This is a genomic window from Candidatus Thiodiazotropha sp. CDECU1 (assembly GCF_963455295.1).
In the GTDB taxonomy this organism is placed as follows: domain Bacteria; phylum Pseudomonadota; class Gammaproteobacteria; order Chromatiales; family Chromatiaceae; genus Thiodiazotropha.
This window is the reverse complement of the sequence record NZ_OY734020.1, coordinates 4,379,310-4,436,980: the sequence shown is the minus strand read 5'-3', so window position 1 is coordinate 4,436,980 and position 57,671 is coordinate 4,379,310. Positions and strand designations below refer to the sequence as shown.

The following is a 57,671-nucleotide window of genomic DNA, read 5'->3' as shown; positions in this document are numbered from 1 at the left end:
TGCCCCGGCATCTGCAGACTGTATCTTTGTTGTTGCTCTTCGGCCTGGAGAATGAATCGACAAAGCAGGCTGAGGCGTTGTTCGGTAGGGTACTCTTTCAGCAGCTCCCAATCGAGACGCACCTGTTCGCTCCGGTCACCGCCAAACTGTTTACTCAACAGCCCCCGCTCTCTGGCCTGGGCCTTCCAATCGATCTGCCGAGGAGAATCCCCCAGCCGATAACTTCGCAAGCCGATGAAGTCGTCAGCGCCTACGCCTCTGTCGCCTGAGTCGCTGTGACTGTAGACAGCCTGGGTCGGTGGTTCGCCCTGAGTGGCAGGTTTGGGGTAGACCAGACAAGATTGGTCGAGTTGGGCATAACTCCAGGCCCTGAAAAGACCGAGTGGATAGCTGGTCTGAATGATGATTTCCGGTATCTGCAGGTATCCGCGCCGTTCGGTCTTTATGGGTATGTGCAGCTCAGTGATTGAGTTGGCTGGGATATCGACCGTGTCAGCAAACTGCTTTTTGCACCTTAAGGCAATCCCATAATGATAGGCAGTGCTGTCGTTCTTCACACGCAGAGAAAAGTCGGCGGTCTGACCGGCGAAAACGGAAGCCGCCTCTCCTGGCTGGATCGACAGACCGAGTAGATTGCGCCAGGTGTGAAGGATGGTTACCAGCCAGATACCACCGAGCAGGAAGGTCATCAAGTGTCCCAGGTTACTGCCATAGTTGATGGAGCCAGCCAACATCAATAGCAACAGCAGGGCCAACAGCATTCCCTGTCGGGTTGGCAGAATATAGATGCTGCGCGCTGCAATTCGCACCCTGCCACGGGATTCCGGTCGTGCGCGGCGACGCAAGTTCTTCAGCCAGTGAACCTGGGTTATCGCTGCCATCTCAAGGGATAGGTACTGAACTGATTAGATTCATCACCAGACTCTCCCCGTGCGGCTCGGCGCTATCCCCTGCCGGCTGCAGGCGGTGTCCTATGGTGGCGGGCAGGATCGCTTGCAGATCTTCAGGTAACACCAGCTTTCTGCCTTCGATCAATGCCCAGGCCCGGGCGCCCTGGAGGATCGCCAAACCAGCCCTGGGAGAGAGACCGTGCCGGTAGTCTGGAGAGTTACGGCTGTATGAAAGTATATCCTGACAGTAGTCGATCAGGGCATCCGCCACATGCACGGCTGAAACACGCTGCTGATATTCGGTCAGTTTCTGACTGTCTATCACGGCCGATATTTTTTTCAGCATTTGACGCCGGTCCTCGCCGCCGAGCAGTTCTCTCTCAGCTTCTCTCGCGGGATAGCCGATGCGTATGCGCATCAGAAACCGGTCCAGCTGTGATTCCGGCAACGGGAAGGTGCCGACCTGATGGCTGGGATTCTGCGTGGCAATGACAAAAAAGGGTTCAGGCAAGCCGTGGGTGACGCCATCGGTGGTGACCTGGCGCTCCTCCATGGCCTCCAGCAAGGCACTTTGCGCCTTGGGTGTGGCGCGGTTGATCTCATCGGCCAGGACCAGTTGCGCAAAAATTGGGCCGTGGTGGAACTGAAAGCGCTGTTCGCTTCGCTCAAAGATCGACACCCCGACGATATCCGAGGGTAGAAGATCGCTGGTAAACTGGATGCGTTGGTAGTGAAGCCCCAACATATGGGCCAGGGTATGGGCCAGGGTGGTCTTACCGACGCCGGGCAGATCCTCGATCAACAGATGCCCCCGGGCCAGCAGACAGGCAAGGGATAGTTTAACCACCTCCTGTTTGCCCAATAGAATATTGCCGGCGGCATCGATAATCTTTTGTAATTCAGAGCTCATAGATTTCCGTGGAGTCCATCGAATCGGCTAAAATAGCCGATTCCCATTAAAGAATCTTTGCAAAAGCACCTAATCAGAGACCCATGTTTTATACCAACACTTATGATGTGATTGTAGTGGGCGGCGGACATGCCGGCACCGAAGCGGCCCTGGCTGCCGTGCGCATGGGTGCACGCACACTGTTGCTCAGCCATAACATCGAAACCCTGGGTCAGATGAGCTGCAATCCCGCCATCGGGGGTATAGGTAAGGGCCATCTGGTCAAGGAAGTGGATGCCTTGGGTGGAATTATGGCCCATGCGGCGGATCTCGGCGGGATTCAGTTTCGCATCCTCAACTCGCGTAAAGGGGCTGCTGTGCGCGCCACCCGAGCCCAGGCAGACCGGGTACGCTATAAAGCGGCCATTCGACATGCCCTGGAGAATCAGCCCAACCTGGAGATCTTTCAGCAGGCGGTGGATGATCTGCTGGTGGAACAGGAGCGGGTGACCGGTGTCGTCACCCAGATGGGCTTGAAGTTCCGCGCCAATGCGGTGGTGCTGACCGTAGGCACCTTTCTCGGTGGTCGAATCCATATCGGCATGTCCAACTATGCAGGCGGTCGCGCTGGAGACCCACCCGCCAATGCCCTCTCCCAGCGACTTCGGGAGTTACCCTTTAGGGTCGATCGGCTGAAGACCGGCACCCCGCCAAGAATCGACGGCCGCAGCATCGACTATACGCGGCTGCAGGCACAACCCGGCGACATCCCCACCCCGGTCTTCTCATTTCTGGGATCCCCTGATCAGCACCCGCGGCAGGTCAGCTGCCATATCACCCATACCAACCGGGAGACCCATGAAATCATCCGCGGCGGGCTCTCCCGTTCACCCATGTACACGGGTGTCATCGAAGGCGTCGGGCCACGTTACTGCCCCTCCATCGAGGATAAAATCGTCCGCTTTGCGGATAAGGAGTCCCACCAGATCTTTATCGAACCCGAAGGGCTGGATACCCACGAAGTCTATCCCAACGGTATCTCCACCAGCCTTCCGTTCGATATCCAGCTGAAGTTGGTGCGCTCCATGGTGGGCTTCGAAAAGGCCCATTTGACGCGCCCCGGTTATGCCATCGAGTATGACTATTTCGATCCCCGTGACCTGCAGGCTTCACTGCAGACAAAATTTCTGCACGGCCTATTCTTTGCCGGTCAGATCAATGGCACCACCGGTTACGAGGAGGCGGCGGCACAGGGCCTGCTGGCAGGAATCAACGCGGTGCTCATGTGCCGGGAGGAGCAGCCCTGGACGCCGCGCAGGGATGAGGCCTATCTCGGAGTGATGGTGGACGATCTGATAACCCAGGGCACCCTGGAACCCTATCGCATGTTCACCAGCCGTGCCGAGTACCGGCTGATGCTACGTGAGGACAATGCGGATCTGCGGCTGACTGAAACCGGACGTAATCTCGGTTTGGTGGACGATCGGCGCTGGGAGCTTTACTGTCGTAAACGGGATGCGATCGAACGGGAGCAGCAGCGCCTGAAAGGGATCTGGCTCAATCCCAACGATGTGGAGCCGGCGCAGGCACAAGCCATTCTGGGTGGCACCCTCTCCAAAGAGGCCTGTGCCATCAATCTGCTTGCCAGACCGAATGTGGCCTATCAACAGTTGATGGGGATGGCGAAACTGGGACCGGGAGAGACGGACCCGCAGGTCATCGAGCAGCTCGAGGTCCAGGCCAAATATGCCGGTTATATCGATCGCCAGCAGGGGGAGATCGAAAAACAGCGTGCCAATGAGGCGGTTATCCTGCCTGATGGACTCGATTATGCAACGGTTCGCGGACTCTCGTCCGAGGTGATGGAGAAACTGCAGCGGCATCGGCCACAGACCCTGGGACAGGCGGGACGTATTCCTGGTGTCACCCCTGCGGCCATCTCCCTGCTTTTGATTCATCTGAAAAAGTGTTCAGCCTGATGGTTGATGATCGCTATGATGCCTCTGCCTGCCAGCAGCGACTATTGGCGGGTGCCGCCGAGTTGGGACTCGATCTCGATGGGCGACAACAGAGCCTGATGATGGACTTCCTGGCACTCCTGGTGAAGTGGAATCGGGCCTACAATCTCACCGCGGTTCGCGAGCCCCTGGAGATGGTTGGGCGACATCTGTTGGACAGCCTGGCGCTGTTGCCCCACCTGAAAAGCGGGGCCTGCCTGGATATGGGTACCGGGGCTGGAGTGCCGGGGATACCCCTGGCGATCATGCGCCCCGCCACGGATTTCGTGCTGCTCGACAGTAACAGTAAAAAGATCCGCTTTGTGCGTCAGGTGAAACTGGAATTGGGATTGGATAATGTCATGCCGGTGCATGCCAGGGTTGAGCAGTATCAATCCGACAGACCTTTTAAAACCTTGATTGCAAGGGCCTTTACCGACCTGCCCAAGATGCTTGCCCTGAGTGCCGGCCTGCGCCAGCCGGGATCCGAGATCCTGGCCATGAAAGGGAGTGTTCCCGAGCAGGAGATTGCCCATCTGCCGGCCGGTGTACATGCAGAAGTCATTCCGTTACAGGTGCCATTCGAGGTGGGTGAGCGCTGTCTTGTGCGGCTTGAGCAAGCGGCCGGATATCACGCAAAGTGACAGAAAGGGTACCACCTTCAACGACACTACCGTTATGATAGGCAGTTCCTGTTATTGCGGAGCCGAGTTACGCCATGGGTTACATCATCTCAATCGCCAATCAGAAGGGCGGTGTCGGCAAAACCACCACCACCGTGAACCTGGCGGCCTCGCTTGCCGCCATGAAGAAACGGGTGTTGCTGGTGGATATGGATCCACAGGGCAATGCCAGTATGGGCAGTGGTATCGACAAACACGGTTTGGAACACTCCTGTTGCGAACTGTTGTTGGGGGATTCAACCCTGCGGCAAGCCATCCAGCTGGCGCCCGATTCCAATTTCGATGTGCTGCCGGCGAATTCGGACCTGACCGCCGCGGAAGTGGGCCTGATGAGCAGCTCCATGCGGGAGAAGCGACTCGACCTGGCACTGGCCCCGGCAAAGCCGAGTTATGACTACATCCTCATCGATTGCCCACCGTCGTTGAACATGCTGACCCTGAATGCCCTGGTGGCGGCGGACGGGGTGCTGATCCCCATCCAGACCGAGTACTATGCCTTGGAAGGGCTGACCGCATTGATGAACACGGTGGAACAGATACGCGCCCATCTCAATCAGGATCTGCAGATCGAAGGCTTTCTGCGAACCATGCATGATCCGCGCAACAACCTGGCGATAGATGTATCCGGACAGCTACTCTCCCATTTCAAGGATGCGGTGTTCAACACCATCATCCCGCGCAACGTCCGGGTTGCCGAGGCGCCGAGCCATGGCATACCGGTGTTGCTGTATGACAAGCATTCACGGGGAGCCACCGCCTATCTGGCCCTGGCCAGTGAATTGCTGAGACGCCATCGCATGCGCGACGTGCAAACCCAAACGGCCTGAGGGATAGAACCATATGGCGACAAAGAAAAGAGGATTGGGTCGCGGTCTCGACGCCCTGCTGGGGGGTATGCAGGCCGAGGCCGAGGGCAAACAGACAGCCGCAAGCGGCAGCAACCGGGACAATCTGCATCGACTCCCGGTTGACCTGATCCAGCGTGGCCGCTATCAGCCAAGACGGGAGTTCGATGCCGAAAGCTTGCGCGAACTGGCCGACTCGATTGCGGCCCAGGGCGTGATTCAGCCGATTGTGGTACGCCCGGTGGAGAATGAGCGCTATGAATTGATCGCCGGCGAACGGCGTTGGCGTGCGGCTCAGCAGGCGGGGTTGGATGAGATACCGGTAGTGATCAAGGAGGTCACCGAAGAGGCCGCCATGGCCATGGGGCTGATCGAGAACATCCAGCGGGAGGATCTCAATCCCCTGGAAGAGGCGAACGCCCTGAGCCGTTTGTTGCTGGAGTTCGGGCTGACCCACCAGGAGGTGGCCAAAGCGGTGGGTAAGTCGCGCACCACCGTGACCAACCTGTTGCGCCTGCTGGAGCTCAACGAAGAGGTCAAGACCCTGGTGGAGAGCGGACGCCTGGAAATGGGCCACGCCCGATGCCTGTTGGGCCTGAAGGGTGAGGATCAGACCCGGGCGGCAAATCAGGTCGCTGCCCAGGGACTCTCGGTGCGTGAAACGGAACGCCTGGTACGCCGCTTACAGAATCAGGAGGAAAAGCCTAAAGCCTCCCGGGCAACCCCGGTGATGGATCCCGATATTCGGCGCCTGGTCACGGACCTGTCGGAGAAGTTGGGGGCCAAGGTCGATCTGCAACAGGGAAGCAAAGGCAAGGGCAAACTGGTTATTGGCTACAACAGTCTGGATGAGCTTGAAGGGATCCTCGACCACATAAAGTAAGCGCAATTCAGGATAGTACCGCTCCTGATCCCTTACTGAACGGCAACACTACTTCACGGAGTAGTAGTTGAAGTTATCCTTCCCGACCTGGTGATAGCCTGTACGGCGTTGGATTTTTCCCGCAAGCAGATTGCCATCGATGGTGTTGAGGCGAGGCTTGAAGGGATTAGCTGAATCGACCTTTTCGATGAGAAAATGGTGCTGTTGCGTCGCCACTGCACCAATGTCCGCCAGCTTGATGTTTTGCACAAACTGAGGACTCCAAGTGTTCAATCCGATATTTCCTCTGGGCGCGCCTATTGCGATATCCCACCTGATGGTCTTTAGTCCGGCCTTGCGATAGCAATAGACACAGAAGATACCGCACCAGCTCTTTTTCTTTCCACCGACGAATGGCTGCGGACTCCAGGCCTTGCTGTGGGGATCCTTAAAGTTGTCATCCTGCAGGGTAACGTTCGCAGCCTCCTTAAAGATGGCCTTCACAATGTCAATTCCTTTAGGCCTGCCACCAATGAGCTGTGTAAAATCGACCTTACCGACAAGTTTGCCAGCTTCAGACAATATTCTTTTTCGCAGATCAGCATGTTTGTCCTTACCAACGGGTGGAACACCCAGCAGGTTTTTCAAGAAAGCGATCAGTTGTGCCCATGTGTTCGGTCCGACGATACCGTCGGCGATGAGATTGTTGTTGCGTTGGAACTGCTGAGTTCTGGCGGCAGACTTAGTCCCGAATATACCGTCCGAGACCAGCTCGGGCTTGGCAGATACGGCCTCATTAAGAGCTTGTTGTACTTGAACGACATCGTCGCCACGTGCGCCGTATTTTATTACTCTTTTTAATGATGGTTGCATTATTGTCTTCCCCGGTCTCCTATCCACAATAGGTAGTGTTAAAGCAATTATAGCCAGAGAGATTTGCCGTTACAGGTGGTCTATTGATGCATTAATAACTGGAGACCGGCACAGACATGTCATCAGACCTGGCTATATATTAAATAGTAAACACTTGTATTGCGGTGTTAATTCCTGGTGTTGAGTCGCTTATGCTGAGCATTTGATAATTCTGATACAAGGGGCATTCAGATGTTTCATCCGATTGAAATTCCGTTTGGTTGCGTCATGCTTTTCAATGTGGTCGACCTGAAACCCGGGGTCAAAGTCGAGGACGTTGAACTGGTGCTTGGCGAAATGTGCAATGTGGTAAAGAACAATTATGGTGACGACAATGGCGGTTTCATCGGCGGCCAGGTTTACAGCAATGCCGGATTTATCTCCGAGGAGGGCACAGTGGGTGCCGATGACAGTCACAAGAACAAGCGCGTCAATCAGAATATGGGCGATATTGTAATCGTCACTTTTTGGCAGTCGTTTGAGCAACACGAACGCTCCCATGCGGACCGGCTATTCAAGGAGAAGTTTTCAGCCCTGGCAGATTTTTGTGACGATACCTACGAAGTCGGCTATGAAATGTTATGGCAAGGAGTGCCAGACTGAGGATGTGGCGAATTGTGGTTTTGGCTATGCTAAGACCTGAATCAGGGGAAATTTAACAGTCGCTATTTAACTGCATTAAGGAGAATACAGTGATCAAAAGACTCGGGCTTGTTTCGTTATTCATGCTATTGATGCTTGCCGCCCAGATGGGATTGGCAAAGGATCTGGACAACAATCCACCGGGGCCTGCAGGGGGGCCTGGTACCAACTGGGAGAACCCCCCGGGACCTGAAGGTGGGCCGGGCGCCTCACCCGATCGGTGGAATCGCTACCGAATCAATCCGCCAGGACGGGTGGGAGGGCCGGGTTCAGGGTGGTATTACAAGCGGCCCAATCGCTACTACCGATATGACCGGGACAACAATCCGCCGGGGCCGAGAGGCGGTCCGGGTACCAATTGGGAGAACCCACCTGGGCCACGCGGTGGTCCGGGGGTATCCCCCAACCGTCGCTATCGCTGAAACGGGACTCGTCTACCCTAATTAAATTAGGGTTAATGGGGCTGAAAACGGTCGACCAGCCCGTATCCAGGGTTGGTCCGGCCGCCGCTGGAGAAAAAAATGCCTGCTATGAAAAAATTTATGTCTCTATCCTTTGACCTTATAACTAAGACCCCTTATACTCCTCCCTCCTTGCTGGTTAGGCTCATTTAAAGGGTACCGGGAAACCGGAATGCAGCTTACCGGAAACAGCCAGATCCGCACCATTGTGACGCTCCAATTTGGAGTGGCGCTGATGATCGGTTTGGCACTTCTGTTTTTCGGTAAAACCTATGCATATTCCGGGTTTATTGGTGGTCTGATAGCCGCGGCGGCAAACGGCTTTTTTGCCTTGAAATCCTTCACGCGCTACCGCGCCCAGGATCCGCAAAAGATAGCCGGCCGCATGTTTGGCGCCGAAATCCAGAAGTTGATCATCACTGGACTGATGTTCGGATTGACAATTGTCACCATCAGTCCACTGAGTATTGGTGCATTATTGGGCTGTTATCTGTTTGTCCAGGTAGCGGTTCCATTGATTGTATTGGTTATTGAAGATAGACAGCATTCATAGGTTTAAGTATGGCTGGCGATGCCCTCACCTCCGGTGAATATATTAAACATCATTTAACTAATCTGACCTTCGGTAAGCATCCGGATGGCGGCTGGGGCATGGCGCACTCCGCCAACGAGGCCAAGGAGATGGGCTTCTGGGCGATTCATGTGGATACCATGTTCTGGTCCATCGCCCTCGGCATCCTGTTTCTCTATTTCTTCAGCAAGGCCGCCAAGCAGGCCACCGTCGGCGTGCCCAATGGCCTGCAGAATTTCGTCGAATGGATTGTCGACTTCATCGATGACAGCGTGCGCGGTTCCTTTTCCGCCCGCAATTCCTTGGTGGCGCCCCTTGCATTGACCATTTTTGTCTGGATCTTCCTGCAGAATCTGATGGATCTGGTGCCGGTGGATTTAATTCCGGAAGCAGCCAAGTTGCTGGGTATCCATTATATGAAGGTTGTTCCGTCAACCGATCCCAATGCCACCTTCGGGATGGCTATCGGTGTATTCCTTTTGGTTCTCTATTACAGTATCAAGATCAAGGGCATCGGCGGTTTTGCCGGCGAATTGACGCTACAGCCCTTCTCTTCCAGTAATGCCGTGGTCAACATCCTGTTCATTCCAGTCAACTTCATTCTGGAATTCGTCAGCCTGATCGCCAAACCCATCTCTCTCGCCCTGCGTCTGTTCGGTAACATGTACGCGGGTGAAATGATCTTTATTTTGATCGCCATCATGTACAATGCCGGCCTGATTCTCGGCTTGTTCGGTGGCGTGCTCCAGCTGGGCTGGGCGATTTTCCATATCCTGATCATCACATTGCAGGCGTTCATCTTTATGACCCTGACAATCGTCTATCTGGATATGGCACACCACGAACACTGATTTAACCTTTAACTATCTAGTTCATTAAACGGGAGACCAATAATGGAACAAGCACTGCTGTACATCGCCGGCGCAATCATGATGGGCCTGGGCGCCCTGGGTGCCGCGGTAGGTATCGGCGTACTGGGTGGCCGCTTTCTCGAAGGCGCCGCACGTCAGCCTGAACTCATCCCCATGCTGCGTACCCAGTTCTTCATCGTCATGGGTCTGGTTGACGCCGTCCCCATGATCGCCGTGGGTCTGGCCATGTACGTACTGTTCGCTGTCGCCTGATCCAGGCTTGAGCGAATTCACTATCATCTCGTCCAACGAGAGGTAATTCCGGGATGAACATCAATCTGACGCTAATAGGTCAGCTGCTCACTTTTGCGGTGTTCGTGTGGTTCACAATGAAATTTATCTGGACCCCGATCATGGGTGCGCTGGAGAGCCGCAAAAAAGAGATAGCCGATGGCCTGGCCGCCGCCGAACGCGGGCAGCACGAACAGGAGCTTGCGAAAGAGCGGGCCAAGGACGTTCTGCACGAAGCCAAATCTCAGGCTGCTGAGATTGTGACTCAGGCGCAGAAGCGGGCAGCCGAAATTGTCGATGAGTCAAAGGGTACCGCACGCATAGAAGGCGAGCGTATCCTGACCGCCGCACAGGCAGAGATCGAGCAGGAGTCAAATCGTGCCCGTGAGCATCTGCGGGAGAAGCTTGGCGAACTGGCTGTGGCCGGCGCTGAGAGGATCCTTAGAAAGGAGATCAATGCAGCGGCGCACAAAGACATCGTCAACGAACTGGCAAAAGAGATATAGGGCGGAATCATGGCTGGTGAAGCAACCACTATTGCCCGCCCCTACGCCGAAGCGGTGTTTGCGCGAGCTGAAGAGAGCGGCAAGCTCGATATCTGGTCCGACATGCTGAGTTTTCTCACCTCTGTGGTGGAGAGCGAAGAGATGGCCCCGATAGTCGGTAATCCACTGATCGAGCAGGAGGCACTGGTGTCACTGCTGCTGGAGATCGCGGGCGACAAGGTCGACCAAGAGGGCGGCAATCTGATCAAGGTATTGGTCGAGAATGGTCGTCTCAGTGTGCTACCAGAGATCGACGCACTCTTTGAAGAGCTGAAAGCGGACAAACAGCGCATCAGCAAGGTCCACGTGACCTCCGCATTCGCCCTCGACACAGCGCAGGAAAAACTCATTGCCGACGCCTTAAAGGCCAAGTTGGGACGCGACGTCACCATCACCAGTGAACTTGATGCCGAACTGATCGGCGGTGTTCACATCCGTGCTGGCGACATGGTTATCGACGGCTCTGTCCGTGGACAACTGCAGCAACTGGCGAACGAATTAGGAATCTAAGCGAGAAGCCATCATGCAACTCAATCCATCCGAGATCAGCGACCTGATCAAAAGCAAGATCGAAAAATTCGATCTCAAGACCGAGGCCCGCAACGAGGGTACGATCATCAGTCTGACCGACGGCATTGCCCGTATCCACGGTCTCGAGGACGCCATGTCCTACGAGATGCTGGAGTTCCCCGGCAACACCTACGGCCTGGCGCTCAACCTGGAGCGCGATTCTGTCGGCGCCGTGGTGTTGGGTGACTACAAACACCTGAGTGAAGGCGACGCCGTCAAATGTACCGGCCGCGTACTCGAGGTGCCGGTGGGCGAAGGCCTGCTGGGACGTGTGGTCGACTCCCTGGGTAACCCCCTGGACGGCAAAGGCGACATCGTTGCCGATACCACCTCGCCCATCGAGAAGGTGGCGCCCGGTGTTATCGAGCGTAAGTCGGTTGATCAGCCGGTGCAGACCGGTCTGAAGGCTATCGACGCCATGGTGCCCATCGGTCGCGGCCAGCGTGAGCTGATCATCGGTGACCGCCAGACCGGTAAGTCGGCGGTGGCGATCGACACCATCATCAATCAGAAAGGCACCGGCATTAAGTGTATCTACGTTGCCGTGGGTCAGAAGAACTCCACCATCGCCCAGGTGGTACGCAAGCTGGAAGAGCACGACGCGATGGAGCACACCATCATCGTTGCGGCGCCGGCAGCGGACTCTGCGGCCATGCAGTTCCTCGCCCCCTACTCCGGTTGCACCATGGGTGAGTATTTCCGGGATATCGGCGAAGACGCCTTGATCATCTACGACGATCTGACCAAACAGGCCTGGGCCTATCGTCAGGTCTCCCTGCTGCTGCGTCGTCCGCCAGGTCGTGAGGCCTATCCCGGTGACGTCTTCTATCTCCACTCCCGTCTGCTGGAGCGCGCCGCGCGTGTCAACGCCGACTATGTGGAGAAGATGACCGACGGCAAGGTGAAGGGCCAGACCGGTTCTTTGACCGCCCTGCCGATCATCGAGACCCAGGCGGGTGACGTATCGGCCTTCGTACCGACCAACGTTATCTCCATCACCGACGGTCAGATCTTCCTCGAGGCGGATCTGTTCAACGCAGGTATCCGTCCGGCCATCAACGCCGGTCTCTCGGTATCCCGAGTGGGTGGTGCGGCGCAGACCAAGATCATCAAAAAGCTGGGTGGTGGTGTCCGACTGGCCCTGGCCCAGTATCGTGAGCTGGCCGCCTTCTCCCAGTTCGCATCCGATCTGGATGAGGCGACCCGGAAACAGCTGGAGCGTGGTGAACGGGTGACCGAGCTGATGAAACAGGCCCAGTACTCGCCACTCTCCATTGCGGGTATGGCCGTCTCCCTGTTTGCCGCCAATGAAGGCTATCTGGATGATGTGGAAGCACCTAAAGTGGTTGATTTTGAAGCCTCACTGCAGGGTTACATGAAGAGTAGCCATAAGGAGCTTATGGATAAGATGAACGAGAGCGGCGACTACAATGCCGAGATCGAACAGGCCCTGCACGATGCACTGAAGGACTTCAAGGCCAACCATACTTGGTAAGCCGGGTACGTAACACGAGATAAGGTTCAGAGTTATGGCAGGCGCAAAAGAGATACGCACACAGATTGCGAGTATCAAGAATACCAGCAAGATCACCAAGGCGATGGAGATGGTGGCGGCCTCGAAGATGCGTAAGGCGCAGAATCGAATGGCATCCACCCGGCCCTACGCGGATAAGATGCGGAATGTTATCGGACATCTGTTCCATGCCCATCCCGAATACAAGCATACCTTCATGATCGAGCGTGAAGTGAAGCGTGTGGGCTACATCATCGTCTCTTCTGATCGTGGATTGTGTGGCGGCTTGAACAACAATCTGTTTCGCTCTTTGATCAAGGAGATGAAATCCCTGCGTGAAAATGGAACTGAAGTGGACTTTTGCACCATTGGTAACAAGGCGCTGGGTTTCTTCGGGCGTTTCGGCGGCAATGTTGTCAGTCAGGCAACCCATTTGGGTGACGCACCACATATCGAAGACCTGATCGGTACGGTCAAGGTTATGCTGGATGCCTATGCCGAGGGCAAGATCGATCGCATCTATATTGCCTATAACAATTTCGTCAACACCATGACCCAGAGCCCATCCGTCGAGCAGTTGGTGCCGATTCCGCCAAATGAGATAGAAGAGCTGAAGTATCACTGGGACTACATCTACGAACCTGATTCAAAGCATGTACTCGATAACCTGTTGAGCCGCTATGTAGAGTCACTGGTCTACCAGGCCGTGGTGGAAAACGGCGCCTGCGAGCAGTCCGCTCGGATGGTGGCGATGAAGGCGGCCTCGGATAACGCGGGCGAGCTGATCAATGAGTTGCAACTGATCTACAACAAGGCTCGTCAAGCCGCTATCACCCAGGAGATCTCGGAGATCGTCGGTGGAGCGGCGGCTGTCTGATGACAGCCAGAGACAACAGAATTTTAGTTTTTAAATTTTGAGAGTCGCCTGGAGCGGCAAGAGGAACCAGAAATGAGTTCGGGCAAAGTGGTTGAAATCATCGGTGCCGTGGTGGACGTACAGTTCGCACGCGGTGAGATGCCGAAGGTCTACGAGGCACTCAAGATAGACGAGATGGGCCTCACGCTGGAAGTTCAGCAGCAGTTGGGTGACGGGGTGGTGAGAACCATCGCTATGGGATCAACCGACGGGCTGAAGCGTAATGTCACTGTGGAGTCCACGGGTGCGCCAATCAGTGTTCCGGTCGGTCAGGGTACCCTGGGCCGCATCATGGACGTCCTCGGCAACCCGGTGGACGAGGCTGGCGATGTGGACGCCGACAAGCTGATGCCGATTCACCGTCTGCCGCCGAAACTGGAGGATCAGGCGGCCACTACCGAGATCCTCGAAACCGGGATCAAGGTTATCGATCTGATCATGCCCATCGTCAAGGGTGGTAAGATCGGGCTGTTCGGCGGCGCCGGCGTGGGCAAGACCGTTACCCTGATGGAGCTGATCCGTAATATTGCGGTTGAGCACTCCGGCTTCTCCGTATTCGCCGGTGTGGGTGAGCGTACGCGTGAGGGTAACGACTTCTACCACGAGATGCAGGAGGGTGGCGTACTCGACAAGGTAGCCCTGGTCTATGGTCAGATGAACGAGCCTCCGGGCAACCGTCTGCGTGTGGCCCTGACCGGTCTGACCATCGCCGAGAACTTCCGTGACGAAGGCCGTGACGTACTGATGTTCGTGGATAACATCTATCGTTACACACTGGCCGGTACCGAGGTATCCGCGCTGCTGGGTCGTATGCCCTCCGCGGTGGGTTACCAGCCGACCCTGGCCGAGGAGATGGGTGCGCTGCAGGAGCGTATCACCTCCACCAAGACCGGCTCCATCACCTCCTTCCAGGCGGTATACGTACCGGCGGACGATCTGACCGATCCCTCCCCCGCTACCACCTTTGCTCACTTGGATGCGACCCTCGTACTCTCGCGTCAGATTGCCGAGCTGGGTATCTACCCGGCGGTGGATCCTCTCGATTCCACTTCGCGTATCCTCGATCCCAACGTGGTTGGGGTTGAGCATTACAGCGTGGCTCGTGCGGTTCAGGGTACCCTGCAGCGCTACAAGGAGCTGAAGGACATCATTGCGATCCTCGGTATGGATGAGCTCTCCGAAGAGGACAAACTGGTGGTGCAGCGCGCACGTAAGATACAGCGTTTCCTCTCCCAGCCCTTCTTCGTGGCCGAGGTATTCACTGGTTCACCGGGTAAGTATGTCTCCCTCAAGGACACCATCGCCAGCTTCAAGGCGATTGTGGAGGGTGAGTATGATCAGCTGCCCGAGCAGGCCTTCTATATGGTCGGCGGCATCGAAGAGGCCGTTGAAAAAGGCGGCAAGGGCTGATTGCCCGGGAGTTAGCAGATGGCCATGACAATCCATGTGGACATCGTCAGCGCAGAGGGTGAGATCTTCAGCGGTCTGGCTGAGATGGTCTATGCACCGGCGATCATGGGTGAGGTGGGAATTGCTCCCCGCCACACCCCGCTGGTGACCCAATTGAAACCCGGTGAGGTTCGGGTCGATACCGGAAATAGCAAGGAGATGCAGCACTTTTATGTCTCAGGGGGTATCCTCGAGATACAGCCCCACGTGGTCACCGTACTCGCCGATACCGCGATTCGCGCCGCAGACCTGGATGAAGCGGCCGCCCAAGAGGCCAAGCGCCGGGCCGAGGACGCCATGGCGAATCGTACTTCCGAGTTCGAATATGCCAAGGCCCAGGCGGAGCTGGTGGAGGCGGCAGCTCAGTTGCGCGCCATCGAGCGTATCCGCAAAGGCAAGCACAGCTGACCACCCCACAATGATTAGAGGGCCTGACCTTTCAGGCCCCAGCCCACTTCACTATGTCCAAAGAAATCATACAGAACGGAAAGTTCGTCTCCCTCACCTACGCCATCAGTGACCCGGAAGGCGATACCCTGGAACAGAGCGATCTTCCAGTCAGTTATATCCATGGTGGCGAAACGGAACTGATCGGGGGCATGGACCGTGCGGTGGCAGGTAAGTGTCAGGGAGATGAAGTCACCCTTACCATTCCTTCCAGTGATGCCTTCGGTGAGCATGATCCCGATCTGACCTTTACCGACGACATCGAGAATGTACCCCCGCAGTTCCGCCAGCTTGGCGCTGAGGTACAGATGCAGAATGAGGCCGGTGAGGTGAAGAGCTTTTTTGTCACCAAGATCGAGGATGGCAGGTTGACGGTTGATGGCAACCACCCCCTCGCTGGCAAGACCCTGGTGGTCAAAGTCAAGATCCTGGAGGTCAGGGACGCCACCAAGGAAGATGCCATGTCGGTGGGACTGCCGGGTCAATCGCATACAATTAATTGATGCTGCCAAGCTTCCCGACTTCTCCCCGGAAACCTGATTAAGCGACACAACCATTACATAGGTAATGCGGGAGTGTGATTTTTTTTACCTAGGGCCTGTTAGCACTAATCCAATGCGCCCCGCAGGAAGTGCCCTTGGGGTGCACTCTGTTGTGCCTGAAAAAGCGCCAATCAAGGCGCGAGGAGAGAAGTTTGGTCACTCCAAATGAACGACGAGCAACGCTGAGTGGTGCTTTTTCAGGCGCAACCCGAAGGGCTGGGGCTGTTTTTGCACCCAGCGGCGTTATCATTCGCTCATGTAGCCGGGCTACACCACGCTCATTCTGCCTTGCTGGGCGCAAAAACAGTCCCAGCAGAGCGCATTGGATTAGTGTTAACAGGCCCTAGAAGCTGGTACTGCTGAATGGTATTAAGCTATCCTCGAGTCAAGTTACAGCAGTGAGGTGAATCGATGGATCTGGGTGCACTGATTTTGGCAGCGGGAGAAGGTACGCGAATGCGTTCCAGGACACCCAAGGTTCTGCACCAATTGGCCGGTAAATCCCTGCTCGGTCATGTGGTCGATACGGCCCGCTCAGTCAATCCCGATGAAATCACCATTGTCTATGGTCATGGCGGTGAGCTGGTGCCAACCCAACTCTCCGCCCCGGATCTGACCTGGGTGGAACAGCGCGAACGCCTCGGTACCGGTCATGCGGTGATGCAGGCGCTGCCCTCGTTGCAAAAGGCTGACCAGGTACTGATTCTATATGGTGATGTGCCCTTGATCAGCAGCTCAACCCTGACCGGATTATTGAGTTGCCTGAGACTCAGTGATCTGGCCCTGTTGACGGTCGATCTTCCCGATCCCACTGGTTATGGACGTATCGTTCGCGACGGTATGGATCGGATCCTTCGTATCGTGGAACAGAAAGACGCCACCTCGCGGGAACGGGAGATCACCGAGATCAACACCGGTATCATGGCGGTCAAGCGTGAAAGGCTTGAGCAGTGGCTGGCGCGACTCGACAACAATAATGTGCAGAAGGAGTACTATCTGACCGATATCATCGCCATGGCGGTCGAGGATGGGGTCAATATCCAGGCGGTGCATCCAGACTGTGAAGAGGAGGTCATGGGGATCAATGACCGTAAGCAACTGGCCTATCTTGAGCGCTTCCACCAGCGTCAACTGGCGGAGGGTTTAATGCAGAACGGCGCCACTCTGGCAGATCCCTCGCGTCTTGATATTCGGGGGAGCTTGACCACTGGACAGGATGTGTTCATCGACTGCAATGTGATCATCGAAGGTAAGGTCATGCTTGCGGACGGTGTGAGAATCGGCCCGAATGTATTGCTCAAGGATTGCTCGATCGGTGAGGGCACGGAGGTCTTCGCCAACAGTGTGCTGGAAGATGCCGAGATCGGTAACCAGTGCCGCATCGGACCTTTTGCCCGGGTCCGGCCCGAGAGTCGGCTTGCGGACCATGTCCATATCGGTAATTTCGTTGAAATAAAGAAGAGTCTGGTAGCCCGCGGGAGTAAGATCAATCATCTCAGTTATGTGGGTGATAGCGAAGTCGGTGAGCAGGTCAATATCGGTGCGGGTACCATTACCTGCAACTACGACGGTGCCAACAAGCACAGGACTGTGATCGGCGATCGCGCCTTCATCGGTTCGGATACCCAATTGATCGCGCCGGTGGTTGTGGGTGAGGGAGCGACCATCGGCGCCGGCTCTACCATCAGCAAGGATGCGCCATCGGAGAAACTCACCCTGACCCGGGTAAAACAGGTCAGTATCGAAGGTTGGCAGCGGCCGGTTAAGAAGCCGAAAGGGTAATATCCAGGGGGATTTGAATCATGTGTGGCATCGTCGGTGGAATCGCGCAACGGGACGTTGTCCCGATCCTGATGGAGGGGCTGAAGCGCCTTGAGTATAGGGGCTATGACTCCGCCGGTGTCGCGGTATTGGATGAGGGCCGGCATATTCAGCGGATCCGCTCGGTAGGCAAGGTCGCCGTGCTCAAGGAGCTGATCGACAGCACCGCACTCTCTAGCCGTTTGGGTATCGCCCATACCCGCTGGGCTACCCACGGTATGCCTGCGGAGCGAAATGCCCACCCCCATATGAGTGGTGAACGGGTGGCGATCGTACACAACGGCATCATCGAAAACTATGCCGAACTGCGCCAGGAGCTGAGTGCCAAGGGCTTTGTCTTCACCTCGGAAACCGATACCGAGGTTATCGCCCACCTACTGGCGGATGTACTTGAAGCGGAATCCGATTTTATCAAGGCTATTCGCAAGGCCTGCAGTAAGCTGGTCGGTGCCTATGCGCTTGCGGTTGTCTGTCCGGATGATCCGGATCAGATGGTAGTCATCAGAGCCGGGAGTCCATTAGTCATCGGCCTCGGGGTGGGTGAAAACTTCATCGCTTCGGATGTATTTGCCCTATTGCCCGTAACCCAGCGCTTTATCTTTCTCGAAGAAGGTGACCTGGCCCATGTCTCTAGGGATGAGGTCAGAATTTTCGATCATAAGGACAACCAGGTTGAACGTGAGGTTCGCACCTCTCAGATCTCTGCGACAAGTGCGGAAAAGGGTCCCTACCGCCACTACATGCTGAAAGAGATCTTTGAGCAGCCAGCGGTAATCGCAGAGACACTTGAGGGCCGGATCTACAAAGGCAAGCTACTGGAAGAGGCCTTCGGCTATGAAGCAAAACAGCTGCTGGACAAGACTCAAAACGTACACATCATAGCCTGCGGCACCAGCTACCATGCCGGTCTGGTTGCCCGCTACTGGCTGGAAGAGGTTGGTATTCACTGCAGCGTCGAGGTGGCGAGCGAGTTTCGCTATCGACAGGTGGTGGTGCCGGATGACACCCTGTTCGTGACCATCTCCCAATCGGGCGAGACCGCAGATACCCTTGCGGCCCTGCGTGGGGCAGAATCTCAGGGTTACCTGGGAAGCCTGACCATCTGCAATGTGCCCGAAAGCTCATTGGTGCGCGAGTCCAATGTTGCCTTGATGACCCGTGCAGGACCCGAGATCGGCGTGGCATCCACCAAGGCCTTCACCACCCAGCTGGTGGCCCTGAGGTTGTTGGCACTCGCCTTGGCCAAGCGTCGCGGCATGAGTGCGGAGCGGGAGCAGGCGCTGGTGGAAGAGCTGCATGCCCTGCCGCGTCAAGTTGAAGTGGTGCTCAAGATGAGTGATGCCATCAAGCAGATGGCCGACGCCTTTGCAGAGCGACACCACGCCCTCTTTCTGGGTCGGGGTTGTTTCTATCCCATCGCCATGGAGGGTGCCTTGAAATTGAAGGAGATCTCCTACATCCATGCCGAGGCCTACCCCGCCGGTGAACTCAAACATGGCCCCCTGGCATTGGTGGATGCGGAGATGCCGGTTGTGTGTGCGCTGCCCGACGATCCCCTATTGGAAAAGGTCATCTCAAATCTGCAGGAAGTGCGTGCCCGGGGTGGTGAGTTGTTCCTGTTCAGCGATCAGAAGGTGAAGATCGAGTTGGACCACTTTCAGAATCTGACCCTGTCCGACATCTATCCCAGCACGGCGCCGATTGTCTACACAATACCCTTGCAGCTGTTGTCTTATCATGTTGCGATATTGAAGGGCACCGATGTGGATCAGCCGAGGAATCTGGCAAAATCTGTTACGGTTGAGTAGGTATGCCTGGACGCTATGTTGTGCGGGAATAAAGCCTGTCATATAAGCGCATGAACAGCATGTTGCGGATAATCGTTTGGCTGTTCCCACGTGCCGGACTATCAGATTGATGGTTTTTGATACAAAGCGTCATCTCACAACTCTATCCAATGTGCGCATTGCGACCGAAGCTGACGTTAAGGCGAATCTCAGTACTTCCGGAGAGCGGACATTATCAGCTTTATTAACGAGACCCCTTGTCCCGTAATACATTTTTATGGGCATTTCCATCTCTGATGTACAAGAGAAGTAGTGCGATAAAATAGATACTGATAGCGATCGTTTGTGCCCAGTATGGAAGTGTTGTTTGCTCGGAAGATAGTACTGAAGCTAATGCTTCAGATAGATTTACCGAAGCCAATCCGAGCACAGTTACCATTAAAACCATGATCGCGACTCTGGCAACAGACCTATTAAAAGCAGCTGACCAGAAAAGACCGATGTATGAGCAAACAGCGAACGAGATGATTTTATCTTGGTACGCATAAAACGGTGTGTCGTAGTACACGAACAGGACCGGGACTTTTATTCCAAAGAAGTGTGCAAATGCCATGCAAAGAAAGTATGCAGCACCAGCAAGAAAGAAGTACTTTGTTAGATTCGAATTCATCGATGATCCATATTAGGCTCGATTTCTCATAACAGATACGTTAACGAGACCCCATGTCTCGTTCCTATTTTTTATGTTTTTCAACCATCTCCGCCACCACCATCGCCTCCCCCAGAGTCATAACCACCTGAATCAAAGCTGGAATCCTGGCTTGGTGAATCTCCATCAGCAAGACTAGATGATGTTTCGAAGAAAAAAGTAAGAGCCAATAATCTAAACAGGAATGAAGGAGCTTTTTCACCTTTTCTGGAAGGATCTGGTTCTTCCATAAGAATACTTAATACAACTGCGGCGCCTATGGACGGTACGAGCCATATTAAAAGATATTGAGCAACCTTCTGGTTCTTAGAATACATATCACTTTTTGCCAGATGCACTGATGCAGAAATATCTAGGTAAATAATTATGGCTAAAGTAACGAAAATTATTAATTCAGCCATGCTGTTGTTTCCATTAATAAACATAACGCCACACATCAGCCGACAGAAAAACGCGTAGCGTTTTTTTGGTCGGCTGTATGTGATTGTTAGAGTGACTACCTCGAAAGCTCATAATATCTGTATGTCATCAAATACTTCGCCAAATTTTACTTTAAACAACTTTTTCTTTGGCTTTAGAACATTGGATGCTGTTACTTTTACTTCAATTTCATAATTGCCAGGATCAATGTGAGACTCTCTTGAGACGGTAGATATTGCATAAGGTAGATCCTCTATTTTCATGAATAAGTCGACTTTGTCGCATTCACCACTAGGAATATCGACGGGCTTGTTCTCTGAAAAATGGTAGTCATACATGTGATCTTTGACGTCTTCCGCGGTCGTCAAATCTTCGTGCATTTTCAAGGGATGTGGCTTTCCTGCTCTCGGTTGCCGTTGCCAATGAAGTATGCCTGTGTTGTCTAGATATTCGTTCTCACTGTTCTTTATTTTGAGCTCTGCTTGAACTTCTCTCAGTCGGCCTATACGCGATCTGATTGACAGCCTCAAAAATCTCACTTTTTTCGGAAAACTTCGCTCGTGATCTCTGGGGTAGGGATTTTCGACCGATAGTCCATCTATAACCAGTGTCGTATAGTGGAATGCGCTAGCGATTACGTTCCTAAATACCCATAGAAATATGCTTACTCCAATGGTGATTGCTAATTTTGTCGTATCCATATTTCTATTGCTCTAACAGTTACGTTAATGAGAACCCCTGTCTCAATGGTATGGACTCCTCCACCTCAAGCTGAAACATCGTTAAAGTGACAGGTCGACCAAAACCAACGGAGCCCATACCATGAAAAATACTACCACAATCACCATCGATCTCGCCAAAGACGTATTCCAAGCTGTTGTTTTTAATAAGTTTGGTAAGAAATTGATCAATAAGGGCATGAATTCGAAGCGATTAGTGCAACTAGTATTGCAGCACCCAGAAGCCTGTATTTACATGGAGGCCTGTGGATCAGCCCACTACTGGGGAAGACGATTCACGAAACTAGGTTACAAGACGCAATTGATACCACCCCATCTTGTTGCTAAATACCGTAGCGGCAACAAGAGTGACAAAAACGATGCTGTAGCCATTTACGAAGCATCCAAGAATCACAGTGTCTACTTCGTTTCCATACGCACCCTGGAGCAACAGGATCTGGCAATTCAGCATAAACTACGCAGTGGCTATATCAAACAAAGAACGCAGTTAGGTAACCGTATCCGTGGGTTTGCCATGGAATATGGGTTCAACTTCTCCAAGGGTCTGCAACGACTGCGTCAGCAGATTCCTACAGCTTTAGAAGATGCAGAAAATGAATTAACAACCATTGCAAGGAGCTGCTTGTGGAATTTATACAACCAGCTATTGGCCCTTGATAAAATTATTAATGAGGCGACCACAATACTTGTCAACCACGCAAAGAAAATTGATGCATGTGTACGACTCGAAAAGATACCTGGTGTCGGTTGGCTGGTAGCAAGCATGCTCTATGCTCGCTTAGGTGATGGCAGTGCCTTCCGTCGAGGTCGAGATGCCAGTGCAAGTCTGGGCTTGGTTCCATCCCATTCCGGAAGTGGTGGAAAGAATAGGCTTGGAAAAATCACTAAGCGGGGTGACAAGTATCTTCGCTGTTTGCTGGTGCATGGCGCGCGGTCTACCCTGCATAGAGTACACGGCAAGAAGGATGGATTGAGTGCTTGGGTACGCCAGCAACTTTCTACAAAACATGCAAACAATACGGCTGTGGCATTGGCTAATAAGATAGTCAGGATGGCCTGGTCAATTTTGATTACTGGCGATGAATATAGATCCCCTGTAGCTCAGTAGCATCATATTCATTTCAAATGTCACAGTTGTAAACCGAGTTTTGGCAGTGTATTAACGGAAAGTGACAAATAGTCAGCCAGATAAAACCTGGTAGTAACGAAGGCTCTTGAAGCCACTGTCTCGATAAGGTATCTGGCAAACGGTGAATGATGCCGTTAAGGTCAGGGGTAGCTCCCCTTAATAAAGACCGGATATACGTGAACTAAACTATTTCGTTTTTCCTGAAAATATATTGCTGAATAGGAGGAGTCCATATACGTTACTATTTTTTAGGAGTTTTAGTTTTCAAAAAACACTCTCACTTTTTTAGCAATACTTTCTGTCTGACCAGAATCTAAGAGCAAACATACCTTAGCGCTCCACTCTTCTGGGGCATCGAATTCTGCAAATGATATTGATAACTCAATATGCCCTAAATTATCAGAAGATGCAGACAAGCCAAATTCACCTTCAATAGAAGACCATTCTCTTACGCCCTCCCAGCCCTTCCAATCTTGTGCAAGAGACTGAAAAAGACCGACTAATGCCTGACAGTCAGTATAGCCCCATACCCTTTTTTGTATTTTTACCGCAGGGCTATCATACACAATACTAAAGTAGTCACCTTCTCTTTCACGAAATATGAGTGTTGCTGATGTGCTTGTTGATTTTATATGCGCGCTTTCCATATTTTATTACTTCTAACAGTTACGTTAACGAGACCCCCTGTCTCTTTACTATTTTATAGTAAGACCTCTATATAACACCCAAACAGACACAAAATCAATAAGTTAGCTTCCTGCTGTCTCGTTATGTCTTTTAGAAAGTCGTGACAGAGGCAAACTGTGAATTTTGGAGGAAAGTCATGGGGTAATACCACTGAACAGCGCCAGCCACGCCTACTCGAACGGGTCCGAACCGCCTGTCGCCAAAAGCATTTCAGTCCCAAAACGGAGAAGGCCTACTTCTATTGGTTCCGTCAGTTCATACTTTTTTACGCTAAACGCTGTGTCTCTGACAGCACTCAATCTGGCGCCCTGAATGCCATCGCCTTTCTATATCGTTTGGTTTTAAAAGGTGGAATTACCGGATCCGGATAACCTGAGGCGTATCAAGCACTATAAATCAATACCCGTTGTCATGTCGAAGCATGAGGTGGAAGCTGCCTTGTCTAGGATGTGTGGTTCGACTCGGCTGATGGCTGAGCTCATCTATGGAACAGGAACGAGAATCAAAGAATGTATGAGTCTACAGGTTAAAGATATCGAATTCGACCTGCGATCGATTATGGTTCGTGCCGCTAAGGGTAACGAGGACATGGAACGGATATCAGGACGATCCAGATACTACTTGGTCATAAGAGTGTTGAAACCACGATGATTTATACTTACAACACACTAGATCATAAGAATGTATGCAGTCCGCTTGATCAGATAAAGGATCTTCGATAACTGGCCATCCTCTCGATCGGCCCATCTTAAATGGCCGATCGTTGCTTATGTAAACCTATTCAAGATATCTGCTATTAATTGGATTTAATTTGTGACTTCTTGCTTAGTAAAATTCCGCTTATAGCTGCGGACCCAGCAACGAGCAAGATTTATCCGATTCTGTTCCTCACAGGCGGACAATCAACGTCTCCAAAAGCGGCGTGGATTACTTGCGTAGGCTTAAAACCATGACACACGCTGTGCGTGTTTGGAAAATGGAATTGGTTGCTTTTTTATCTGAGTGCTCTCGATAACAGGTGGTTAATATGCAACACACCATATGTGACAAATTCACACATGTTCCGTTATTACTCTGATACGCTTTTCTCTAAACGACATCCTACAATCAATAAACAGTGTTCCTTGAGTAAAAACAGAATTACTTTTTCAAGGATCTTGAAGCTTTCTCTGGATCGACCTTGATTGGGTATGGGTTGAAACGGATACGCAAAGTTAAATACAAGCTGTAGATGGAATAAAGCATATAGATACCATGGATATGTATGCTTGTTATTTCTTTGTCATAACATAAATTGATCAGTACATAAGCAGTAATTTATTATCCCTCCGTTGTATTTTAGGGAAAACCGGGTACACGCAATAAGCGTGTGGCTGCAAGCCAACCGCTACTTTAGGAATAGACAACGGGAAGGTGTTATGAAAACGATCATGCCTTTGTTCTGCTCACGGAACATCATGCTGACCAACCTGGTCATCGCATCACTTATCTGCAATCCGCTACAGGCAAATGAAGAGAGTGACATAGATGCCTGTATCGACAGTGCCAAGCGTGGTTTGCTCAAGGTGCCGGAAGATCGCTCCAAGCGTTTTCTGGGCAAGGTTAGAGAAGACACGGCTCGCTGTCGTGGTGGCGATAGAGCGTTGAAGTACCGCAACACTCCCTGGGTCGATTGGCAGAATTACCATGCCACGGGTGATGCCAAAAGCAAGCGCTCAGGGCGCGAGGCAAAAACCAAGCTCGGTGAGCACATCTATCCAAACGGTCGAGGTGTAGATGGGGCGCTGCTCGATCTTGAATATCAACGTATCGAGCTGATCAAGTTCAACCTCTTCGATCAAGATACTTATCAGGAATATGTTCAGGGCAGAGACGGCCAGCCAGGGCCGTCGCTCAATACCTGGGATGCCATGCGTTTGCCGCCGCAACATAGCAATTACAGGGATGTAGGTGGAGATGGCGAACAGTTGTGTAGTGGTGATCTGATCACTCATCGAACCCTGAACGGTATCTGCAACGACCTGCGCAATCCGCTGATGGGTTCATCGGGGATGCCGTTTACACGCAACATGCAGTTCGAAACCACCTTTCCCCGCCTTGGGTTGAATGAGCTGACAAAAAATCGTCATGGCGATCGCATTGGTCTGCTCAAGCCCGATCCCCAGCTGATCAGCAGAAAACTTTTTTCGCGTGAACAGACCGATGGTAACGGCTGCAATCAGGGCATGGGTGATGGGAGCCACTCGGCTGATGTGGACTGCGACTATCTCAAGGCCCCCTTCTTCAATGTGCTGGCGGCGTTCTGGATCCAGTTCATGACCCATGACTGGTTTTCCCATACCAGCGAAGGGCGTAATACGCCAAAACTTGAACCCGTCGGCTGTACGTCCGAAGAGGCTCAGGCGCTTGGCTGTCGTGAAGGGGACCGCCGCGAGCCAGCCCTGTTTGCGGCAACAGAGCAACCGGACAGTTTTGAACATGCCGGCAGGCAATATCTGAAGCGGGCGCCGAAGACCACCAACAATCTGGTAACAGCCTGGTGGGACGCATCGCAGATCTATGGTCATGATGAACTGTCGCTGAAGCGCGTGCAGAGGGATCCGCAGGATCCTGCCAAGCTGTTGCAAAAGGAAGGATACCTGCCGCTGATGCAGGCGTGTGACGGCTACTCAGAAGATTGCCCGGTACAGCCCCAGTGGCAGGGTCAGGAGGCCGCCGGGTTTCCAGACAACTGGAATATCGGCATGAGCTTTTATCACAATCTGTTTACCCGTGAACACAACTACTTCGTGGACAGGTTCCGCGCCCAGCAAAAACTCACCCCCGATGCGGACTCCGGTCTGCGGGACCCGAATCAACCCGACAAGGTCATCACCTATAAGCAGGTGGATGATGAACGGGTCTATCAGGTTGCGCGGCTGGTGGTGGCTGCGGAGATCGCCAAGATCCATACCATTGAATGGACCACCCAGCTGCTCTACGACGAGCCGCTGTTTCTGGGCATGAACTCCAACTGGTTCGGCCTCTTCAACCAGGGAGAGGACCGGGTGTCGAAGGTGCTGAGGCGTATCCTCAAGAAGGATGAAAACCTGCTTAGTCGCCTGTCGGAAAAGATGGCAGGTTGGTTCTCCGATTCGCCTGACCCGAAGAAGGCCAACTCTCTCTACTCTGTGCTGGCATCCGGCGCCGGTATATTCGGACTCGGTAACAAGAAAACCGAAGGGGTTCTCTGGTGGAAGCATGACGGCTGGGATCTGAGTGATCCACGGGATGTGAACGGTGGCATCAACCATTTCGGTTCACCCTTCAATTTTCCCGAGGAGTTCACATCGGTCTATCGCCTTCATCCCCTGGTGCCGGACCTGATCGAAATGCGCCAGAAGGAGCAACCCAACCTGATCAAGGCGAAGGTTCCGGTGTTTGAATCCGTGAGAGACGGGTCAACCACGCTCATGCGTGAGCACGGTTTGGATAACTGGGCCCTGAGCATGGGGCGCCAAAGACTTGGTGTATTGCATCTGCGTAATCAGCCCATGTTTCTGCAGAATCTGCCCATGCCCCATCTCGATTCAGAGACCCGAAAGATAGACGTGGTCGCGCTGGATCTGATCCGTGACCGTGAGCGTGGGGTGCCCAGGTTCAACGAATTCCGGCGTCAGATCGGATTGAAACACCTCAGCAGTTTCGATGACTTCGTCGATCAGCATCTCGACAAAGAGAATCCCTGGCGTAAACACCAGGAGGAGACCGTCTCGCGGATGCGGGAGATCTACGGCACCCATAAGTGTGATGCCAGTAAGATCATTTCCAGGGTGCAGCGGAATGAGGCGGGTGAGTTCATCAACGACTGTCTCGGGCATCCGGATGGATCGGTAGTCGATAATATCGAAGACGTGGACAACGTGGTGGGCTGGCTGGCGGAGTATACACGTCCGCATGGTTTCGCCATCTCCGAAACCCAGTTTCATATCTTTATCATCAATGCCTCGCGGCGTCTTTTCAGCGACCGTTTCTTTACCTCCAGTTTCCGTCCTGAGTTCTACTCCAGGCTGGGGTACGACTGGGTGTTGCACAACGGCCCGCTTGCGGATTGTCCCTATGCGCTGACGACCCAGGCGGATGGCAAGCAGGCGTGCCTCGAACCGGGCGAGGTGAATGGCCACATCATGGAGGTGACGCCGCTCAAGCGTCTGCTGATGCGCAATGTGCCTGCACTCAAGGATGAGCTATTGCACGTCAAGAATGCCTTCGATCCCTGGGCCCGGGAGAGGGGCGAATACTACAGCCTGGACTGGAAGCCTCGTCCTGGTGCGGAGTCTGATCCTGCTTTCTGAGCAGATCGGAGCGGCGTTAAAACGAACCGTTTTACATCACAGGGAGTCCGGTGATCTTTAACCGGGCGCACTACGAGGAGTGAAAAATGCGGAATAAAATGGACATCGAGAGGCACTCTTTTACCAGGCTGGCTGGATTGCTGTCACTGTTGCCGCTAACCGGACTCTGTGCGGCAGAGGAGCAGCAGGCGACAATCGAACAGCTGGTGGCGGAGATGAACCAACGGGTCGAAACCATCACCCTGGCCGAGGCAGAGAACGGCACCATCCCCAGGTTCAATCAAGCAAAGACGGTCGCCTGTGTGAATGCCAATTTTCGCGTGCATGCAGACATACCTGGCGAGTTGCAGCAGGGCCTGTTTGCAAAACCGGCCAGCTATCCGGCATTGCTCAGGTTCGCCAACGCCAGTGAAAGGGACGATTCGAAAAAGGACATTCGAGGACTGTCGATCAGTCTTTCGGGCGTGGAGGGCAAGTCCCTCTGGGGAGACGCCGGCAGACAGGATTTTGTGTTGAACAGCTATCCCGCCCTGTTCGTGGCGACACCGGAAGATTTCCTGAAGTTCATTCGGGCCAGGCAGGAGGATAAGAAGCTCAGGTTCTTTCTCAACCCGTTCGACTCTCATCTCAAATCCCTGTGGATTCTCTTCAAGGCGCGCAAGCGCCACATGAGTCCGCTGGATATCCGTTATTGGAGTACCGTCCCCTTCAGTCTGGGTATTGAGCGGGTGGTTAAATACTCCGTTACACCCTGCTCCGAGCACAACACCGATCGGGCAGTGGATGCGGGGGAAAACCAATTACGCTCCGCACTCAAGGCGCATCTGCAACAAGGGCCTGCCTGCTTCGAGTTCGGTCTGCAGCAGCAGCTGGATCCGTATGCGATGCCGATCGAGGACGCCTCTGTGGTCTGGGATGAGGCGGTCTCCCCCTTCCGCACGGTTGCCACCATCACTATCGAGGATCAGCCATTCGATTCCCCGGCGGCAATGGCTGCCTGCGAAGGCAGCAGTTTCAATCCCTGGCAGACACTTTCAGCACATCGCCCGCTGGGCAGGATGAACGAGGTGCGCCGTCAGGTCTACGGGAATGCCGCCAAACTACGCAACAGGGAGTAGACGCCATGCACGCCACCGTAGAGAGCTGGTTGAGCAAGACCCGGGAGGAGCTGGACGAGATCTATCGCAATGCCAAACCCGGCGAGTTGCCAACTGGAGACACCCGGGGTACGGCGATCCTGGCGGGTTCCCTCCTCTCCAAGCTGGTAGCCGCCTTCGCGCGTCTGTTTGCCTGGCAGGGCAAGGTGTTCGACATCTTCGCCGAGGATGGCCGGGCCGGGGTGTTGATCAACAAGATTACCCCTTTCAGCCTGAGCTTCATCGTGGCCAAGGTCTATCGTGACAATAGTTGGATGGACGGTAAGGAGACCATTGTCATCGACTACTCCAAGACCTCGTTCTTCGCCAAGGTGATCCGGGATGAGATACGCGAGGTCGAACCCGGGGTCTACCTGGGCAAGGTCTGGTGGGGCAAAAAACGCATTCTCGATTTTGCCCTGACCCGCAAGCAGGATGAATAGGTTGATCCACACTGATCAGCAGCCAAGGACGCCATGACTCCCCAATCCACATTCATGATTCTTGCCGAGATCCACGAGGGCCAGGTCGAGGTATTGCGCAGCCTGCTCGCAACCATGAATCAGGTGATCGGCCATGCGGACCCGGACAATCCGTTGCTGCCGTTTGCACACTTCGAACGCCTGCATGTGGCACGTTTCGTTATCCTCGAGGCCAAGACCGCCGACGAGATCCGGTACCATGGCAGGCAGCCCTACCCCTGGCAGCCCGCTCTGGTATTCCTTGGTGATTGTGATGGGGAGGGCCTCACCTTTCTTGACGAACTGGCTCAGCACGCCGGTGAAGGATTGACGAAGATCTTCTCCCATTGTGAAGAATTCGATCCCCAGCGGGACGATCTACTGGCGTGGATGGTTAAGCGCAACATCTCCCCACAGGCCAACTATGTCAACTGGATAGGGCGTAGCGTCAAACAGATCAGAGAGGAGCAGGCCCTGCAGCGCAGCCTGGCGGACTATCTGCCGACGGCCATTCAGGAGGTGGGCAGGAACAATACCCTTGACCTGCGGCAGAAGCTGCTTACCCATGTAGAGCTGGAAATAGATGCGGGCCGCCTGCGACTGACACCACCGGAGCCAACCCCCAAGGGGTGGTGGATTAGCAATCTTGTTCACAAGATCGGCCTACCTTTAATCCTGTTGTTGATAGCGCCCATCCTGTTGCTGCTGGCACCATTTCTGATATGGCGCTTGCGCATGTTGGAACGTGCGGACCCGGAGATCGTCATCCGGCCGGGGCGGTCACATATCGCCAGTCTTTCGGTGCGGGAGGACCTGGACGTCACCAACCAGTTCAATGTGCTGGGGGATGTGAAGCCTGGCCTGTTCCGGTTGATGTTGCTTAAATTTCTCCTGTTGACCCTCGACTATGCCTCCAGGCATATCTACAACCATGGCTACCTCACCCGGGTGAAGACCATCCATTTCGCCCGCTGGGTGTTGATCGACAACAACCGCAGACTCTACTTTGCGAGCAACTACGATGGCAGCCTGGAGGGCTACATGGACGATTTCATCAACAAGGTCGCCTGGGGCCTGAACCTGGTCTTCAGCAACGGGGTGGGTTATCCCAAGACCAGCTGGTTGATCAAACAGGGCGCGGAACGGGAACAGCAGTTCAAATACACCTTGCGGCGTCATCAGCTGCCCTCGGAGGTCTGGTACAAGGCCTATCCGGGGCTGAGTGCTTTTGATCTGGCGCGCAACAGCCGCATCCGTCAAGGCGTGGAGGTACGTCAATCCAGTGACCAGGAGATCCGCGCATGGCTGAGCTTGATCTGAGGGGGCCGAGGCGATGAATGGAGCCGGGGTGTTTGAATTCGAGGATCTGCAGGGCCTGCTGCGCTTCGGCCATGGCAAGCTGAGCGAAAGCTGTTTCATGCTGCTGAGGGTGACTGATCCCCAGGCCGCCAGGGAATGGCTGATGAGGGCCCCGGTGACCGATGCCGGCAGCAAATCCCTTGCGCCCGAGGTCGCTCTGCAGCTCGCCTTCAGCGTGGAGGGCTTACGTGAGCTGGGACTCGATGATCAGGTTATCGAGGGCTTTTCCGATGAGTTCATCGTCGGTATGGCAGGCGACGAGAGTCGCTCCCGGCGACTTGGGGATAGCGGTGATAGTGCGCCGACCAGATGGGAATGGGGCGGTGATTCAGCCACTATGCCGCATATTCTGCTGTTGCTTTATGCGACCGCTGGTGGTCTGGAAAAGTGGCGAGTCTCAGTGGAGGACGACAGCTTCAAGGCCGCCTTCGCGCTGCAGGCTGTCCTGCCGACCCAGGATCTGGGTGGTATCGAGCCGTTCGGCTTCGTGGATGGCATCAGTCAACCGAAGGTCGACTGGGAACAGCGCCTGAGTACCGATCTGCACCAGCGGGACAGCTACGCCAACTGGCTGGCATTGGGTGAGACGGTGCTTGGGTATGCCAATGAATATGGCCTCTATACCACCAGACCCCTGATCGACCCGGCACAGGATGGACTGGCAACTCAGTTGCCGGACGCGGAGGATGCACCCGGTATGAAGGACTTGGGACGCAATGGTTGCTACCTGGTTGTACGCCAGTTGCACCAGGACGTACCCGGTTTCTGGCGCTTCGTCGAGCAACAGAGTGGCGCCGATCCCGATGCGCGTGAACGGCTCGCCGCCAGCATGGTGGGCAGATGGCGCGATGGAACCCCATTGGTGCAGGGAAGCGGAGAGGAGATTCCAGGCATACCAGCGAATGCGCAAGATAACCAATTCAACTATGACACGGACCCTGACGGTCATGGCTGTCCCTTGGGTGCGCATATACGCCGTGCGAATCCTCGTACCGGCGACTTTCCACCCGGCGTAAACGGCTTGATCTCCCGACTGGTAAAGATCCTCGGCTTCAAGCAGAAGCGCCCGGACGAAGACCTGATAGCGTCAACCCGCTTTCACCGTCTGCTGCGGCGTGGCCGTCCCTATGGGCCCCTGTTGTCACCAGAAGATGCGATCAAGCCGGATGCCGCGGAAGCAGAACGTGGTCTGCAGTTTATCTGCCTGGTGGCGAATATCTCCCGGCAGTTCGAGTTCGTGCAGAACACCTGGTCGATGAACAGCAAGTTCAATGGCATGCAGCAGGAGAGTGATCCCCTGCTAGGTCGGCGGGAACCCTTGATCAATGGGGAGAAAACCGACTGCTTCAAGCTCACCGATCCGGCCGGACCGGCTCGCCAGATCTGTGCCCTACCCCAGTTTGTCACGGTGCGTGGAGGCGCTTACTTCTTCATGCCAGGGATGCGTGCATTGAGATATATCGCATCCCAGCCTTCGGCAAATGAGGGGGATGCAGCATGACGCTCAAGACCCGGGTGCTCAAATTCATCCACCGCATCCTGGTGCAACTGATGCATCTGGAACGTCGCTTGGAGCCCTGGTTCAGGCCTCAATGGAACTGGCTGTTTCGCGAACCCAGTGCCGCGGTCATTCAGTTCTTCATCAACCTGTGGCGCAGAGACGAGGGTAAGCAACTGGCCGAGGAGAGTATCGCTAAGGATGAGGAGCAGAGTCTGGATGCGATCATCGATCTGATGATGGATCAGATGCGCGGACATTTTAAACCCGGCGCTTATGAACGAGGCGGTAACACCAAGACCCATGGCATCCTGCGCGCAACAGTGACCATCCGCGATGATCTCCCTGAGCATTGCCGCAAGGGTGTTTTCGCCACCCCGCGCAGTTTTCCGGCCTATGTACGTTACTCCGGCCCTGGCCCGGATGTCCCTGCCGATATCGATGATGTGGGATTCGCCAGTATGGCGGTCAAGCTGATGGATGTGCCGGGGGAGAAGCTGATGCAGGAGGAGCGATACACCCAGGATTTCATCACCATCTGCACTCCCACCTTCGTCACCCCCAATACCCGGGAAAATGCCAAGCTGCAGTATTGGAGCCTGGTAGACATGCCCATCTACTATTTTCTCAATCCCAAGGACAGCCATCTGCTCGATTTCCTTATGCAGAGTCTGTGGAATGAAACCCAATATAACCCCTTGGGTCAGCGTTACTGGAGTTGCGTGCCTTATCTGCTGGGAGAGGGACAGGCCATGATGTACTCCTTCGTCCCCAAGACCGAGGTGGATAGAGAGATACCCGGTCTTCCTTTCGGCACCCCGCCGTTCAACTACCTGCGGGAGAACATGATCAAGACCCTGAGCAAAAAGGATGTGGAGTTCGATCTGATGATCCAGCTGCAGACCGATCCGCATCGTATGCCCATCGAAAACGCCGCGGTGCGCTGGCCGGAAAAATTATCGCCCTTTATCCCGGCTGCGACAGTACATATCCCGCGCCAGCAGTTCGATTCCGAAAAGCAGTTCGAATTCGCAAAGGGTCTGAAGATGAATCCCTGGCACTGCCTGCCGGAGCATCGCCCCCTGGGCAATCAGAGCCGCGCCCGTCTACGCATGTATTATGAGCTATCAAAATTCCGTCAGAGAATGAACCAGGCAGACCATTATGAGCCTGTTGGAGATGAGGTGTTCGATTAACAGTTACGTTAACGAGACCCCATGTCTCGTTACAGTTTCCTGCAGTAACTTCGTTATCGCAACGGGATTCATCGGCTGGTAAAAATGATAACCCTGAAACTCATGACAGCCTGCTTTGATCAGGTAGTTCATCTCTTCCGCCGTTTCCACACCTTCGGCAATGACCTCTATGGCAAGGCCTTTGGCGAGTAGAATGATCGCTTCAACGATTCTTTGTTGATCACTCACCTTATCCACATCCGCGATGAAGGCGCGATCGATCTTTAGCCGATCCAATGGGAGTTGTCGCAGATATGCGAGGGAGGAGTAGCCGATACCGAAATCATCGATACTGAAACGTATCCCCAGTTTGCGCAGTGTAAGCAGCTTTTCCCGTATCGCGGCTGTGTCAGACACCAGGGTACGTTCAGTTATTTCGAGTTCCAGGGTATTTGCATCAATTCCAGCACGACTGATATGTTCCAGGATATAGGTAACGAAATTACTATTGCAGAATTGTGTTGGTGAGATGTTTACCGCTACACGGCCTATGGGGTCAAACAATCCTGCGTCGGTCCATCTCTTGATTTGCCTGCACGCCTGGCCAAGAACAAAGTCATTGATCTGCAAGATCAATCCACTCTGCTCCGCGATGGGAATGAAATCATCAGGACTGACTATGCCCAACTCCTCATCCTCCCAGCGTAATAGTGCCTCTACACCGATGAGGATACCGTTAGGTTCCACTTTCGGCTGGTAGACAAGAGTGAATGCATCATGAGCAAGTGCGTCGAGCATACGATTGTGGATGCGCAGCCAGCTTTTGGTGGTCTGTTCCATCTCTGATTTAAAAAACCTCGTAGTATAACGCCCGGCCTGTTTGGCGCTGGCAACGGCGGTATCGGCCTGGGCAAGGATACTAGAGGCTTCCTCATTGCCAAGTGGAAAGATGGTGATACCGACGCTTGCCGTAATGCGCACACTATCTCGCTTTAAATAGAAGGGCTGTTCGAGTATCAACATGATCTCGTCAGCAGTGAGTTGCGCAATGTGGGCCATATGATCCGCATCCACGGAATCATTGGCGCGTAACAACACGAATTCGTCACTGCCGATATGGGCAAGGGTGTCTCCTTCCTGGGTGATGTATTTCAGTCTACGCGCAGTTTCAATGAGAATTTCATCACCGCTGTCGTGTCCCATGGCATCGTTGATCTGCTTGAATCGATCGATGTCGATATACAGCAATGCAGAAATCTGATTGTTGTTCTTGGCTATCGCCAGCTGTTGCTTGAGACGGTCGAGGAAGAGACGCTTATTGGGAAGGTCGGTCAGGGGATCGTATAGCACCAGATACTCGACGTGTTGTTCTGCCTTCTTACGCACCGAGATATCGAAGAAGGAGATGACGCCGCCTTGTAGTTCCCCGTTCTTGATAATCGGATTGCTGATGTACTCAACAGGAAAGGTGTCGCAATTCTTGCGCAAGAAGGTATCGCTGTCTTGATGGCGGGATTTGCCATGTACCAGGCTTTGTTGTAATGGACAACTATCAGCAATATGTTGACTCTGTTGAGTGAGACAGTCGTGGATCAGATTGTGCAGCGATCGACCGAGCATTTCACTTTGTTGATAGCCGATAAGGTACTCGGCGCGAGAGTTTGCGAAGGTCAGCTCTCCCCTGGCATCGATACCGAGAATGCCCTCGCCTACCGATTCGAGAATCAGGCGCTGATTGGCTTCGATACTGTGTAAGCGTTCGAAGGCATGGATCTCACGTAGTCTGAAGTGTGAAGCCACGCCGGCGAAGATAAATATTGTGGGTATGGCAATCAGTGCTAACCCCCATGCGGTATTGCGATAGGGCGCTATCATATACGCCAGTCTGGCAGCGCTGACCACAGACACAATCACAAGTTGCCGGGCGAATGGGTTGGGTGAATCACTGGCATCTTGTGAGGATAACCAGTGATAATTGAATATGCCTTGATCAGTAATTAGTTGGTCATGTCTGACATGTTGGATATGCCGCCACACATCTGGATAGTCCTCGGAAAATTTACCCTTGTGCTGGTTGTGGTGCGGGTACATGAACAACCACTCCCTGTCCCTGGAGGGGCCGCGGAGATAGTAGCCATTTTGATTGATAAGATGACTTTGACTGTCTGTCAACGCGTCATGGATATCGATCTCATTCATTATGTTGAGAGCAAGATAGTTAAGAATGAGCAGTCCAATCTTATTCCCTTTGTCATTGGTCACCGGGAGGCCTATGCGCAGCATTGGTTTCAGCGGCTGCTCTATCCTGTTGTTTTCAACATTCAGATCGAGGGGAGAAAGATAGATCTCTCCAGGAGGAAGTGTCATGGCTTCCTTAAAATAGTAGCGGTCGGTTTTGTCTTGTAAATGTTGTTGTGGAACCAGGCTTGCCCCATCGGTGTTCAAGTTGATGCGTAGTACCTCCCGACCCTGAAGATCCAACAGCCGGAGTTGGTCGTAGATGCGCTTTTGCGCTGAAAAAACTATCCATTGTTCACTTAGCCGTTGCGCATCGCTTCCTTCCGGATTATTCATGACCTTTACCAGCAAGGGATTGCTCGCCAACAGTCTGATATCGCCTTTGATATTGCGCAGGATCTGTTGTAGTGTCAGATAGAGGTCATGGTTGGCAAGTTCGTCCATCTTGCGTGCATGTTCTTCAACCGCCGTTACCTGTTGGTTGAAATAGCTAACAATGGCAATGCCGAAAATAGCTAGGAAGGGTAAGGCCAGAAGGAGTGTTTTTCGCAGCAGCAGGGTACGTGGTATAGGGGTCGATACCGTTTCATCAATTGCGATATTATGGAGATGGGTGAGTCCTAGTGTTTCCATTGTCCGCCTTCCGCTGGCCATATGAACAAGCATAGACGTTTATATGGAATTGACCACTTCGCCGCACAGTGAAAGGTATGGGCCAGTGTTGCAAATCACGCTTATATTGCCCGCTCAGATATTTGCCCCGTTACTGATCGACGCCGCAGATGATCACTAAGCCAATGGTTTAGACCAATTCTGTTCGCATGCGCTCGATCAGACGCCACATACCTTCCATCAGTAGCCTTAGCTGTTGTACATCCCCCTCATTGTGATCCTCCTTTTTATTACCAATACCGGCCACCGACACGATCTTATCGTTAACGATCACGGCCGCCTCTCCATGTCTCTAGATTTCATTTGCGGTTAAATGAATCAATTTTTGGTTTCATGGCCTGTTTGCTTGACCAGATATTTACCGAGCAGCTGGTCGACGCCGAGTACATGATCGCGCAGCCAATGGTTCAGAAATCTCAGTACCTCGATGCGGGAAACCTTTTTTCCCTCCCGCAACTGCTCGTGGACAGCGACTATCTGGCATGAAAAATCCCGATGCTGGGCGATGTGAGCCCTTGCCTCCTCCGGCCGGGCTTCTGTGTAACCATAGCGCTGCATCAGTTCCTCTTCGGTTTCGAAATGGGTAATGGCATAACCGAGAAGATCATTGGCAACTCTCTTCAGCAGGGCAACATCGTCATCAGCCAGTAATGTTTCATTGGCTGTTTGCAGGGTGTCGATGAGATATTTGTGTTGTTTGTCGATGGCGGCAACACCGGTGGCCATGGATGCTTCCCATTCGATCGGCTGAAAGTGCTCTATTTTTGCCATATTTTCAACTTGTTGGCATAAATGCCGGTATACCATTTCTGAAAAGCCCGTGGCGGCATCGGCCGTCCCAGGCCGTATCCCTGGACTATTGGACAGCCCAGGCCCACCAGATACTCTGCCTGCTGGCTGGTTTCCACCCCCTCGGCGACAACACGTAGGCCGAATGCCTGGCCCAGGCTGATCACCCCAACCACGATCGCCTCATCTTCCGGGTCATCGAGCATATCGCGCACAAAGGATTGATCGATCTTCAGCTCTTCGATACTCAGGCGGCGCAGATAGACCAGTGAGGAGTAGCCGGTGCCGAAGTCGTCGAGGGAGAAGCCTATCCCCAGCTCGACGCATTCCCTGATTATCATTTCGATAGGTTCCAGCTCCTCCAGGTCGGAAGATTCGATAATCTCAATCAGTAGGCGATGTTTCGGCATCTGCGGCCAGTGTGATTCAATGGCACTACGCAGGTCGTCGATAAAGCTGCTGAATTTCAGGTGACGCGGGAAGATGTTGATACTGATCGGTATCGTGATACCCATATCATCCCAGATCTTCGCCTGGCATATCGCCTCTTCCAGCACCCAACGACCCATGCGGAATGCCAGGCTGTCGTTTACGATTAGGGAGAGAAACTCCGCGGGTCCCAACAGGCCGAGGATAGGGTCGTTCCAGCGTAGTAGCGCCTCAACACCGACGACTTTCCCGGCGGTGTAATCCAGTTTGGGTTGGTAGTAGAGTTCAAACTGTCCCCGATCGAGACCGCGCTCGATCATACTCAGGAGTTCAGCCTGGGCAGATATCTGCCGTTCCAGGCGTGCGTCGAAGAGCTTGTAGCAGTTCTTGCCGAGCTGTTTTGCCGTATACATCGCATGGTCGGCATGGCGCAACAGGCTGTCGGCGTCCACATCGTCGTCCGGGTAGAGCGTTACGCCGATACTGGCTGAGACCGATACCGGTTGATCTTCCAGCAGCATCGGTTCGGCTACCTTCGCCAGGATGCGTTCCAATGCCCGCATGCAATCTTCCTCGGTTTCAATGTTGTTCCACAGCAGCACGAACTCGTCACCGCCCAAGCGGGCGACTGTATCCTCGCCCCGGGACATCGACTCCAGGCGGCGGGCAATTTCAACCAGCATGTGATCGCCACCCTCGTGACCGAACTGGTCGTTGATGGGCTTGAAGCCGTCCAGGTCGAGGTAACAGACGGCAAGGCTCTTGCCGTGGCGCCGGGTATAGGCGATGGCCTGGTCCAGCCGATCGCCGAGCAGGCGTCGATTGGGCACCGAGGTCAGCATATCGTAGTGGGCGATGCGGTCCAGGTCGGCTTCGTGCTGTTTGATCACGCTGATATCGGAAAAGGCGCCCACATAGTGCTGCAGTTGCCCCTGTTCATCCCGCACCGCAACGATGGAGAGCAGCTCGGGAAAGACCTCCCCCGATTTACGCCGGTTCAAGAGCTCCCCTTGCCACTCCCCTGTCGTATTGATCGATTGCCACATCTCGGCATAGAACGCCTGGTCCTGCCGGCCCGCGCTGAGAAAGCCGGGATTTTGCCCCAGCGCCTCTTCTCGGCTGTAGCCTGTGAGGCTGGTAAAGGCCGGGTTGATATCGATGATGCAGTTGTCGGCATCGCTGATCAGAATGCCCTCCTGGCTGGTTGAAAAGACACTGGCCGCCAGGCGTAAACCATCTTCGTCCTGCTTGCGTTGAGTGATGTCGAACAGGGAGACAAAGACCTTGCTCAGGCTCTGCTCATAACCCGGACAGACCGAAAACGACACACTGACCTCCCGGCGTTTTCCTCTCAGGGTCTGCACTGCGCCATCAACCCGCAGTTCTGTCTCACCTCGCCACAGGGCGATCAGCTGCTTGCGGAAGGCGTCGTAAGATTCCGGAATAAAGGTCTTTGGCAGGCCTTCGAGTAGCGCCTCCTTGCTGTCGGCCTCGTGGAGTTCCAGGGTGGCGTTGTTGATATTGACGATACGTACCAGCCCTACGAGCTCTTTGGTGATTTCCGGATGCGCATCGAGATAGGCCTCTAGATCAGCACCGTTACTCTGTGTCAGCTCATCCAAGCGTGACTTGACGGCTGAGAAGTCCTCCTCCCAGATGGATACGGGTGAGTTTTCGTAGACCAGGCGAAAGCGCTCCTCGTTTTCACGTAGATTGCGTGTAATCAACAGATCGTTCAGCCCGTCGGAGATGCGATGGCCGATCTCCTCGAACAGGCGTAGCTCCTGGTCGCTCCAGACGCGGTCGTAGGAGCATTGATGGATGCCGAGTTGCCAAGGCTTGTCCACCCGGGGGTGGAGGGCCATGGCCATGAAGGAGCGGATGTTGAAGTCTTTTTGCAGGAATTCTGCCACCGGATATTCCGTACCGGGCCCCACCCGTACTGGATGCTCGGTATCGAGTACCAGTTTCACCTCCCAGGCGACGAGTTCGTTCATGGGCATATCAATGCCTAACTCGAGCACCCCCGGGTACTCCGGTTTGGTGCGCTCCATCGGTATCGACCAGTAGGACGAATACGGGTCGCAGGGATAGAGGAGATAGACCCGGTCGCAAGCGAATATATCGAGCACCTCGTCCAGGGCCTTGTTCATGATCTGTTCGATATTGCCCTCTTCCTGTAACACCCGGTTGATCCGGTCGAGGCTTTCGAGGAAGTGGGTGTGTTCCTGTTGTTCCAATTCAGCAAGTTTCTGCTTGGTGATCTCGTTGGAGATGACCAGCACCGACTGAACCTTGCCATGGCTATCGAATTCGGGGGCGAAACGGCAGCTGGCCCAGTGGATTTCATCCTGGGGTGTGCGGTAGGCGATCTGATCGGCAACCTCTTTTCCGCTCGCGATGACCTTGCGAAGATTCGCCATGTAGCTTACGGGATCGAGCAGCGGCGAACTCACTTCGCTTGTCTTTCTTAGCGCCTGGTCTCGTGGCACCTTGAAGGTTTTCTCAAGCACTGGATTGATATAGACCCGACGCAGGTTCAGGTCGTAACGTGCGATATGATCGGGGGAGTTCTCCACCAGGGTGCGGAAGAGTTGCTCGCTGGCGACCAGCTGTTGCTCGCTCTTTTTTCGCTCGGTGATATCGGAAAAGCTGACGATGACCCGGGTGATGCTATGCGTCTCGTCAAATACGGGAAGCGCGCTCACCATGGCCCACATGGGCTCCTCCCTGTCCGGACGATCGACACCGACGATAATGTTATGCAGCGCACGGTCTGTGGCAAGCACCTGATTGACCGGGTACTCCTCCACCGGCATTATGCTGCCGTCCTCGCGTAGGAAATGCCAGTCGGAATCGGTGGAGTTCTTGCCCAGCAGTTGGGCTTCGCTCAGGCCGAGCAGATTTTGCGCCATAGGATTTGCGGCGATAATTTGCGTGTCGGCGGTGTGTACCACGATGGCCGCCTGGACTGTTTCCACAAGGTTGTGGTACTCGTTTTCACTCTCCTTGATATTCTGGTAGAGATTGGCGTTCTCAAGAGAGATGGCCGCTTGGGTTGCGAGCAGGTCGAGTACGGCGGTCCGTTGGTGGGTGAAGACGCCCGGCGTATGGCTGTTTTCCAGATACAACACACCGGTAAGCTCGTCCTGCCTGAGCAAGGGAATGCAACATATGCATTTTGCATCCATTTGCTGAAAATAAGGGTCGGTGGAATATTCACCAGGATTTGCAGTGTTATCGATCAGGATATTTTGATGGGTGTTGATGACCCTGTTGACAACAGATTCGGCGCACTCGATCTGATTGATCGGAGTACGCAGCTGTTTGATCTGAATATCTGCATCAACGGCAGTGGCTTCCACTTCTACCTCATAAACTCTATCCCGCCCAAGCAGCAGCAAACCCCGGTCTGCACCCGCACTCTCAAGCGTGAGAGTCATCAGAGCCTTGATCAGTTTTCCCAGTTCAACCTCGCCTGACAGCTTTTGCGATGCCTCAAGTAGCGCTGCTGTATCGAGTTGGTGGTTTAATGAACCCGGTGGTGATGCTTGTATGGGTTGCAGCCAGGTATGCTGCTGCTGCAACTGCCGCACCTTGGCGCTTGCGCCCCAGCGCGCATAGCAATCCAGCGCCTCATGCAGATACGCACGTGCAATAGTCTGCAAACCCCGATCGGCATAAAATCGCGCAGCGGCTTCGCTGGCCATGGCTTGCCAGTGAATGAAGTTGTTTGTCCGCGCTGTCTCACATGCCCGTTCGAACAGTTGCTCGGCCGATAGGGTGTCTCGTTGCAGGAGTGCGATCTGTGCTGCCACTAACGCATGTTTACAGGCAAAATTGGCCGGGGCGTTGTCGGCCCAAAAAGCGAGTTTTTGTGCATGTTCAGCTAAAGTCTGCAGGGTTTTTTCCCGCTGTTCGTCATCAGCGGCATTGCAACTGCGGGCCAATACCAAGCCATCCAGAAAGTGGAACATCGCCTGCATCGGTTGGGACAACACCGATGAATGCAATTGCCTGGCTTCGAGTGCGTGGGAATGCGCTGCCGTGTCATCCCCCAGCAGGTAGGCGACCAGCATTTTCAGGCTATGGTAGTAGGCGAGTCCACAGGTGAAACCGCCTTTGCCGATCACCGCCGCACTTGCGGACTCATCGATGGCTTCATCACTAAAGGAAAGCGCCCCATCGGTCTTTCCCATCAGGCATTTGACAAACTGCTGTTCGAGTACAATGGACTGACGTATCGGCTCATTGCCGCTATCCTGGGCAAAACCGGTATACTTATTGGAGAATTCGAGTACCCCTGCAAGCGCGTCGCCCCGCTCGATCGCCTGCCAGACGATCGAATAACCGATGTAGTTCGCAAAGGCGAGATTGCCGCCATCAATACATGCATTAAAACCCCGCTCCAGAATCGGGAAATCCGAGCTGAAGGGATTCAACCAGAAATTGACGTGGTTGCCATGCAGGTAAAGGACCGAACCAAGCACACCGGACTCGCCAAAGCGCTCGCTGAGACTGATCGCCGTCTGTGAAGATTCATAGGCCGCATTGAGATCGCCCAGTGATGAGGCCTGCAGGAGTGCGTAGGCGCTGAAGGCATGGCAGGCCTCTTTGCTCACCCCGTACTGAAATATTATATTCAGGTTCATGTACGCGAACAGGGGATACAGCTCGGGTCGGTTGCCGATATAGGCCGGGCCGGCGATCCCGGTGAGCAGATCAATCATGATTCTGGCCCGTACATCGGTCACTTCGGGGGCCTGCGGCATATCGTCAATCGAATGTGTCTGCAAATATTCCTCTAGGGTTTCGGCTTCGCTCGCAATTGCCTGGCTGACTGCACCCGCGTCATCCGGTACGGACTGGCCCAACAGCCGAAGGGCCTCGATCCCGGCGACAAGGGCGTCGTCAAACCTGCCGGCGGTTGGGTAGCAGTGCATCCGCAGCATATACACACCTACCCTATCGAGATCGCTGGCGGCCCGGGTCAGAAGCGTCTCGAAGAGTGATTCTGCATGCGCATAATCTCCGCATAGAAATTCGGCCTCCGCCCAGTCACTGTATAGGGCGAACTGAAAATCATAACGGTTGCTCCACGCGTCTTCTGAGAGGATGGCGGCAGCGATCGAGAAAAGCTCCCGCGCCGTCGCATAGGCGATTGAGGAGCGGGCTTTTCTACCGGCTGCGGCATTGAGCTCTGCAAGTTGTATTACCTCAGCCGGGTCTGTCATCAACCCGGCTCCCCGATTGAGGTGGTTGACCACATCGAAAAGAGTATCGTCGAGTTTGCCTGAGGGGGGGTTGGAAACAAGCTGCCGGCCAATGGTTAAATGGAGTTGCGGCCGGTCCTGCTCAGGAATCAGTGCATAGGCGGTCTCCTGCACCCGGTCGTGTAAGAACCGATAGCTCGCCTTGTCACGTAGAACCAGTCCAACCTTCACCGCCCCCCATAAAGCAGTATGCAGAGCGGTTTCAGATTGATCAGAGAGTGCGGCTAGGGTATCAATCTCGGTATCAGTTCCCAGACAGGCCAACCGCTTGAGAGCCTGCTGCGTCTCATCGGGCAAGCCGCCTAACTTCTGCAGCATCAGATCGACCACATTTTCGGAGTAGCCCTTGGCGCGGATCGCGTCCAGGTTCCATGTCCACTCTTTTGCCTCCGAATCAAAGGCAAGCAGGTTTTCTTCCGCCATCGAGGTCAAAAACTGATTAACAAAGAAGGGATTTCCACCCGTCTTCTTCAGAACCAGATCGGCAAGCGGAAGCACCCGTTCTTCATCGGTATGTATTGTGTCGACGATGAGTCGGCAGACGTGGTCGATTGCGAGCGGTTTCAGAATGATCTCCGACAACCGGACTTCCCTGTTGTTTAGCACCTGGACGGTTCGCCTCAAGGGGTGGGTTTGGCCGACCTCGTTGTCGCGGTAAGCACCCAGAACCAGCAGATGTTTAAGTCCGGACTGAGTCAACAGGTGTTCGAGCAGCTGCAGGCTGGCGTTGTCTAACCACTGCAGGTCGTCGAGAAGCAGCACCAGGGGGTGTTCCGGGCGTGCGAAAACCTCTATCAGACGCCGGATCACATGGTGAAATCGGTTCTGGGCCTCCTGGGGGGGAACCTTCGCAACCGCGGGCTGCTCACCAATCAGGCGGACCAGGTCGGGGACCAGGTCGGTGACGAGCCGTGCATTGGGCTTTATCGCATTGTTCAGGTCATCCCGCCATTGAGCGATCTCCTCCTTGCCTCTGCCCAAGATATGCCGAACCAGGGCCTGCAGTGCCTGGGTAAGGGTTGCGTAGGGGATATCGCGCTTGAATTGATCGTATTTACCTTCGGCATAGAGGACCTTGGGCGAAACCATTGAGCGACGTATCTCGTTGATCAGCGCCGACTTGCCGATGCCTGCGTAGCCGGATACCAGCAGTATTTCCAGATTGCCATTGTCGACAACCCGATCGACGGCGCTGAGCAGACTTTTCACTTCATGCCCTCGCCCGTAGAGTTTTTCCGGGATCACCAGGTGGTTGCAGATGTCCTGCATGCCCAGCTCGAAGGGTTCGATGGATTCCCCTTCGAGCCACTCATCATGACAGCGTTGCAGGTCTATCTTCAGTCCTTCGGCGGTCTGGTAACGCTCTTCCGCGGCCTTCGCCAGCAGCTTCATGACAATCTTCGAGAGCGGGGCGGGGATTGTCGATAGCTGTTGCTGCGGGGATATAGGCTGGATGGCGATGTGGCAGTGTACCCACCCCATAGGATCACTGGCATTGAACGGCAGCTGTCCGGTGAGCATCTGGTAGAAAACAACCCCCAGGGAGTAGAGGTCGCTACGGGTATCTATAGAACGGTTCATACGCCCGGTCTGTTCCGGCGCCATATAGGCAAGCGTGCCGGCTATCTCCTGGAGATGTGCGAGTGTTGGCCGTTCGCGGGAGAGTCTTGAGGCAAACCCGAAACCGCTAAGTTTGACCCTGCCATCGGCAGTGACAAAGATGTTTGCCGGTGTAATATCCTTATGCACCAATCCACCCCGATGGATCTCCGCCAATGCCGTTGTGATGCCCATGGCAAGGGTTAGGAAGTAGTCAATTTCCAAGGGAGCTTTCAGCAACGATGAAAGCGGTTGACAGGCACAGTCCTCCAGTATCAGTGCCGTCAGGCTTGTGCCCCGTTCTATTTTGCCCGGTCTTACCACATATTCCGTATTCAGATCGGATGTTATAGCGAATTCGTGCTCGAGTTGATGGATGAGTTTTGCTGATGGATCAGAGGAAACAGGGGCCTTGATCAGAACGGCCTGTTTGTCATGCGTGTATGCACGAATGATACGAAACGCATCTGTCTCGCTGAGCAGAGATAGGTCCGTGTATCCCAGGGTTGCGAGTTCATGTGGCGCAAGATGTAGTAAACAGTGCATCTGCTGCTTCTCAACCTGGTAATTATGTTGTCATTGCTTCATATGCAGGGTGGTAAGCCAACCATTACCCTTACAATCCATTGCGTCATGTAATCCTTATCAACTATTCCTTACTTTGATTTATAGACGTTATGCCTAAAACATGAACGACTTATATTTCGCATAATGCGTATATCGCGTCGTACAGCTGCCTTCTGTCCTAAAACTACCAGGCGGCCGCAGATGATGAGATCATAAAAATTGAGGCACGAATGGTGTGGCAGGCTTAATGGGCTTGCGCCCCCCTGTCCATGCTCCTGAACTCTGCCTATCGAGGCAGATTCTCCTACGATTTTAGCGACATTTTTTCCAATCACAAACGTATTATTCTTGGATTATTAATGAACCTAAATCCTTATAGATTTTTTTTATGAATGGATAGTTATTCCTGATTTACATCGAATTATTTCTGTCTCTGACTAGAGAAAATGTGTGGCATGAGTTGCCAATTCCACCATTAATCTAGTAAAAGGTGATCGGTTACACGTCCCCTTTAAGTCACTTTTAAAAAAAATATGCTTAACTTGATCGGGTAGACTGTGAACCAATTTCCGACGGAATTGTAGAGTGAGCAATTTAGGCAATGCGGTTATGCATGGAGTGAATGAAGAATGAGTGATACCGACCCGACATATCGACGTTATGCAGATGGTGACGACCAACCTTACGACTGGAACAGGGATGTGGTAAGCCAGGGAGAGTCTTACATCTGCCCGACCTACATCCAACGCACGCCGCCATGTCAAAACGCCTGTCCTTCAGGACACGATATTCGTGGTTGGTTATCCATTGTGCGCGGACAGGATAGACCCGAGGGCGACAAGCCCTGGCAGCAGCACGCCTTCGAGCGGATGACATTGGCCAATCCCTTCCCGTCGATCATGGGTCGCGTATGCCCGGCGCCCTGCCAGGAGGGATGTAACCGTAACAGCCTGGACGGTTGTGTCGGTATCAACTCCATTGAACAATATATTGGGGATTGGGCACGCCAGAATGATCTTGCCTTCAGCAAGCCGGAAGCCGACTCCGGAAAGCGGGTGGCCATCATCGGCGGTGGTCCCGCCGGCCTGGCAGCGGCGTTGTTTCTGCGTCGTCTCGGTCACCGGTCCACCATCTTTGAAGCACACAACGCCCTGGGGGGGCAGATGGTGTTCGGTATTCCCGGATACCGTATTCCCCGGGATGTGCTTGAACATGAGATCCAGCGTATCCTCGATGTGGGTGGTATCGATGTGAAACTGAACACCCGTGTGGGACGCGAGGTTAAGGTTGATGCGCTGGAGAAAGATTACCACGCCATCTTTTGGAGTGTCGGCACTGTGATGGGCAAGCCGCTGCGTGTCGAAGGTGGCGAGGCCCCCAACTGCGTGGACGGGATGACCTTCCTGAAGGCCTTCAACGATGGTTCTCTGAAGTATCTCGACGGTCGTATCCTGGTGATCGGCGGTGGCGACACCGCTATGGATGTGGCAGCAGTGGCCAAGCGTATCGGGGAAGTGGCCGAACTGGATGCCGCGGAGCGCCCGCAGGCCGTGTTTGACGGATCCGGCAGCCAGCGCGATGAACAGATAGCCAAGCGCAGCGATTCCGATTGCTGGTTGGTCTATCGCCGGCCCATCGCCAAGGCCCCCTGCACCAAGCATGAACTGGAGGCCTGTATCGCCGAGGGGGTTGAGGTCCATGACAGCCTGGCACCCCTTGAGGTCATGTTGGATGACCAGGGCCACGCCTTTGCCTTGAAAGTGCAACCGGTGGACTGGTCTTCCGGCAAGATGGAAGCCAATGGCGAGCCCTTCGAAATCGAGTGCAGCTTAATTGTCGCGGCCACTGGACAGACCGGTGACTACGAAGGTATCGATGATATTGCCAACGACTGGAACCAGATCGATGCCGATCGGCGCATGCAGGTGAAAGGAAAGAGCGGTCATTTCGTGGCTGGCGATGCAGTCAATCCCCACCTGCTGACGACCGCCATCGGCCAAGCCTCTATTGCAGTACAGGGCATAGACAACCATTTGCGTGGCGAAGCGGTCGGTGACCGACCTAAAGTGGAAGGACACCACTTCGATCTTCTCCAGGAGCTGGCGCAGAAAGATCTTTCACCGGAAGAGTACAATCATGGTGAGACCTGGGGCACCAACAGCGCCAAATGGTCTGTTCACAACTTCGAGAATCGCGCTGATGCAGATGTGGTGAAGACGAATGCCATGTTCACGGGGCACTTTACTTACCAGCCGCTGAATGCACGGGATGAGCTGGATGTGAATGTCACCAATGTGTTGGGAAGCATGATCGAGCGTTTCAATGGTCTCGAAGAGGAGACCGCCATCAGCGAGGCCAAGCGTTGCATGAGCTGCGGTTTCTGCTTCGAGTGTGACAACTGCGTCATCTACTGCCCGCAGGATGCCGTCTACCGCGTAGATAAGAACGAACGCGCCATGGGGCGTTACGTTGAGACCGACTATTCCAAGTGCGTCGGCTGCCATATCTGTAAGGAGGTCTGTCCCACCGGTTATATCGAAATGGGGCTGGGGCAGTACTAAATTTTAAAAATCACTTTATCAGTGCCGGCCTGGTTTGGTCCGGGCCGGACTCACAAATTATCTAATTATCATTTCTCTATTAATAGGCTGCTTTGTTTTATTTTTGCAACGGTGGGGTGCATACGACACTCTGCAGCCCTGCCTGATTAAAAGGGAATATATTCCATTTATACCCTAATTTTACTCAATCCGGTTGAATAGGTAGATTTTCACAAGTAGCTCTGTAAGGTTGGTTTGGTAAGAAATCATTCCATTCTTCTCTTGTGAGATTGCGACTAAGTTGCAGACAGCTTAGCGGTAACAAATGATCTGGGTGCCAAATCCATAATGTAAGATCATCATTAGTCGATGCTGTTGCAAGGAAACGTCCGTCAGCTGAAAAATTGATATCCTTAACATGACCAGACGTAGGAATTTCCGTAACTACTTGGCCGCTTTTTATATTCCAGATTCGGACCCCCCAATCATCGTTTATTGCGATGTATTCGCCATCAGGAGAGTTACGTATATTGCGAGCTTCTTTGACATCCTTTAAAGCGACTATTTTACCATTAGTATCAGTATCAACCACTCGAACCTTGCTGATCAGTTGAGAATTATCGTCAGCAACAAGTACACGTTTTCCGTCAGGTAAAAAGTCTAGTAATGCAATACGATGTTCTCCAAGTGCGAATTGATCAATGATTGTTCCATCAGCTAGGCTCACGAGGACCATCATATATTCAAATGGACCATAGCGGGCGGCGCCCTGTTTGCGGCTGCCTATAATTATAACCAGTCGATCTCCATCGTCGTTGATAGCCATGTTGAATATTCTTGACTCGAGTTGAATTGTATTACTTTGTCTTTCTCCAAATATGCTTCCGATCTCTACAGACGTTTGATTATTATAGGCAACTGCTAGTGTGTCAGTTTCATAGTGTAGAGCAAACGCTTCAACATCCGGATTTTCTCTGAGAGCTTCAACAATTGCAGGCTTTCCATTGGCTGGCCATACCTCTATGTGGCGAGCATCTCCCCTCGTCAAGAGGAGATGATTTAACTCTTTAACCTCACTGATTGGTGATTTCTGCGGTACAAGTGTGCCTGTACTACCCGGCTGAATCCTGAACACCTCTAAGCCTTCGGCAAGTGATTGAATGGCTAAGTATTCACCGCTCTTATCAAAGAAAAGTCTTCTAGGCTGGAAACGTCTAACCTCGGTAATTTTGGTTTTCTTCCTCGCATCCCAAAGATGAATCATATGATCATCAGTTGCTGTGGCAAAGAAATGGCCACTGGGATCAAATGTTATCAATTCGACATCATCAGAATGATTGAGTCTTGAATCTTCTAGCGGTGGATGGAGGGACCAAACTCCAATTTCACCTTGCCACCAGCTGCCCGCAGCTAACTGGCTACCGTCTGGGCTAAATTTTAATGCTTGTACAGTGCTATCCAAAAAATCCGAAATACGGTAGATTTCTCTCCCGCTGATAATTTCCCAGATGCGAACTGTTCCCGCAGCGGTCGCTGTGGCTAGTTGCCTTCCGTCTGGGGAGAAATCGATACTCTCCACGGGACCGAATTCATTTAATTTAAGCGCTTCCTGCCCATTTTCCAGATCCCAAAGACGAACTGTTCCATCTCTGCTCGCAGTGGCAAGAAAACGTCCATTAGGATGGAAAGCGATGTCGTCTATATACAGAAAGTGAGCCATTTTGGCATCGTTGGCTAAATCAGAATGCTCGAATGGGCCTATGGACTCTCTGCTTTTGAGATCCCATACAAGAGCAAAGTTCTCACTCGCAGTAGCCAGCAACTTTCCTCTCGAGTCGAACTCAACGTGGTAACCAAAGCCCTTGGTGAACATACAACCTGCATCCTCATCCTGATCAATATCCCACAAGCAAACCCGTCCACCTTCGACGATCATTGCAAGGTACCTGCCGTCTGGACTGAAATCTAGGTCATGTACCGTTGCTGAATCACCCTCGCCGAACGATTTTTGATTTGTCTCACGGCCACTAGTTACGTCCCACAGTCGAGTTGTACCATCATCGCTGCCCGTCGCCAGTAGATGCCCAGAGGGAGAAAATACAAGATCGTTTATGGGCCCATCATGGGATAGCTCTGCGAGAACTTCACCACTCTTCACTTGCACTAAATAGACACGGCCCTCCTTCCCGCCAGCGGCAAGAATTTTAGCCTCTGGATCGAAAGCAATTGCATATAAGTTTTCAGAAGAAAGCGGTTGTAGCCAGACCTGATCTCCGTCCGCTGTCCAAAGAGCAAGCGAGCCATCCTCATTGACACTAGCAAGTAGTTGACCATCGGGACTGTAAGTTAGGTCGTATACTATGGCGAATGGATCAAACGAGCCGAATCTATGGTTGAATTTAGCTGTTCGCTTCGGGGTTAATTTGAGTGCTTGTGTAAGCGCTTGTCTGGCTTCAAATGATGGATCCCTATGCATAGACTCGACCGCGAGTAGTAAACTCAGATCAATTCGTTTTGGTGTCTGTAGCCTAACCAACACGGATTGTGCCGCAAGTTGTCGTGCTAGAGATATCTCAGCCTGCCGCTCAGCCCTTTTTTGTTGAGTAATTGCTTCAGTTTCTCGTGTGAGCGCAAGGTTTCTTTGTTGACGAGCTAATTCAGCTGCGACTATTGCTGTAATAAGTAAAACGCTCAGCGAGATCACCGCCAGATTGCGCCATCTGTTTAGTTTATTGTGCTGACGAATGTCAGCTCCTATCAATTGGTCTTTTGGAACACCTCGTATCGGTGAAGCTATGCCAGCTATAGCATCCTGGAATCTTGGGTCTTTTCGATCAAATGTATATTGTATTTTAGTCCATCTGAGATCCAACCATAGTGGTTCCTGAGTAAAGTAATCTTTTAAATTTCTCGGTAGTGCGGTTGTTTCGCTCCAGTCGAAATCATTTTGATTGTTGCTCCATACAATTTCTCCGTGCGAAAGAACCAACAGTATACGTTGTTTTGGTTTATTAGCCCGCCAATAATCGATTTCCTTTTTAATCCAAGGGGAGGTTGCTGCATCTTTTGACGCAAGAAGGATGAACCATTCTGACATCTGGAGTGCTTGCTCAATTGAATGCCATAAAGCAGGGTCGGCAGAAAGGGCAGATTCATCGCGGAACACTCGCAAAGAATGAACAGGATTATTCCAATTCAGTGGCCTCCAAGAGGTGGCAAAACGTTGTAACTGTTCGCAGAGAATTCTAGATAATCTATTATCCTCTGAATGGCTGTAGGAGATAAATGCATCATATCTATCCATGGCATTATTGCCTTTATCATTAGCTAGGTAATTTATTAAATCCGGCGTATATTAAGAGGTCTTAATTGCCGATTATTTATGCCAGAATAACTGAAGAAAGGTATCTGGGATTCTACAGAAGAATATTGGTGTTCGAATTCTTAATATGATTCAAGTAAAGCTGATACAAATGCATTGTCAACAGTCAGACCTTGCAGCTGATTTATCGGATATAGATATTTTTCATCTACAAGGCCAACTGATTAGCTAAGGGTGGGATTCATTTTTTATCGTTACGTTTCTGCGTTTCGGCTTCTCTATGCCCAGACGCTTCATACGCGAAGCCAGAGTGGTGGGTTTCAACCCTAGCAGTTCCGCCGCGCCATCTTCACCGAACACTTTTCCGCCTGCCTGTTCAAGGGCCTGAATGATCATCATCCTGTCACGGGTCACACGTTCACTTTCAGTGATTAATGTCTGGCTCTTGTCTGCAGTCTGTTCAACCGATGTGGATGTTGTCACCGGACGTTGATCCGGTACCGGCAGGTCCAGACGCAGGCGGCCGGACTGGGTAACGATGACAGCCCGTTCTATGATGTTTTCCAACTCACGCACATTGCCGGGCCAGTGGTAGTTCATGAGACAGTGAATATCGCTCTGGCTGAGGTGGATGCCCCGCTTGTTGAACTTGCGGCACATGGTCTGTAGAAAGTGGCTGGCCAACAGTGAGATATCCTCAGGACGTTCACGTAGCGGGGGCAGGTGAATGGGAAATACCTGGAGGCGAAAGTAGAGGTCCTCGCGAAAGTTTTTCGCCACCACCTCTTGCGCGAGATCCTTGTTGGTGGCGGCGATGATGCGTACATCCACGTCGCGGGTCCTCTCCTCGCCGATGCGTTCATACTGACCCTCTTGCAGGACCCGGAGTAACTTGCCCTGAAGCTCCAGCGGAATTTCACCCACCTCATCGAGAAACAGGGTACCGCCATTGGCCAGCTCGAAGCGGCCTGCCCGGTCCCGGGTGGCGCCGGTGAAGGCGCCGCGTACATGACCGAAAAATTCACTCTCGAACAGGTCACGGGGGATGGCCGCGCAGTTGACCCGGATCAGCGGCCGATCGCTGCGCTCGCTGTTGACATGCATGGCCCTGGCGATCAGCTCCTTGCCGGTACCGGACTCACCGGTGATCAGGGTGGTGGAGGTGGTCGGCGCCACCTGCTGGATCTTCTGGATGACTTGGCGAATGGCGGCACTGCTGCCGATGATCTCATGGTAGTTGTATTCGGTACGGATCTCTTCCTGCAGATAGGCGTTCTCCTCTTCCAGCCGTCGCTGCAGTGACTTTACCTGTTCCAGGGCCTGACGCAGGTTGTCTTCGGCCTGCTTGCGGTCACTGATATCGCGAAAGATGATCACCGCGCCAATCAGCATGCCGTGCTCGACAATGGGGGTGCTGGTGTACTCAACCGGAAACACGCTGCCATCCTTGCGCCAGAATACCTCATCGTCCACATGATGGACTGCACCGTCATTGAAGGCGGCATAGATGGGACAGTGCTTGACCGGGTAGTGGGATCCATCGGGGTGTCTGCAGTGCACCAAATTGTGCATGTTCTTACCCACCAGTTCCTCGGCCCCATAGCCAAGCAGGCGTTCAGCTGCGGGATTGACAAAGGTGGTGATGCCATCCGCGTTGACCCCATAGATACCTTCGCCGGCGGCCTGCAGAAGCAGTTGGTTACCCTGCTCGATCTCCTGGAACAGCTGTTCGAACTTGCGCCACTCGGAGAGGCCGCGGCGTACATAGTCGTTGGCCTCTGCCTGCTTGCGCAGACCCTCCACGGCCTCCCTGTCCTGTAGGGTAACGGCCAGAACCAGACGACCCTCCAGTTCCACGGCACGGGCGTTGCACTCCACCGGCATCTCTTTCCCGCTGCGGGTTTTGCAACTCAGCTCGTTGGTCCAGCAATAACCCTGCACCATCACCGATTGGGTGAACACGATCAGGGCAGACAGTCCCCCATGAAACAGCCAACTGGGTTTGCTCCGCAGCAGGGTCTCCATTGGGAATCCCAGCAGGTCCACGGCTGCGTTGTTGGCCTCGATCATGCGGTTCTCGACCGGGTCAAAAACCAGGGTTGCCGTAGGGTGCTGATCAAAGTAGGTGTGAAATATCCGTTGTTCACTATCGCCGAAAGGCACTCCATCCTGGAGATCAGGGGTGTTTAGGTGTGTCTCCGATAGATTCATCTGAACAGGTCTCACTCTGGTTACAGAAGCTACGAATTCTCGTAGTTAGCGACTCCAAGATTTCGTGATTTACGCATATTCGTAGTTTCGCAAGTTGCCTCTATATTTTACATATACCCATATATTTCAATATGTTATGGCCGGTTACGTTGCTTGGCATGATAGCTGCAATCACTCCTGGTAAGACGGGTTGCTCTTCAAACTATACGCAGTAGCCGGCCCGTCGCCGGTTCGCACAATTTTTGTGCGGAATTAGTAGAGGTTGTGCGTCCCTGCACCAGTATCGTCCCTGTTTTGCGTTCAACAACGGGTTTGATACCCGCCTATCGATTAGAGCAGGAACCGTGCCACGCAGGTGGCTGACCGCATTGCCGACGTTTGAATCGAATCTAGTTACAAGGGGTTAAAACATGGCAAACAAGAGTCTCGGCAATCCGTATGATGCGGATACCGATCTTCAGCACGGTCCCGCGTGCAACTGCCCCATCTGTGTTTTTCAGAAGGAGCAGATCCAGAGTAATTACGAGTGCAGCGAAACCGAGTTGACCGAGCGTTTGGAGCGAGCGGTCTTCGAGGGCACTACCACATCGGAGATGCATGAGCTGGTGGGTGCGGAACAGGCCGATTTCATTAGCGACGATATGCAGCAGACGCTAGCGGAGGATCCGAATCCGCTCGAGAGCTCCGAAGATATCATGGACCGGGTCATCGAAAGCGCCGTGGTCCGCGGGATCTTCGGTCACGACGATATGGGCCGCAGGGATTTCATGCGTATGGTGGGCGGTGGCACCTTCGCTGCCATGCTCGGCAGCATGCTGCCCATGGATGATCTGAAGGCGGCGATCAAGGACAACCTGGGCAAGCCGGAGAAGAGCAAGCTCAAGGTGGGCTTTGTGCCGATCACCTGCGCCACACCCATCATCATGGCCCACCCCATGGGTTTCTATGCCAAGTACGGGCTGGATGTGGACGTGATCAAGACCGCCGGTTGGGCGGTGGCCCGGGACAAGTCCCTGGCCAAGGAGTACGACGCCAGCCATATGCTGACCCCGATGCCCCTGGCTATCACCATGGGTTCGGGTTCCACCGAGGTGCCCTTCCGCATGCCGGCGGTGGAGAACATCAATGGTCAGGCCATCGTACTGCACATGAAGCACAAGGATAAGCGTGACCCGAAAGATTGGAAGGGGTTCAAGTTCGGCGTGCCTTTCGACTATTCCATGCACAACTTCCTGTTGCGCTATTACGTGGCGGAACATGGCATCGATCCGGACAAGGATATCCAGATCCGGGTGGTACCGCCACCGGAGATGGTGGCCAACCTGCGTGCCGGCAACCTTGACGGTTACCTGTCGCCGGATCCGTTCAACCAGCGGGCGGTATGGGAGAAGGTGGGTTTCATTCATACCCTGACCAAGGATATCTGGCCGGGTCATCCCTGCTGCGCCTTCGCCTGCTCCGAGGAGTTCGCCACTACCCTGCCGAATACCTATGCGGCGTTACTCAAGTCCATCGTGGACGCCACCGCCTACTCGTCCAAGCACGAGAACCGCAAGGAGATCTCCAAGGCCATTGCGCCGAAGAACTATCTCAATCAGCCGGTACCCGTTATCGAGCAGGTGTTGACCGGTAAGTACGCGGATGGACTGGGCAAGGTGCACAACGTGCCCGACCGGATCGACTTCGATCCCTTCCCCTGGCACTCCATGGCGGTCTGGATCCTGACCCAGATGAAGCGTTGGGGTTATGTGAAGGGCGATGTGGACTACAAGAAGATCGCCGAAGAGGTCTACCTGGCCTCCGACGCGGGACGCATGATGAAGGAGCTGGGTTATGCGGTTCCGGATCATACCTATGAGTCCTATGAAATCATGGGTAAGGCATTCGATCCGGACACACCCGAAGCATACGTCCAGAGCTTCGCCATTAAACGTTAGACCATGAAGCGGGGTCGGGTGGTCACTTCCGCCCGGCCCCTTAACGAAACAGACGGAAACCGAAGTTATGCTGCAGTCCCTTAACATGCGAGCCACTGTTCTGGCGGTCTCTTTCCTGGTCGTTGTGCTCGGTATCTGGGAAATGGCCAACCAGGCACCGAAAGCAAAAGAGGCGTTGACCGAGTATGAGATCCTCATGGGCGGCGCCGATCAGGAGGCGCGCGTGCCGCCGCCATCCAAGGTCATTCGCCTGGCCGTGGAGGAGTTGTCCCATCCTTTCTACGACAAGGGTCCCAACGACAAGGGCATAGGTATCCAGCTCGGCTACTCCGTGTATCGGGTATTGTCCGGTTATTTCATGGCGGCGATTATTGCAATCCCCATCGGTTTTCTGATCGGAATGTCGCCGCTGATGCAAAAAGCAATGAATCCCTTCATCCAGGTGTTGCGGCCCATCTCACCGCTGGCCTGGATGCCGCTGGCCCTGTTTATCATCAAGGATTCGGAGGCCAGCTCCATCTTCGTCATCTTCATCTGTTCCATCTGGCCGATGTTGATCAATACCGCCTTCGGCGTGGCCAACGTGCGCAAGGATTGGCTGAATGTGGCACGTACTCATGAGTTGTCACCTATGCGCACCGCCTTTACGGTGATCCTGCCGGCCGCGGCCCCCACCATTCTCACCGGCATGCGTATCTCGATCGGTATCGCCTGGCTGGTAATCGTCGCTGCAGAGATGCTGGTGGGAGGCACCGGTATTGGTTACTACGTCTGGAATGAGTGGAACAACCTGGACCTGACTAGCGTAATTTTCTCCATCCTGATGATCGGTCTCGTCGGTATGTTGCTGGATATGGCTTTGTCCGGCGCTACCCGTCTGGTCACCTATAAGGAATAAACATACCCATGACAGCAGTACACTATTTTGTCGAGGCGGAAAACCTCAGCAAGCGTTTCAAGACCAAGGATGGAGAGTTGACGGTATTCGAGAACGCCAATTTCGGTATCAACAAGGGGGAGTTTGTCTGCATCATCGGCCACTCCGGCTGCGGCAAGTCCACCATCATGAATATCCTGGCCGGTCTCGATGGCGCCACTGAAGGCGCCCTGTTCATGGATAGCAAGGAGGTGGCCGGCCCGGCCCTGGAGCGGGGCGTGGTGTTCCAGAACTACAGCCTGCTGCCCTGGTTGAGCGCCATCAAGAATGTGATGTTCGGGGTGCGCGCCCGCTGGCCCCATTGGAGCCGTGAGAAGGTGCGCGAGCACGCCTATAAATATCTGCAGATGGTGGGGCTTGGGGATGGTTCGGAGGAGCGCAAGCCCTATGAACTCTCCGGCGGTATGCGCCAGCGGGTCTCCATTGCCCGTGCCTTCGCCATCGAACCCAAGCTGTTGCTGCTGGACGAGCCCTTCGGCGCCCTGGATGCGCTGACCCGGGGCAACATCCAGGACGAGCTGCTGAAGATCTGGAACGAGACCCATCAGACGGTATTCATGATCACTCATGACGTGGACGAGTCGATCCTGCTGGCCGACCGGGTATTGTTGATGACCAACGGCCCCTATGCGCGCATCGCCGAGTCGGTGAAGGTGGACATTCCCAGACCCCGGGATCGTACCACCATCATCCACGACCCCGGCTACTACCCGATCCGCAACCACCTGGTGGATTTCCTGGTGATGCGCTCCAAGGAGCTGGCTGGCGGTCCCGGGGCTGAGCAGCCGGGCAAGGGTGAAAATGGTAAGCCGGATGGTTATGTCAGGGTGTTTCCCGAGGATGTCAATCCGGCCCGGGATAGCGCTACGTTGCCGAGTAGAGAGGCAGCGCAGGCAGCAAACCAGTAAACCACTAACGAGAGAGATAGGGTATGACGGCTTGTCTTCAGAAAACCTGCAGCGATCACAACAGCGGTGAAGAGAGGGTACCGGACGACGGGCGTGTGCCGGTGACGGTACTGACCGGATTTCTCGGTGCCGGAAAGACCACCCTGTTGAACCGGATCCTCACCGAGCAGCACGGTAAGCGTATCGCGGTGATCGAAAACGAGTATGGCGAGATCGGTATCGATCATGAGCTGGTGGTGCAGTCCGACGAAGAGATCTTCGAGATGAACAACGGCTGTATCTGCTGCACGGTGCGGGGCGACCTGATCCGCATCCTGGGCCGCCTGATGCGCCGTAAGCACAAGTTCGATCATATTCTTATCGAAACCACCGGTATGGCCGATCCCGGCCCCGTGGCCCAGACCTTCTTCATGGACGAGGAGATGAAGGAGAAGCTGCGCCTGGATGCCATCGTCACCCTGGTGGATGCCAAGCATGTGGTGCAGCACCTGGGCGAGTCGGATGAGTGCGAGGCTCAATTGGCGTTCGCGGATGTGGTCCTGCTCAACAAGACAGACCTGGTGGACAGCAAGGAACTGCATGAACTCTCTGCCGCCATAAAGGGACGCAACCGCCTGGCGCGTATCCATCAAACCCAACATGGCGGCATCGATCTGGATCAGATATTGGGTATCCGCGCCTTTGATCTGGAGGCCAAGGTTGAGGAGATACCCTCTTTCCTGCAGGAAGAGCTGCCCTTCGAATGGTCTGGGATTTTTTCTCTGCAGGCAGGCAGCTATGAATTGAATTTTGAACCAGGGCCCGATCCCAGCATCGATGTTGTGTTGGGTGCGATCGAAGAGGATCAGAGTTTCGAGGATTGGAAAAGCGAAGGCATCCTGCTCTATTCCGGTGAAGCGGCACCCCTGGCCGAAACCGGACTCACCCCTGGGAAAGCACTCTACCGTCTGCCGGTGGATGCAACAGAGGGGGGTCGTTACCGGGTGGTGATACCCAGGTCCGGCCATTATGTGCTGTTGACTCAGCACTTGCCGGAAGAGTTCTCCATGACCCTGGCCCTGAATGGCCAGCCAGTCTCCGCCGAGAGCCGGCAAGAGTATGCCAGCCCCCACAGCCA

At 53.7% G+C, this 57,671-nt stretch carries 44 protein-coding genes (2 of these 44 cut by a window edge); 32 read left to right on the top strand and 12 right to left on the bottom strand.

The window, feature by feature from the left end:
• On the bottom strand, window positions 1-881 hold the 5' portion of the coding sequence (locus tag R2K28_RS20225) for a DUF58 domain-containing protein (protein ID WP_316367323.1). 91 nt of this gene lie to the left of the window's left edge; 881 of the gene's 972 nt are visible here — the first part of the coding sequence; its start codon is at window positions 879-881; the stop codon falls past the left edge of the window.
• Between the two features lies 1 nt (window position 882).
• Window positions 883-1,800, bottom strand: a complete 918-nt coding sequence (locus tag R2K28_RS20220; RefSeq protein WP_116445500.1) for an AAA family ATPase — start codon at window positions 1,798-1,800, stop codon at window positions 883-885.
• 83 nt (window positions 1,801-1,883) lie between these two features.
• Here R2K28_RS20220 and mnmG point away from each other — a divergent pair, with 83 nt between their 5' ends.
• The 4 genes from mnmG (at window position 1,884) to R2K28_RS20200 (ending at window position 6,187) form a co-directional block, all read left to right on the top strand.
• Window positions 1,884-3,758, top strand: coding sequence for a tRNA uridine-5-carboxymethylaminomethyl(34) synthesis enzyme MnmG (gene mnmG / locus R2K28_RS20215; protein ID WP_316367321.1), 1,875 nt, complete (start codon window positions 1,884-1,886; stop codon window positions 3,756-3,758).
• Complete coding sequence (gene rsmG / locus R2K28_RS20210; RefSeq protein WP_316367319.1) at window positions 3,758-4,420, top strand: 16S rRNA (guanine(527)-N(7))-methyltransferase RsmG; 663 nt, start codon at window positions 3,758-3,760, stop codon at window positions 4,418-4,420. Before mnmG ends, rsmG begins: the two co-directional genes overlap by 1 nt.
• Before the next feature lie 74 nt (window positions 4,421-4,494).
• Window positions 4,495-5,286, top strand: coding sequence for a ParA family protein (locus tag R2K28_RS20205; RefSeq protein WP_316367317.1), 792 nt, complete (start codon window positions 4,495-4,497; stop codon window positions 5,284-5,286).
• 13 nt (window positions 5,287-5,299) lie between these two features.
• A complete protein-coding gene (locus R2K28_RS20200) occupies window positions 5,300-6,187 on the top strand; it encodes a ParB/RepB/Spo0J family partition protein (protein ID WP_316367315.1) in 888 nt (295 codons plus the stop codon).
• Window positions 6,188-6,235: 48 nt separating this feature from the next.
• Here R2K28_RS20200 and R2K28_RS20195 read toward each other — a convergent pair whose 3' ends face one another.
• The gene (locus R2K28_RS20195; protein WP_316367314.1) at window positions 6,236-7,039 is read right to left on the bottom strand and encodes a peptidoglycan-binding domain-containing protein; all 804 of its coding nucleotides are present in this window, start codon (window positions 7,037-7,039) and stop codon (window positions 6,236-6,238) included.
• Window positions 7,040-7,270: 231 nt separating this feature from the next.
• Between R2K28_RS20195 and R2K28_RS20190 the strand changes: the two genes are divergently transcribed.
• The 14 genes from R2K28_RS20190 to glmS all read left to right on the top strand — a co-directional run bounded on the left by R2K28_RS20190 (window position 7,271) and on the right by glmS (window position 19,505).
• Window positions 7,271-7,681 (top strand): hypothetical protein, encoded by a 411-nt coding sequence (locus tag R2K28_RS20190; protein ID WP_116445505.1) that lies wholly within the window; start codon window positions 7,271-7,273, stop codon window positions 7,679-7,681.
• 89 nt (window positions 7,682-7,770) lie between these two features.
• Entirely contained in the window at window positions 7,771-8,142 is a 372-nt protein-coding gene (locus R2K28_RS20185; protein ID WP_316367312.1) for a hypothetical protein, read from the top strand.
• Window positions 8,143-8,353: 211 nt separating this feature from the next.
• The gene (locus R2K28_RS20180) at window positions 8,354-8,734 is read left to right on the top strand and encodes an ATP synthase subunit I (protein ID WP_316367310.1); all 381 of its coding nucleotides are present in this window, start codon (window positions 8,354-8,356) and stop codon (window positions 8,732-8,734) included.
• A gap of 8 nt (window positions 8,735-8,742) precedes the next feature.
• Complete coding sequence (atpB, locus tag R2K28_RS20175) at window positions 8,743-9,603, top strand: F0F1 ATP synthase subunit A (RefSeq protein WP_316367308.1); 861 nt, start codon at window positions 8,743-8,745, stop codon at window positions 9,601-9,603.
• Between the two features lie 42 nt (window positions 9,604-9,645).
• Window positions 9,646-9,876 (top strand): F0F1 ATP synthase subunit C, encoded by a 231-nt coding sequence (atpE, locus tag R2K28_RS20170; RefSeq protein WP_068994713.1) that lies wholly within the window; start codon window positions 9,646-9,648, stop codon window positions 9,874-9,876.
• A 53-nt stretch (window positions 9,877-9,929) separates the two neighbouring features.
• Entirely contained in the window at window positions 9,930-10,400 is a 471-nt protein-coding gene (locus tag R2K28_RS20165) for a F0F1 ATP synthase subunit B (RefSeq protein ID WP_316367302.1), read from the top strand.
• A 9-nt stretch (window positions 10,401-10,409) separates the two neighbouring features.
• On the top strand, window positions 10,410-10,949 hold the full coding sequence (locus tag R2K28_RS20160; protein WP_316367300.1) for a F0F1 ATP synthase subunit delta: 540 nt from the start codon (window positions 10,410-10,412) through the stop codon (window positions 10,947-10,949).
• A 13-nt stretch (window positions 10,950-10,962) separates the two neighbouring features.
• Window positions 10,963-12,504: a F0F1 ATP synthase subunit alpha gene (atpA, locus tag R2K28_RS20155; RefSeq protein ID WP_316367298.1), complete on the top strand. Its 1,542-nt coding sequence runs from the start codon at window positions 10,963-10,965 to the stop codon at window positions 12,502-12,504.
• 34 nt (window positions 12,505-12,538) lie between these two features.
• Window positions 12,539-13,399 (top strand): F0F1 ATP synthase subunit gamma, encoded by an 861-nt coding sequence (gene atpG, locus R2K28_RS20150; protein ID WP_116445511.1) that lies wholly within the window; start codon window positions 12,539-12,541, stop codon window positions 13,397-13,399.
• Between the two features lie 72 nt (window positions 13,400-13,471).
• A complete protein-coding gene (gene atpD / locus R2K28_RS20145) occupies window positions 13,472-14,848 on the top strand; it encodes a F0F1 ATP synthase subunit beta (protein ID WP_116445512.1) in 1,377 nt (458 codons plus the stop codon).
• An 18-nt stretch (window positions 14,849-14,866) separates the two neighbouring features.
• A complete protein-coding gene (locus R2K28_RS20140) occupies window positions 14,867-15,295 on the top strand; it encodes a F0F1 ATP synthase subunit epsilon (protein ID WP_316367295.1) in 429 nt (142 codons plus the stop codon).
• A gap of 53 nt (window positions 15,296-15,348) precedes the next feature.
• The gene (locus tag R2K28_RS20135) at window positions 15,349-15,837 is read left to right on the top strand and encodes an FKBP-type peptidyl-prolyl cis-trans isomerase (RefSeq protein ID WP_316367293.1); all 489 of its coding nucleotides are present in this window, start codon (window positions 15,349-15,351) and stop codon (window positions 15,835-15,837) included.
• 450 nt (window positions 15,838-16,287) lie between these two features.
• Complete coding sequence (glmU, locus tag R2K28_RS20130) at window positions 16,288-17,658, top strand: bifunctional UDP-N-acetylglucosamine diphosphorylase/glucosamine-1-phosphate N-acetyltransferase GlmU (protein ID WP_316367291.1); 1,371 nt, start codon at window positions 16,288-16,290, stop codon at window positions 17,656-17,658.
• A gap of 20 nt (window positions 17,659-17,678) precedes the next feature.
• Entirely contained in the window at window positions 17,679-19,505 is a 1,827-nt protein-coding gene (gene glmS / locus R2K28_RS20125; RefSeq protein WP_316367289.1) for a glutamine--fructose-6-phosphate transaminase (isomerizing), read from the top strand.
• 729 nt (window positions 19,506-20,234) lie between these two features.
• Here the strand turns inward: glmS and R2K28_RS20120 are convergent.
• Together R2K28_RS20120 and R2K28_RS20115 are read right to left on the bottom strand one after the other, a co-directional pair.
• Entirely contained in the window at window positions 20,235-20,594 is a 360-nt protein-coding gene (locus R2K28_RS20120) for a hypothetical protein (RefSeq protein WP_316367287.1), read from the bottom strand.
• 108 nt (window positions 20,595-20,702) lie between these two features.
• A complete protein-coding gene (locus tag R2K28_RS20115) occupies window positions 20,703-21,314 on the bottom strand; it encodes a hypothetical protein (protein WP_316367285.1) in 612 nt (203 codons plus the stop codon).
• Between the two features lie 121 nt (window positions 21,315-21,435).
• Here R2K28_RS20115 and R2K28_RS20110 point away from each other — a divergent pair, with 121 nt between their 5' ends.
• A complete protein-coding gene (locus R2K28_RS20110) occupies window positions 21,436-22,461 on the top strand; it encodes an IS110 family transposase (protein ID WP_316367283.1) in 1,026 nt (341 codons plus the stop codon).
• Between the two features lie 278 nt (window positions 22,462-22,739).
• On the opposite strand, the gene R2K28_RS20105 is transcribed toward R2K28_RS20110, so the two are convergent.
• On the bottom strand, window positions 22,740-23,129 hold the full coding sequence (locus R2K28_RS20105) for a DUF6228 family protein (RefSeq protein WP_316367281.1): 390 nt from the start codon (window positions 23,127-23,129) through the stop codon (window positions 22,740-22,742).
• Between the two features lie 156 nt (window positions 23,130-23,285).
• On the opposite strand from R2K28_RS20105, the gene R2K28_RS20100 reads away from it, so the two are divergent.
• The 8 genes from R2K28_RS20100 (at window position 23,286) to R2K28_RS20070 (ending at window position 33,153) form a co-directional block, all read left to right on the top strand.
• On the top strand, window positions 23,286-23,540 hold the full coding sequence (locus R2K28_RS20100; RefSeq protein WP_316367280.1) for a phage integrase N-terminal SAM-like domain-containing protein: 255 nt from the start codon (window positions 23,286-23,288) through the stop codon (window positions 23,538-23,540).
• Between the two features lie 40 nt (window positions 23,541-23,580).
• Window positions 23,581-23,820, top strand: coding sequence for a tyrosine-type recombinase/integrase (locus tag R2K28_RS20505; protein ID WP_442871455.1), 240 nt, complete (start codon window positions 23,581-23,583; stop codon window positions 23,818-23,820).
• Between the two features lie 767 nt (window positions 23,821-24,587).
• The gene (locus R2K28_RS20095) at window positions 24,588-27,503 is read left to right on the top strand and encodes a peroxidase family protein (protein ID WP_316367278.1); all 2,916 of its coding nucleotides are present in this window, start codon (window positions 24,588-24,590) and stop codon (window positions 27,501-27,503) included.
• 86 nt (window positions 27,504-27,589) lie between these two features.
• A complete protein-coding gene (locus R2K28_RS20090; RefSeq protein ID WP_316367276.1) occupies window positions 27,590-28,621 on the top strand; it encodes a catalase family protein in 1,032 nt (343 codons plus the stop codon).
• A gap of 5 nt (window positions 28,622-28,626) precedes the next feature.
• On the top strand, window positions 28,627-29,082 hold the full coding sequence (locus R2K28_RS20085; protein WP_316367274.1) for a hypothetical protein: 456 nt from the start codon (window positions 28,627-28,629) through the stop codon (window positions 29,080-29,082).
• A gap of 33 nt (window positions 29,083-29,115) precedes the next feature.
• Complete coding sequence (locus R2K28_RS20080) at window positions 29,116-30,420, top strand: hypothetical protein (RefSeq protein ID WP_316367272.1); 1,305 nt, start codon at window positions 29,116-29,118, stop codon at window positions 30,418-30,420.
• Window positions 30,421-30,433: 13 nt separating this feature from the next.
• The gene (locus R2K28_RS20075) at window positions 30,434-31,960 is read left to right on the top strand and encodes a Dyp-type peroxidase (RefSeq protein ID WP_316367270.1); all 1,527 of its coding nucleotides are present in this window, start codon (window positions 30,434-30,436) and stop codon (window positions 31,958-31,960) included.
• The gene (locus tag R2K28_RS20070) at window positions 31,957-33,153 is read left to right on the top strand and encodes a catalase family protein (protein WP_316367268.1); all 1,197 of its coding nucleotides are present in this window, start codon (window positions 31,957-31,959) and stop codon (window positions 33,151-33,153) included. The genes R2K28_RS20075 and R2K28_RS20070 overlap by 4 nt, the downstream gene beginning before the upstream one ends.
• Window positions 33,154-33,156: 3 nt before the next feature.
• Here the strand turns inward: R2K28_RS20070 and R2K28_RS20065 are convergent, their stop codons facing one another.
• From R2K28_RS20065 to R2K28_RS20050, 4 genes are all read right to left on the bottom strand, one after another.
• Entirely contained in the window at window positions 33,157-36,003 is a 2,847-nt protein-coding gene (locus tag R2K28_RS20065) for a bifunctional diguanylate cyclase/phosphodiesterase (protein WP_316367267.1), read from the bottom strand.
• 169 nt (window positions 36,004-36,172) lie between these two features.
• Entirely contained in the window at window positions 36,173-36,316 is a 144-nt protein-coding gene (locus tag R2K28_RS20060; protein ID WP_316367266.1) for a hypothetical protein, read from the bottom strand.
• A 44-nt stretch (window positions 36,317-36,360) separates the two neighbouring features.
• Window positions 36,361-36,813 (bottom strand): bacteriohemerythrin, encoded by a 453-nt coding sequence (locus tag R2K28_RS20055; RefSeq protein ID WP_316367264.1) that lies wholly within the window; start codon window positions 36,811-36,813, stop codon window positions 36,361-36,363.
• Window positions 36,801-44,678: an EAL domain-containing protein gene (locus tag R2K28_RS20050; RefSeq protein ID WP_316367262.1), complete on the bottom strand. Its 7,878-nt coding sequence runs from the start codon at window positions 44,676-44,678 to the stop codon at window positions 36,801-36,803. The genes R2K28_RS20055 and R2K28_RS20050 overlap by 13 nt, the downstream gene beginning before the upstream one ends.
• Window positions 44,679-45,328: 650 nt before the next feature.
• Here R2K28_RS20050 and R2K28_RS20045 point away from each other — a divergent pair.
• Window positions 45,329-47,260, top strand: a complete 1,932-nt coding sequence (locus R2K28_RS20045) for an NAD(P)-binding protein (protein WP_316367261.1) — start codon at window positions 45,329-45,331, stop codon at window positions 47,258-47,260.
• Window positions 47,261-47,444: 184 nt separating this feature from the next.
• On the opposite strand, the gene R2K28_RS20040 is transcribed toward R2K28_RS20045, so the two are convergent.
• Both R2K28_RS20040 and R2K28_RS20035 read right to left on the bottom strand, forming a co-directional pair.
• Window positions 47,445-50,543 (bottom strand): LpqB family beta-propeller domain-containing protein, encoded by a 3,099-nt coding sequence (locus R2K28_RS20040; RefSeq protein ID WP_316367259.1) that lies wholly within the window; start codon window positions 50,541-50,543, stop codon window positions 47,445-47,447.
• A gap of 246 nt (window positions 50,544-50,789) precedes the next feature.
• Window positions 50,790-52,772 carry a sigma 54-interacting transcriptional regulator gene (locus tag R2K28_RS20035; RefSeq protein ID WP_316367257.1) on the bottom strand — a complete coding sequence of 661 codons (1,983 nt, stop codon included), beginning with the start codon at window positions 52,770-52,772 and terminating at the stop codon, window positions 50,790-50,792.
• Between the two features lie 410 nt (window positions 52,773-53,182).
• On the opposite strand from R2K28_RS20035, the gene R2K28_RS20030 reads away from it, so the two are divergent.
• The 4 genes from R2K28_RS20030 to R2K28_RS20015 all read left to right on the top strand — a co-directional run.
• Window positions 53,183-54,709, top strand: coding sequence for a CmpA/NrtA family ABC transporter substrate-binding protein (locus tag R2K28_RS20030; RefSeq protein WP_316367255.1), 1,527 nt, complete (start codon window positions 53,183-53,185; stop codon window positions 54,707-54,709).
• Between the two features lie 67 nt (window positions 54,710-54,776).
• Window positions 54,777-55,607, top strand: coding sequence for a nitrate ABC transporter permease (ntrB, locus tag R2K28_RS20025; protein WP_316367253.1), 831 nt, complete (start codon window positions 54,777-54,779; stop codon window positions 55,605-55,607).
• 8 nt (window positions 55,608-55,615) lie between these two features.
• Window positions 55,616-56,554 (top strand): ABC transporter ATP-binding protein, encoded by a 939-nt coding sequence (locus tag R2K28_RS20020; RefSeq protein ID WP_316367251.1) that lies wholly within the window; start codon window positions 55,616-55,618, stop codon window positions 56,552-56,554.
• Between the two features lie 23 nt (window positions 56,555-56,577).
• Window positions 56,578-57,671 carry the 5' portion of a CobW family GTP-binding protein gene (locus tag R2K28_RS20015; RefSeq protein ID WP_316367249.1) on the top strand. It continues 298 nt past the right edge of the window, so the window shows 1,094 of its 1,392 coding nt (coding positions 1-1,094); it begins with the start codon at window positions 56,578-56,580; its stop codon lies beyond the right edge, outside the window.

Excerpts from the sequence above, each read along its gene's own strand:
- R2K28_RS20220 (WP_116445500.1), bottom strand. The coding sequence starts at position 1,800 with ATGAGCTCTGAATTACAAAAGATTATCGATGCCGCCGGCAATATTCTA.
- mnmG (WP_316367321.1), top strand. The coding sequence starts at position 1,884 with ATGTTTTATACCAACACTTATGATGTGATTGTAGTGGGCGGCGGACAT.
- rsmG (WP_316367319.1), top strand. The coding sequence starts at position 3,758 with ATGGTTGATGATCGCTATGATGCCTCTGCCTGCCAGCAGCGACTATTG.
- R2K28_RS20205 (WP_316367317.1), top strand. The coding sequence starts at position 4,495 with ATGGGTTACATCATCTCAATCGCCAATCAGAAGGGCGGTGTCGGCAAA.
- R2K28_RS20200 (WP_316367315.1), top strand. The coding sequence starts at position 5,300 with ATGGCGACAAAGAAAAGAGGATTGGGTCGCGGTCTCGACGCCCTGCTG.
- R2K28_RS20195 (WP_316367314.1), bottom strand. The coding sequence starts at position 7,039 with ATGCAACCATCATTAAAAAGAGTAATAAAATACGGCGCACGTGGCGAC.
- R2K28_RS20190 (WP_116445505.1), top strand. The coding sequence starts at position 7,271 with ATGTTTCATCCGATTGAAATTCCGTTTGGTTGCGTCATGCTTTTCAAT.
- R2K28_RS20180 (WP_316367310.1), top strand. The coding sequence starts at position 8,354 with ATGCAGCTTACCGGAAACAGCCAGATCCGCACCATTGTGACGCTCCAA.
- atpB (WP_316367308.1), top strand. The coding sequence starts at position 8,743 with ATGGCTGGCGATGCCCTCACCTCCGGTGAATATATTAAACATCATTTA.
- atpE (WP_068994713.1), top strand. The coding sequence starts at position 9,646 with ATGGAACAAGCACTGCTGTACATCGCCGGCGCAATCATGATGGGCCTG.
- R2K28_RS20165 (WP_316367302.1), top strand. The coding sequence starts at position 9,930 with ATGAACATCAATCTGACGCTAATAGGTCAGCTGCTCACTTTTGCGGTG.
- R2K28_RS20160 (WP_316367300.1), top strand. The coding sequence starts at position 10,410 with ATGGCTGGTGAAGCAACCACTATTGCCCGCCCCTACGCCGAAGCGGTG.
- atpA (WP_316367298.1), top strand. The coding sequence starts at position 10,963 with ATGCAACTCAATCCATCCGAGATCAGCGACCTGATCAAAAGCAAGATC.
- atpG (WP_116445511.1), top strand. The coding sequence starts at position 12,539 with ATGGCAGGCGCAAAAGAGATACGCACACAGATTGCGAGTATCAAGAAT.
- atpD (WP_116445512.1), top strand. The coding sequence starts at position 13,472 with ATGAGTTCGGGCAAAGTGGTTGAAATCATCGGTGCCGTGGTGGACGTA.
- R2K28_RS20140 (WP_316367295.1), top strand. The coding sequence starts at position 14,867 with ATGGCCATGACAATCCATGTGGACATCGTCAGCGCAGAGGGTGAGATC.
- R2K28_RS20135 (WP_316367293.1), top strand. The coding sequence starts at position 15,349 with ATGTCCAAAGAAATCATACAGAACGGAAAGTTCGTCTCCCTCACCTAC.
- glmU (WP_316367291.1), top strand. The coding sequence starts at position 16,288 with ATGGATCTGGGTGCACTGATTTTGGCAGCGGGAGAAGGTACGCGAATG.
- glmS (WP_316367289.1), top strand. The coding sequence starts at position 17,679 with ATGTGTGGCATCGTCGGTGGAATCGCGCAACGGGACGTTGTCCCGATC.
- R2K28_RS20120 (WP_316367287.1), bottom strand. The coding sequence starts at position 20,594 with ATGGCTGAATTAATAATTTTCGTTACTTTAGCCATAATTATTTACCTA.
- R2K28_RS20115 (WP_316367285.1), bottom strand. The coding sequence starts at position 21,314 with ATGGATACGACAAAATTAGCAATCACCATTGGAGTAAGCATATTTCTA.
- R2K28_RS20110 (WP_316367283.1), top strand. The coding sequence starts at position 21,436 with ATGAAAAATACTACCACAATCACCATCGATCTCGCCAAAGACGTATTC.
- R2K28_RS20105 (WP_316367281.1), bottom strand. The coding sequence starts at position 23,129 with ATGGAAAGCGCGCATATAAAATCAACAAGCACATCAGCAACACTCATA.
- R2K28_RS20505 (WP_442871455.1), top strand. The coding sequence starts at position 23,581 with ATGTCGAAGCATGAGGTGGAAGCTGCCTTGTCTAGGATGTGTGGTTCG.
- R2K28_RS20095 (WP_316367278.1), top strand. The coding sequence starts at position 24,588 with ATGAAAACGATCATGCCTTTGTTCTGCTCACGGAACATCATGCTGACC.
- R2K28_RS20090 (WP_316367276.1), top strand. The coding sequence starts at position 27,590 with ATGCGGAATAAAATGGACATCGAGAGGCACTCTTTTACCAGGCTGGCT.
- R2K28_RS20085 (WP_316367274.1), top strand. The coding sequence starts at position 28,627 with ATGCACGCCACCGTAGAGAGCTGGTTGAGCAAGACCCGGGAGGAGCTG.
- R2K28_RS20080 (WP_316367272.1), top strand. The coding sequence starts at position 29,116 with ATGACTCCCCAATCCACATTCATGATTCTTGCCGAGATCCACGAGGGC.
- R2K28_RS20075 (WP_316367270.1), top strand. The coding sequence starts at position 30,434 with ATGAATGGAGCCGGGGTGTTTGAATTCGAGGATCTGCAGGGCCTGCTG.
- R2K28_RS20070 (WP_316367268.1), top strand. The coding sequence starts at position 31,957 with ATGACGCTCAAGACCCGGGTGCTCAAATTCATCCACCGCATCCTGGTG.
- R2K28_RS20065 (WP_316367267.1), bottom strand. The coding sequence starts at position 36,003 with ATGGAAACACTAGGACTCACCCATCTCCATAATATCGCAATTGATGAA.
- R2K28_RS20055 (WP_316367264.1), bottom strand. The coding sequence starts at position 36,813 with ATGGCAAAAATAGAGCACTTTCAGCCGATCGAATGGGAAGCATCCATG.
- R2K28_RS20050 (WP_316367262.1), bottom strand. The coding sequence starts at position 44,678 with ATGCACTGTTTACTACATCTTGCGCCACATGAACTCGCAACCCTGGGA.
- R2K28_RS20045 (WP_316367261.1), top strand. The coding sequence starts at position 45,329 with ATGAGTGATACCGACCCGACATATCGACGTTATGCAGATGGTGACGAC.
- R2K28_RS20040 (WP_316367259.1), bottom strand. The coding sequence starts at position 50,543 with ATGGATAGATATGATGCATTTATCTCCTACAGCCATTCAGAGGATAAT.
- R2K28_RS20035 (WP_316367257.1), bottom strand. The coding sequence starts at position 52,772 with ATGAATCTATCGGAGACACACCTAAACACCCCTGATCTCCAGGATGGA.
- R2K28_RS20030 (WP_316367255.1), top strand. The coding sequence starts at position 53,183 with ATGGCAAACAAGAGTCTCGGCAATCCGTATGATGCGGATACCGATCTT.
- ntrB (WP_316367253.1), top strand. The coding sequence starts at position 54,777 with ATGCTGCAGTCCCTTAACATGCGAGCCACTGTTCTGGCGGTCTCTTTC.
- R2K28_RS20020 (WP_316367251.1), top strand. The coding sequence starts at position 55,616 with ATGACAGCAGTACACTATTTTGTCGAGGCGGAAAACCTCAGCAAGCGT.